This is a genomic window from Pseudomonas sp. L-22-4S-12 (genome assembly GCF_009799935.1).
Classification (GTDB): Bacteria; Pseudomonadota; Gammaproteobacteria; order Pseudomonadales; family Pseudomonadaceae; genus Aquipseudomonas.
The window spans coordinates 57,672-110,928 of record NZ_WELL01000011.1; the positions used below are offsets into that span (position 1 = coordinate 57,672).

Below are 53,257 nucleotides of genomic sequence, written 5' to 3' on the forward strand. Positions count from 1 at the left end.
TACTGTGGTGCATCTTCCTGTGAGGTGGGCGTGGTTGGAGCGCTTGCACTTACCGCCAGATCAGGCCTCAGAAGCAGGCGTGGTGCTGCCTTCATCGACATAGTGGGTTTCGCTGAACAGCGCATTCTTTTGTGAATTGTCGAGGGTATATCCGGCGATAAAGTCACGGGGTTTACTTTGCTGGTTTGCGCATCGCAGTAGAGGCAGAAGCTGTACTCAGGGGGACTGAGCAAGTGGCAGGCATTACATTCAACGGCTTTCCCGTTCCAGGCCTGCAGAGCGGTCAACATGGTTTCGGCGATAAGCTCGGCCCGGCCTTGAACAGTGTTGTCCTGCTCTGTAGCCGGTTGCTCGTCCGCCATTTGAATCTGTCTGGCTCTGTGTGCTTCGAGTGCAAGCTGCAACTCGGCTTTTTCTTTGTCGAGTGCAGCTTGCCGGGCTTTCTCAGCTGCCTCGCGCTCGGTCTGTTCGAGGTGCCACTGAGCGTTCAGCTCGGACGCAAGTAATCGAAGTCGCTGTTCTGTGATCGTCAGTAGCCTTTCGCCGCGGATGGATCGGATCCAGTGGCGGGTTGTTGGATCGTACAGAACTGCATGCTCGAAGCTGGCCGGATCATTGATCTGCTCCAATGTCAGGTGATGGAGATCAATCTCCATGCTTGAGTGCTTCAGGCCTTCTAGCTGGCGATAACGCTCATGCTCCATTCGTGCTGAGAGCTTGATCCGAATGATCAACTGCCTATCCGACTGATGCAGAACTGCATGGCCTCTCAAGTTGCCCAGATCGACGAACCGCTCAACAGTATCTGCAGTGGTGATCACTGGCTGCAGCTCGACCTTTTGCTCTAGCAGTCGGCCTTCTTGTGTGGCCACCCTGACTGTTTCGGTCAGTGCTGGGAGCATGAGTTGCTTCTGCTGAGCCAGTAGCGCGACCGCAGCACGTCTGACGCCTTCGCGGAAGCCATCGAAGCAATCATTCGATTTCGCATGGCGGAAGTGTGGAACGACCCTCTCGCCATTGTTGGCTGCGTTCAACGGTTGCTGGCATCCGGGGCAGACGCATCCGCAGCGCAGTCCGTTTTCGACCTCATGGGCGCGGAAGAGGGTGCCGTCACGTTCTCCGAAGGGGATTTTGTTTTCGTGCATGTCCTTTGCTGAGGCTTTCCTGATCGCTAATTGATTTGTGTCTGGTTACGGCGAGGCCAGTCCAATCCAACGCTGAAGTTAATCAATTGGAGTATGGCTTGTCATGAAAGTGTTGCGGTTGAATGCGGTTGTTCGGACTACGGGGCTTGCCAGATCTACGATCTACAAGCTGATCGGTTCAGGTGAGTTTCCCCGGCCTGTGCCTCTGACGGGGCGAAGTGTTGGTTGGATCGAAACCGAGGTGGTCGCCTGGATTCAGTCGAGAGTTGAGGCGCGTGACTGCTTCTGAATAGAGTCGGGCCGGAAGCCACCATTTGTTTCATGGACGGTTGGCAATGTGTCGCCGTTGAAGACACATGTGGTGCAACGTGTACCTGAAATGGACTTTTTGCGACACGTTGGCATTGCGCCCAAAAGAATGTGAAATGTTAAAGCCTCTCCAGCGCCCTTGCGGACGCTGGAGAGGCTTTCAAGGCCTGGTGCTACTCAGCCGGCAGAGCGTCCGGCACCTTTGACGGCCAGATCGCTTTAGATGACGGAGGGCCTCCGGGCGATTTGGTAGAGATGGATTCCAATCTGAGGCAGTGCATGATTGTTGTTTTTGACGTCTACCCGACGTCGTCCCCCCCCCACTTAGCCGCGGCCTTTCATAACCAAGGATCTCGCCAATGAGCATCAGCCGGCTCCTGGATGGAGCACAAGTAGTCGTCTGGCGTAAACCATGTCGTCCTAGCCTGTCGTGCATAACAGGGATACCTATGCCATGAGTGATTGTCTTCCCGTTCAGGTGAGTACGAAGTCCTTCAAGCAGTTGCTCGAGGCAAGTGACTGGCCGTTGGCGCTGGATAGCTATCAGCGCGGCTTTGTCTGGGGACCGGAGAAGCTGACACAACTGGCCAACGATCTGACGGAGTTCGGCAGCCAGCAGGACAAGAAATTGCCCTATTACATGGGCGCGGTATTGCTGCATCACGATGCCAGCCAGTCGCGACGCTTCATCATCGATGGCCAGCAGCGAGTCACCGCCTTGTCGTTGTTGTACCACCGCATCACGGGCAGGCTGCCTGCGGGGCAGGAACTCAGCTACTCGGGGCAGTCCGCGCGTCGTATACGGCATGCGATGCAGGCGCTGAAGCAGCAGGAGTCGCTGGCGCTGGAGGTAATTGAGGGCCTGCGATTGACGGTGATTGAGGTGGACAGTGCGGATCTTGCCTTTACATTTTTCGACACCCAGAACAATCGGGGTGTCCGCCTCCAAGCCACTGACTTGCTGAAGGCCTATCACCTGCGCGCCATCGACCACGCGGAAGGTGGGGGGGCGCAAAAAGTGGCGTTGGAGCAGTACTGTGCCGAACGATGGGAGGCGCTTCAGCGTCGCCCAGCTGTGCTTTCGTCCGGACAGGATTTCGCCCCCAACCTGTTCAGCCGCTTTCTCTGGCGAGCACGACGTTGGCGTGGTGCTCAGACGCCGGCAGCCAAACACGACGCTCTGTTGGCTGAGTTTCAGAGCGACACCTGGTCCCATGGCGATGACAACTGCAGTTGCATTGACACTGTGCCGCTTTACGCCACCCGGCACAATCGATTGGCCACTGCGCTGACGTTGACAGGAGATGGCGAGCGAGTGTTGCAAGGCAATCGATTGCGTATCAGCCAGAACGCCGCGAGCCTGCCGATGGCCCTGCGTCAACCAATCCATCGGGGAGTGGGTTTCTTTCTCTACGCCGACAAATACGCCGCACTGTTACAGATGCTGATGAATGATCCTTATCCGTGCGAGCAGGTAAACGCGTTCCGCGAGATCTATCGGCAGCTGTTGCGCAACAACCAGGAGTACCTGCGGGAGATCTTCCTGCTCTGCAGTCTGGTATATGTGGACCAGTTCGAATTCGAGCAGCTGACGGAGTTTGCTCTGCGCCTGGAGTTCCTGTTGGGCGCCATTCGCCTGGAGAAGAAACAGGTCAGGCAGGAGACCGCCGCCAACTTCTTCAGGCTGGCCGATCTGAGCCTGCTGGATGTGATTGCGCAGAGCTACCACCCGAAGCAGGTGTTGGATTTTCTACAACAGCATCAACGGGCCATGGTTCCGTTGTATGCACGTGAAGAGATCGATGTGGGGGGCGGTGTGCAGGGGCGATACAAGCGGGCGGTGCTGCATTTCTACAGTGCTTATGCAGGTGCTGCGTGCGACAACCTTGCGGATAAGTCCATCTGGATTGAGACGATGCTGAAGGAGCGGCAGGGAGATCTCCAAAGTGATTGATTCCAATCTCTATACCCTGGATCAGCTGGCTAGGCAGCAGGACGCTGCCTGGTGCTTCAATGTGCCTATCTACCAGCGTCTTTACGTGTGGGGCGACGACCAGATCAAGACATTGCTCACCGATATGGCCAACGCCTTCGACCGAGGCGATGAGCAGTTCTTTCTGGGCGGCACGTTACTTGTGGAGAAGACGGATAAGGAAGATCGCGAGCGGAGGGTACGTCGCTTCGACCTCATCGATGGTCAGCAGCGTTTCACCACCCTCTGGCTGCTCAGCACAGTGCCGGTGTGGCGCGAGATGCTGGGGGATTTCAGTCTCGTTCGGGTCAACAATGAGGGGATGATTCCGCGTCTGCACTTCTCCATTCGGGAGCAAGTGAATGACTATCTCGCCAGCCTGATGCCGGGAGGCAAGTCAATGACGGCCGAGGCGATTGATACCCGGAGCATGAGCGAGGCTCAGCAACTGATGGCCTCTTTTGCGAAGAACTACAAGCGTGCAAACGGCAAGCCGGTGGATGACGACTATCTGCGGGCGCTGGCCGACTTCGTGTATCGCAAGGTCTCCCTAGTGCTGACGCAGGTGCCCGAGGGCATGGACCTGAACAAGCTGTTCGAAGTTATCAACAATCGAGGCATCCAGCTGCAGCATCACGAAATCCTTAAGGCCAGGTTGCTGCGTGACATTCCGCCTGATAATCGGCCCCACTATGGGGCAATGTGGAATGCCTGTGCCGACATGAGTGGATTCGTCGAGCGGAATTTGTGCCAGGAAACCCAGTTGGAGGCCCACAGACTCGGGGATCTCTATGCCAGGGGACAACTGCTGGATGCGAGTGCAGTGCGCGAGCTGCTGTCCAGCAGGATGGATGGCCTGGACGCTGATGGCGAAGAGCGCCAAACCTTGCAGGCCATTGTCGATGGCTTGGATACCAGCTTGGATACGGATTCGAGAGCGGCTGGAGTGGATGAGGACGAGGAGCCTTGGGCGCGGAGCATCGTTGGTTTTCCGCTATTCCTCCAGCATGTGTTGCGCATCTGGTTGAAGGAGGAGGGGCGGGTCGACCTACCACGTCTCTTGGATCGCCAGCTGCTGGCCCTGTTCGAGGCCGCTTTCCTTGTCCCGGTCGATGAGGTGCAACGCACGGAAAGGGCGCAGGGGTTCATTGATCTACTCTGGCGTATGCGCGTTCTGTGGGATGAGTACGTGATCAAGTGGGTCGACCAGGGTGACGAAGAGGTTCACCAGGTCTGTCTAACGTCGGTATCCACCAGCGACAATAAGCGCTACATCAATCGCGGTCGCGACAGTGCGTCTCATCAGGGACTGTCATTGCTGCAGAGCATGCTGTACCACTCGCAGGAGATCACCACGCATTACTGGCTGACGCCTTTTCTCTACTTCATCCATCAGAATGTCCATGCCGTTCGTGGAACCGGTAGCGAGGTTGAGCATATCTACGGTTTTCTGTGCCACCTAGATAACCAGCTATTGGGCGAGGTCACTGATGATCCGTTGGTCAAGCGTACTCGCGGTTTCATGGATGATCCCTGGCGCAAGGCTCCGGCGCTCATGTTCGACCGTGTGCTGCCTGGGGAGCATGGCGTTGATTTTGCGCACTACTGGTTCTACAAGCTGGATTTTGTCCTCTGGTATGAACAGAACCGTGACCATGCTTTGTGGGGAAGTTTCCGCTTTACTGCGAAGAACTCGGTGGAGCACATCTCGCCGCAGCATCCACAAGACACCGATACCAACAAGGTTTCGCCGGATTGGCTGAATCGGTTCGGAAACCTGGCGCTGGTCTCGCGCAGCATCAACTCGGAGTATGGCAATCTGCCCTTCAATGAGAAGCGCCAGCGATTCCGGAACAAGCTGCAGCAGGAGAAACGGCCGGATTCATTGAAGATGGACCTGATCTACTCGAACGAGGCCTGGGGCGACGACTTAGCTAGGGCTCACCAGGAGGAAATGCTGGCAACTTTGCGGCGCCACTATGACAGGTGCTTCAACCTGTAATCGCATGTTCACTCACATGCTGCTGGAACGTGATTGCTCAGAGCAAAGGGCGCTGGTAGTGCCGAGGATTGCTGGCGAACTGCATCGAGGTGCGCGCTGCCTGATGCAACTTCAAGAAAGGAAGGAACCGATGTCTCTGCTCTCCCAACTTCGAAGCCCCGCAGCTGTGCAGGCCGCCATCGATGAATTTGTGCAGCTTGGGAGAACGAAATTCTTGGCGCGCTATGGCTTTGGCAAGTCGCGCGATTTTCTCGTGCGTGACCCTAAAACAGGGACTGACTGCGACTCCAAGGCCATTGCCGGAGTCGCCTTCGGCAAGCAGCTTCCCGACCAGGGCCCGCTGAGTGCAGACAGCTTCTCGGGCGGCGAGGCCACTGTTGTGCCGGCACTAACCACCCTCGGTTTTACAATCATTCGTATCGGCGAAGACTGGTCAGAAACGGAGGTGGAGGCCACTGTCAGCGATTACTTTGAAATGCTACACGCTGAAGCCGCCGGACGACCTTTTAACAAGTCCGAGCATAACCAGGAGCTACGGCGACTGCTGAGCGGCCGTAGCAAATCCTCGGTCGAGCTCAAACACCAGAACATCAGCGCCGTGCTCGACGCACTGGGCCTTCCTTACATCAAAGGTTACAAGCCAAGGGGCAACAGCCAATTGCTGCTCCGCAAGGCCGTACAAGCGTATGTACTTGAGCACCAGCAGTTTGTAGGCAACATCGTCGATGCCCTGGAGGAGGTAAGACTGCCCAGCGAGAAAACCTACCTTGCTGCCCTAGTCGAGGCCCCGACGCGTGATGAGCTTGTGCGTGGCCCCGTGCCCGTCCGACAACGGCTGCCCCGTAAGTTCGACTTTGCCGCTCGCGACGAAGCCAACCGCAAGCTGGGTCGGGCGGGGGAACAGTGGGTGATCGAATTTGAACAGCAGCGTCTGACAGACATGGGCAATCCTGAGCTATTCCAGCGTCTGGATTGGGTGGCGGACTCGCAAGGAGATGGAGCTGGCTTCGACATTCTATCGTTCGAAGACGCGGTGCGAGCTCGCTTCATCGAAGTCAAAACCACCAATGGCAGCGTCGCTTCGTCATTCCTGGTAAGCCACAACGAGCTGGAGTTCTCCAAGGAAGTCGGAGAGCAGTTCTATCTCTACCGGGTGTTCCAGTTTAGGGAAGGGCCACGCTTGTTCACGCTCAACGGCGATCTCACCCAGCACGTGCACCTAAAACCGACGGACTTCCGAGCAAGCTTCCGGAGTTTTGTGGGTTGAGGGTTGGACTGGTTGTCATGAGTCAATCGGCTGCAATCGACTGTGGATTCAACCGGCCGACTCTGGCTGCACGCGGCCAGAAGGGGACGGTTTGGCTTTTAAATAAATCCGTCCCCTTTTTCCGAGTCAGATTTCAGCGTCAGCCACGTACATTCGGCGAAGGAGATCGTCGTGGGAGTTTTTCAACAAAATCGGTCGTTCTCTGCCGGCCGTTAGCGGCAAAAAGCGACCCGAAGTGGACACCAACGCCAAGGTTAGCCGTCCGCGTTGAACCGTCATTTAGACCGGGGCACAGAGTGGCAACACAGCTTTCTGAAATGCAATGCCACTTCAGCCTCCAAAAGATGCCACAGGAAGGAGTGACTCCCCAGTTTGCGAAGCGTGCCGGCGAACTCGTCGAACGACATCGATGCACGGCATGCCGCCGGTGAGAACAAGGTAGATGTGCGATGCATCGAGTAGCAGCAAAGTGGTTTTCTTCCCAGATGCTTCCTTTACGGCCACCGATGAATAGCCAGCCATGGAAACAAACAAACCCATGGTGTTGTCTGCCTTGCTTTCGACCTTGCTCCGAAAAATATCAATGTCGGGGCTGCCGACCTGGTTGGCCGTGAACTTCAGTTCTATGAGGTAAGTTGTTCCGTCAACCGTGAGCGAGCCATCAATTTGCCTGCCGCCTGTACTGTATGGCCTGCGATGTTCAATTTCTGTGAAATTCAGGAGATCGTAGAACCAGTCTTGAAAAGCGTAGCCACCTGGAGCCGTGCCCATCTGCGGCGCAAGTTCGTTGAGCCGTTGCATCAATTCTGCAAGGCTTGCTCTTTCACGTTGAACTGCTTCGCGTTCCTCTCGAGCTTTTGCCTTCGCAGCCTCGCGTTCACGCTCGGATCGTATTTCTTCTGATTGGCGAGCGATAAGCGTTTTCAGTTCCGTGACTGCTTTGGACGCATCTTGGATTTTTTCGGCTGAGTCTTCCCAATTGCGAAGGTCAGGGAAAGTGGTTTGCTCTGCGAGAAAAAATGCCATTTTGCCGATTACAGCCTTGCCCTTGTCACTTCGTTGCAGTGCAGCGAAGGTTCGATCTAAGAAATTGCGCTTGCTTTCATCAGGGGACCATGTTGCCAAGTGAGCTTCGGCGACATGAGCTTGACGCAGAAACTTGCGAAGAGACTCTTTTCGCCAGAACGATTTAAGCGCTGCTTCATATGCGAGCTGGACAAGATGTGGCGTGACTTTTATTGTCATGTGTTAAATCTTAGCTGCACGAAATGTTGAGAGGTCTAACTTTTTAATTCACCAGCCTGCGCGGCTTTTTGCGTAGATCCGATGGAATGAGGGCTGGGCGTCTGACGTTCATAGGTCAACTTCGTCCCAGATGAGTTGAACATTCGGTCTTGCGACATCCATAACCTCGGAAATCGTGGGTGGGTTGCGTCGATAGGTGAGATTGAGGGATGCAAGTAGGCGGCTTCCATCTACAAGCTCCACCAAGAATCCCTTCTGCGCCGCCAGCGCTTGTTCCTTCGAGACTCCGCGCGTAAATCTTGATGACGTAACAAGTAGTGAGTTCGTGGTGCCGTTGATCGCCATGGTTCCAATAAGCTCTCGAAGCACTCGCACACCTACTTTGTTCTTTGTGTGCTTGACCTGTGCATAGACGTCACCGAACTCGGCATGGTCTACGATGACGTCAATGCCTCCGTCCTTAGATCTAGCAGTCACACGTGCTTGGTAGCCAAATTCCCGGAAAACTCCCTTGGTTACATCTTCGAGAGCAGCCCATGCTGCTGAGGGACCGTTGCCAAGCAAATGGGCTTGAATCTCGCCTTCCAAGATGACTAGCTGTCCATCATCGGGCCCTGGTGAAAACGTTCTCAGTGCAGCTCCAGTTGCGGTAAGGCTACGAAGCGCGCGATCAGGAACTGAGCCGCAAGAGCTATCCCACGTATCTTTAGAAACAAACCACCAGCCGCACAGTGCACAGCACATCACTTTAATGTATTCGGAATAGCGTCGGCCGTCTGATTCATCATGACGATCAGAAACGGCAAGGACCTGACCGTTTGCGCAACAAGGGCAAATTCTGTTGCGAAATATGGACGTGAGTAGAGGGGCGGATTGCGTGTGGCTGTGGTACTGCCAGATCGGTGAGGTCATGTTCGAGACGCCCAGGGGGAATGTTTGCCGTCACTTGTGTTGCATAACGTTCCTTGTCCACGCGTAACCCCTTGAGCCGGTTGAGTCGATTGCTAGAAGCGCGACATGGCAGAGGGGCAAAAGCGGCAAGACCTACCTTGAGGTTACGAAGTCGTTGGCAATGTGTCTATGGCCGGTTATGGCCGTTCTCTGCCGGTCGTCACTACGGTGTGCGCTGGTCAAATCGAATGCAAACGCTTGGTCAGCTGGAGCGCAAATGACTGGCTAGTGGTTGTGCAAATGGGGGCAAGTTAGTGCAATGACGCACCTGCCACACGTGTCGTTAGTGACGACATATGAGCGTAACGTGTACTCGAAATGTGCTTTTTGCGACACGTTGCTTCACGGTTTTTGCAGTCAGCAAATAGGCATATCGCTCGCCCATCCGGCGAGCATAGTGCGGGAGTTGCTGAGGTAGTGGTAGGTCAGGGGGAGGCGGGGGCTACTCACTTCAGGGAAACTGATGACCCCGCTACTGGGCTGTATCGCGTAGATTTGTATGCAGTCGCGGCCACCGGTCATGTGCCCAGGCATAGCCCTCGGGCGAGGTGGTAGTCACTACATACACCCGCCGCTCTATGCCCGTCTCCAGCAATAGCCCCTCTATAGTCTGACCTGGCCCCAGGTCGAACCAATGCGACACTCGCTCGGCGTCTTTTTCCATGAACCGTTCTGCCACGATGCTTACCGTGCGCGGGTGGTAGCGTGCCCACTTGCCGGCTGTGATCGAATCTTGCCGTGCCCAGCCGGTGGCGGGTAGGTGGCCAGGTTGTTCGCGGCGTCGGCCCCAGGGCACCCACTCGGTGCTGCCGTCTGCCTGCAGCACTAGCAGGGCGGCCTTGGGGTTGGGAAAGTAGATCTTCCACACCTGATCGGCCACGCGGGCTTGCACACCACCACACATTCTTGCCTCCTCGCGCTTTTGCGCCGTTTGTCATGTTCTAGACTGCCGGAGCAGAACGCGCATTCCCTACCCAAAGGAAAAGGAGTTCCATCATGGGCAATCTATGCCTTACCCGGCGTGCCGGCGAACAGATCCGGCTGACCATCGACCCTGCCGTAGATACTGACAAGCTGCTGCGTTTGCTGCTGCGCGACGGCATTACCGTGCAGATGTTGGAGGTGGATCATGGCCAGGTGCGCCTGGCCATCGAGGCCCCCAACCAGGTGAAGATCCTGCGTGCCGAGCTGGTGGACGGCAGGCCAACTGTCGGCGGGGCGATACTGGCGGATTGACCGAATCGGGCTCTTCTCGAATACTGTATGCATAAACAGTATTTTGCGGAAGTGTCCAGATGTCCCTTTCCATCCTTGCCCGTGGTGCTCGTCTGCGTGAGCGCCTCCTCTCCGACGCAGCAGACCTTCGTATCACCGGCTTCCAGTCGCCCGCCGAGGACGAGAAGGAAGAGGGGCTTTCCCTCGACCGCCTCACCGGCCTGGGCGCGCCGCATATCTGGGGTGTGCAGGTGCTGGATGACACTCTGATCGGGTTCGGCATTTTTTCGGGTGACCGCTTGATCGTTAACCGTGCCGCCGGCCACCTGGAGGGCAGGCTGGTGGTGGTGGACCTGGGCGGCGAGGGCTACCGCGTGCGTCTGGTGGCGCGGGATCTGTTCGGCGGTCTGTGGCTGAAGGCTGCTGATCCGGTGGTGCCGGATGTACAGGTAGATGGCGAAGAGCCGATCGAGGTGTGGGGCGCGGTGAGCTGGGTGGTCAGCCACGTTGCGCCATGAGCGGTACCGGGCGCGTGTTCGCGCTGATCGACTGCAACTCCTTCTACTGCAGCTGCGAGCGTATCTGCCAGCCGGAGCTGAAGCGCCGGCCGATGGTGGTGCTTTCGAACAACGACGGCTGCGTGATCGCCCGATCCGCGGAGGCCAAGGTGCTGGGCATTGGCATGGGCGCCGCCTACTACCAGGTACGCGAGCAAATGCGCCGTCAGGGTGTGGTGGCGCGCTCCAGCAACTACACCCTGTATGCCGACATCAGCAACCGCGTGATGCGGGTTATAGCCGAGGAACTGGCCGGCATTGAGGTGTATTCCATCGACGAGGCCTGGGGCGACATGACCGGCATCGCCGATATCGAGGCGCACGGCCGGCACATTCGGCAGCGCCTGGCGCGTGAGATTGGCATGCCGGTGGGGGTGGGTATCAGCACTACCAAAACCCTGGCGAAGCTGGCCAACTGGGCCGCGAAGAAGTGGAAGGGCACCGGCGGCGTGCTTGACCTGACTTCCCCGGCCCGGCAGGAGAAGCTGCTGCGCATAGCGCCGGTGAGCGAGGTGTGGGGCGTTGGCCACCGCTCGGCGGCTAAGTTGGCGGCGTTGAATATCATCACCGCCTGGGATCTTGCCCAGTTCGATATCGGCACCCTGCGCAAGACCTTCGGCGTAACCATGGAGCGCACCGCACGCGAGCTGGGTGGCATCAGTTGCATCGGCTTCAACGAGGGTCCGGCGCCGAAGGAGGCCATCTGTTCAAGCAAGATGTTCGGCGTGCGCCAGACGGAGCTGCCGCCGATCCGCGAGGCGCTGGCCGCTTACGTGAGCCGGGCGGCGGAGAAGTTGCGCAGCCAGACCTCGTTGTGCAGCACCATCCAGGTTGGCCTACAAACCCAGCTGGCGAACCTAAAGGGGCCGCGCTACGCCAATGCCGTTACCCTGGCACTGCCAGCGCCGACAGACGACACCCGCGAGATCCTGGCGCTCGCCCAGCAGGGGCTGACGCAGATCTATCGACCCGGCTACCCATACTCGAAATGCTCCATCTTGCTGATGGATCTGAGCCAGAGCGGCGAGCTGACGCCGGACCTGTTTGCGCCGGCGCCACGCCGCGGTGCTGAGCGGCTGATGGCGGTGATCGATCAGATTAACCAGAAGGAAGGGCGAGGCGCCGTGCGCATCGGCAGCGTGCCGGCGGCGCCGGCCTGGGCCATGCGCAGAGAAATGCTCAGCCAGCGCTACACGACGCGCTGGGAAGAGGTGATTGGGGTGCGTGGATAGTTGAAAGTTGGCGTCGGAGCAATATTCAGCGCTGGTATTGATTTACGGCTCATTGAGTTCCTGCTTAGTGGATCACAGGAAAACCGATCAAGTAAGCGACTAAGTAATCGATCAAGTAGCGTAGCCAGCTGCGACTGTCGGCGACGTAGTTGTTGGCGGCGGCATTGTTGTTGTCCAAGCTCCTTGCATCAGCCGAGTAGTCATAGCCGATAGGGATCCACCTTCCACCAACCTGGCAGCAGGTCTTTGACCTTGCTCTGGCCGAAGCGGTCATCCAGCAGATAGACCACACCGTGATCGGCAGTAGTGCGGATCACACGGCCTGCCGCCTGCACCACCTTCTGCATGCCGGGATAGAGATAGGCATAGTCGTAGCCATTTTCCTCGCCGAACATCTGTTGCATGCGCGCTTTGACTTCTTCGTTGATCGCATTGATCTGCGGCAGGCCGAGGGTGGCGATGAAAGCGCCGATCAGGCGTTTGCCGGGCAGGTCGATCCCCTCGCCAAAGGCTCCACCGAGCACGGCAAAACCGATGCCCTCGGAGTGGACCGTGAAGCTGTCGAGAAAGGCCTGGCGCTCACCTTCATTCATGCTGCGCGTCTGCACGCTACTCGGGATCTCCGGGTACAGCGTCATGAACAGCTCGCGTACCTGCTGCAAATAGGCATAGCTGCTGAAGAAGGCCAGGTAGTTGCCAGGGGCGCTGCGGTATTGCTCGGCCATCAGCCGACAGATCGGGGCAAGGCTGGACTCGCGGTGCTGGTAGCGGGTCGACAGATTGCGCACCACGCGCACGGCCAACTGATCCGCCGAGAAGGGTGACTCCACATCGATCCACTGAGTTTCCTCGGGCAGCCCCAGTAGATCCTGGTAGTACCTGGCTGGTCGCAGCGTCGCGGAGAACAGGGTGGTGGTGTGGGCATCGCTGAAGCGGCTGGCGAGAAAGGGCGCCGGCACGATGTTGCGCAGACACAGCGTGGTGTGATCACCAATGGCCTGGGTGTCCTGGCGGGTGACATCGAACAGCGAGTGGGGCCCATAGGCCTCGCTCAACCGGCAGAACAGCATGGCATTCAGATAAAACTGCAGTAGCAGACGATCCTGGCCGCTCGGATAGTCGGTCAGATGATCGGTGATGGCGCTGACGGCGCGCTGCAGCGCTGCCACCAGTAGGTCTGGCACGACAGGGTGGATCTGATAGTCCACCTGCTGCACCTGGTTGAGCTGCTCCCAATGCCGACTGACGCGCTGCAGCACGCTGCGCAAACCTGAGGGCGCGATGCGGCACAGCTCATGAAACACTTCTTGATTGAGTTCTGCGGTGTACATGCCTCGCGCGCGCTCGACCAGGTTGTGTGCTTCGTCGACCAGCACGGCTACGCGCCATTCGTTGACCTGGGCGAGGCCGTAGAGCAGGGCGCCCATGTCGAAGTAGTAGTTGTAATCGCAGACCACCACATCGACCCAGCGGCACAGCTCCTGGCTCAGGTAATACGGGCAGACCTGATGGGCGAGGGCAATGGCGCGCACCTGCTCCTGGGTCAGCCAGCTCTGCAGCAGCGCTGCCTCGCGGGCTTCAGGCAACCGGTTATAGAAACCCTTGGCCAGCGGACAGGACTCGCCATGGCAGCTCTTGTCGGTATGCTCACAGGCTTTGTCGCGGGCCACGTGCTCCAGCACGCGCAGCGGGGTGGCATCGTTTTCTTCGCGCAGGCTGTGCAGGGCGTCCAGCGCCAGGCGCCGACCGGGCGTCTTGGCGGTGAGAAAGAACAGCCGATCCAGCTGCTGGCCCGGCATGGCCTTGAGCTGAGGGAAGAGGGTGCCCAGCGTCTTGCCGATGCCGGTCGTGGCCTGAGCCATGAGGGTATGGCCATCGCGTGCGCTGCGGTACACCGCTTCGGCCAACTGGCGTTGCCCACGGCGGAAATCGGGGTAGGGAAAGCGCAGCGTATCCAGGTAGGCATCGCGTATTTTACGGTGGGCTTCTTCCTGTTCCGCCCAGACCAGAAAGCGCTGACACTGCCGCTCGAAAAACTGCTGCAGATCGGCGGCACTCATCACTTCGCTGAAGGCATTTTCGGTGTGGCTGAGCACGTTGAAGTAAACGACGGCCAGCTCCACCTCCGGCAGATCCCACTGCTGGCACAGCAGCCAGCCATAGACCTTCACCTGCGCCCAATGCAGGGCCCGGTGGTTGGCCGGAATGCGGCTGATGTCACCACGATGGGTTTTGATTTCTTCGAGGCGATTGCGCGCCGGGTCATAGCCGTCGGCGCGACCATTGACCAACAGTCCGGGGTAGCTGCCGCTGAGTGGCAGCTCGGCGAGGTAGTCCGAACCGCGGCGACCTACCACGGTCTGGTGGCCAGCGATGCCTTCCTGGGCTGTGGGTGAGGGGGTGAAACGCAGGTCGAGATCGCCCTCCTTGGCGGTGAACTCGCAAAGGGCGCGCACTGCCACCGCGTAGGTCATGCGGCTTCCCAGCTCACGTAACAGACCTCGACCGGAATGCCCTGCTCGGCGGCAAAGGCCAGCCAGCGTTTCTGGTTGTCCTGCAGGCGGTCGCCCGGGCCTTTGACCTCGATCATCCGGTAGCGCTGTTCGGCCGGATAGAACTGGATCAGGTCGGGCATGCCGGCGCGGTTGGCCTTGAGGTCACGCAGCATGCGCTCGAAACAGGCACGCAGATGTCGGGCGGGAATGCATTGCAGCGCCTGCTCGAGCAAGCGCTCATCGAGGATGTTCCAGAACACGAACGGCGACTGAATGCCGAACTTCTCCTGGTAACGCTGGCGTATCAGTTCACCATGCCCATCGCGGTCAAGGTGCGCCAGACAGCGGTCAAACAGCGGCTGTCGCCGTGGATGGAAGTCGCTGCTGTACAGATCGGTCGGGCCGCTGTGGAAGGGATGAAAAAAGGCGCCGGGCAGGGGTGCGAAGATGGCGTCCCAGCACAGCAGGCCGAACAGGCTGCAGAGCAGGGTGTTCTCCACATAGTGCACGGGTGCCGCGTCGGCCTGCAGATGATCGCGAACAGCAATCTCCACACTACCCTGTTCGGGTTTCGGCAGGGTCAGCTCGAACCGGCATTCGACCGGGCTCGGACGTTTCTTCGTTACGGGCACGCCGAGCTTGCGTTGCAGCCGTTGCAGGGTGCGCTCCAGGCGCTGGGCTTCTTCATCGCTGTGCGGCTGTGTGCTGAAAAGCTTTGCCTGATCCAGTGCCTCGGTTGGGCGCTCAAGCTGTTCCAGCACGCGAATCTGACGCCAGCGCGCCTCGCCGTGTTCGCTGGCTTGATAGAGTGCCAAGGCAGGCTCCAGTGCTCCCTGCTTCTCCAGATGCTGGGCGATTTGGAACAGCAACCGGGTGCGGCGGGAGAGCAGATGGGGATTGTCGGTGGCGAACGAGATGAGGTCCGGCAGAATCTCCTGGAGCGGCTCGCCAGCCTCGAAACGCTCGCGCAGCGTGCGCAGCTGCAGGTAGTCGTCGATATCCTGGCGGCAGCGGAAGCCGCGCGACTTAGGGCCAATCTCGACTTGTTCGTAGCGGTAGATGCCGAGGTCGGCGAGGACGAACTCCGACCAGTCCTGCGCCAGATTGCCGAAGAACATCAGGCGCAGGCGATCACACAGCTCGGCTATCAGCAGGCTATAGATACGGTCATCCAGCGACGGGCACCAGGCGGCGAAGGTCCGTGCGGGCAGCTCAAGCGCCAGCAACTGTTCGTTGAGCGCAGTCTTCTTCTGCGTGCTGCGGCGATCGGCCAGCGGCAGCTGGGTGAGCATCTCATCCTTGCGCAGCAGCGTGGCGATTTCACCTGCTTCCAGAAGCGCCTGCTCGCAGAGCCAGCCTTGGGCCATGAGCTGTGCGGCGCCCACATCGATATCACCGATTTCGTTGTAGATCAGCTTGCTGCGGCGAAAGTGGATGCCCTGGCGCATGATCATCCGTACCAGCAGGGCTTGCGCCGGCCAGTCGCAGGCCGCGAACGCGGTGAGAAACGCTTGCTCTTCGGCCGTTAGCAGGTCGTCATAACGCTGACCCACCCAGGCGAGCGCCGTACGGAAGTTACTGAGGTAATAGAGTTCAGGGGGCAGGGGCACGTGTTGGTAGTCGGCTACTGTATTTTCATACAGGATTGTCTCGCCGGCATGAAAATTCATCAACAGTTGAGTTGTTAGAGGCGATCCCGGAGTAGCGGTTACCCGCTCAACGCGGCCTTCGGAGATAGGAGCCTGTCAGTTTGAGATGTGCTCTTTCTGCAGGGCAGAGATGTCTGTCTGCCAGAGGCTATGTTTCGTTCTCATGTCGCTGGCAGCGACACGTGCGAACAACGTGTTCTTGAAATTGGCTTTTGGCGACATAACAGCTTGCAGGCCCTTGACCTTCTGCTGCCGGGATACAAGAAAAATCCCGTGCAGAGGGTGTGCATCAGATGTTTGCTGGAGCAGGGCAGAGCGATCAACTAAGCGACTAAGTAACCGATCAAGTAACGTAGCCACCAGCCACAGGCTGTCACGATTCCCCGCAAGGGGCTGCCTGAGATCCCGTCTTCAGATGCCACGATTGTTCACCTCACGGGGAATTTTTCTCAGCTAACTCCCTCAGAAGCGTGAATACATTTTCACTCGATCTGCCTTGAAGAGTTGTCTCTGTTGCCCTGTGTGGCTGGGACTTTTAATCCGAGGCTGATCCGGTTTTAATTATATAGATAATGACTATTAATTTACCTGTATCAATAGTCTGGTGGTTGTGAGTGTCTCATGGCCAGCTGTACTGTCTCTGGATAACAAGCCTCCAGTTTAAAAATACATATCCCGTATCTGGTATGAGAACAACCACCAGGTACATCACCATGACTACTCGCAACACCTACACCCGGCTATCCCAATCCGATATCGCCATCCAGATCGAACGACTCGTGAAGGCTATCGAGACCTCAAATAGACCTGCCTACAAGATCATCCAATCACAATCAGGGTATGAACAGGTAGAGCCAACAAGGCTGACCCGGTACTTCGCCTGCATCCAGCAGATGATCGATCTGTTCGATGATCGTGATGCCTATAGCTATAGCGAACACTTGGAAGCATTCAGGCGAGCCTGTCAGGACATCGGTCTTGAACGGAGCCCGAGTGGTTCTGTCTGTCTGAACGAACAGGATACTGCGTACCTGGACCATCCCCGCAGTATGAACGTCCTGGTCGCTCGGATTCGGCAGCTGACTCGTGAACCGTGGTATCGACGTAGGAAGGATGACCGTGGTTATCAGGCCAGGCAGCAGGAGTGCAGAGTCGTCGATTACGATGATGCTGTGCTTGATCGTTATGCGCGTGCCGTCGTGGTCAGGGTTGATCTCTACTACAGTCAGGCGGCTCAAGTCAGGCTGCGTGTTGAGCACGTGTTTGACGATATGAACCGATTGATCTCTGAGCGTGAGCGCAATCCGATCTTCGCTCATGAGATCGGCTATATCTGCCGCGTCGAGCAGGGAGAGGACAGGGGCTACCACATCCATGCTGCCTTTTTCTTCAACGGTGCTGAGGTGCGCAGTGACATCTACAAGGCCGTCCAAATTGGCGAGTTGTGGGAGCGCATTACGCGAGGGCAGGGCTGCTTCAACAGCTGTAATCATGACAAGAAAAAGTACGGCGAGAGGCTCGGTATCGGCCTCATCCGGCGGGGAGATCTGAAGAGCCGGTCCCACGTTCATAAAGCGATGCAGTACCTGGTTAAGGACGATCAACAGCTGCGGTTGAAGCCAGTGGGGGCAAAGTGTCTGCGCAAGGGCTTGGTCGGCTGATTTTCAAATTGTCGAAGCAGGCTGAGGAGTACGCCGGCACATTGATGCTGGCCGATGCGCTCAGCCTGCAAGCTTTGAGCTTGCTCCGATTGCATATAAAGACCAAAATAAAGACCTTAATTGAGGGCTTCCATATGCAGAGTATTTTGGCCGACGTAGCGGTTAGCGTTTCCGAGTTGAAGAAAAATCCATCCGGGGTTATGGCCGGCGCAGGCGGTATGCCGGTTGCTGTACTCAACCACAATCGCGTCATGGGTTACATGGTGCCAGCGGAGCTTTACGAGCAGATGATGGAGCGTCTGGATGATCTGGAGCTGGTCGAAATTGCCAAAGCCCGTTCCGCTGAGAAGGCCATCCCAGTGAGTCTGGATGACCTATGAGCTTGAGTTTCTCCCCTCTGCGCTCAAGGAGTGGGGGAAGCTTGGCCATACGGTGCGTGAGCAAATCAAGAAAAAGCTCCGGGAGCGGCTGGAGGCACCCAGGGTATAGGCCGATGCCCTGCGGGATATGCCAGGGCACTACAAGATCAAACTGCGCGCGTCGGGTTATCGCCTGGTCTACCGGGTCGAGGACGAGCGAGTTGTTGTCGTGGTGGTGGCCGTAGGCAAGCGCGAACGTGGTGCGGCGTACCAATCAGCCAGCAAGCGTTAGTCTCACCTTGAGGTGTCGCTGCCGGTAGCGCATACCCAAAACCGACCCATAGCGAGCGTCTTTACTCGTTGGACGCAACCGAGATCCGATCGGCAATGATCAAAAAATAAGGCGAGCCCCCCATGCGGCGCCGAGCATGTCAGACGCCGCATGGGTGTTCGCTAGTAGATGAGCCACAGTAGCTCTGGATCGCGCTTGATACCGCCGCCCGGGAGGCCTGCTCTCACGTACTTCTCATAGGTGTCGAAGGCGTCATTCAAGACGGCACGCAGATGCCTGGACGCGCCGTGTGGATCGCTACGGTCTTCCTGCTCGCCATTGGCGTAATCGATCTCGACGCCGATATAGCTCAGGTACACGTCCTTGTCCTTGGAAACGGTCCACTGGTAGATCTCATGGGCAGTCTCCACGTCGGTGTAGCCTTTCAATTTTGCCATGGCGGCTTCGCGTTCTGCCGCCACCTGCGCGAGGGCCTCGTCACGCTTGCTCTGCAACTCGTTCAGCCGCTCCCTGGCTTGCTTCAGGCTGTCATTGGCGTATTGCAGACCCTGTGACGCTTGCTCGGCCATCTCCTGGGCATACTGCTGCTCGCTTTCGGTTTCGCGCTGCAGCTCTTCCTGCATGCCGGTAAGCGTTTCGGCGACCGCTTCCTTGAGTCCAGCCTCGGCGTCGTTAACGTTGTCCGAGTAGTACTCGACGATCCTGTAGCCAGCAGGCAGTTGGACATTGGCCAGGTCGGCTGGATCTCCTGATTGGAGGGCGGCAATTGCAGAGCGTAATTCGACGATCCGAGCGGACGCTTGCGTGCCCTCGTCTTCCGTCTCGGTCTGCTGGTAGTCGGCGATGTCTTCCTCGCTGGAGGTCACGGCGTCCTGGGCGGATTTGAGCTCCGCCTCAACGCTAGATTCCTTGGTGTAGAACCGCGAATTGAGCTTTTCGCTCAGGCTCACAAACTGCTTTTCGAAGTATTCGCGGGCGCCCTTGATCTCGCAGCGGTACTCGACCACCGTGCGACTCTTGCTGTCCTGGACCTCGTCCCAGGTGTGTGACTGGCACAAGGGGCGATTATCCAGGGCCTGCCCAATGGTGAAGGACGGCTCCATGTCGAAGCGCGTTTCGCGGACGGTATCGATGTTGTTATCAAAGCAGCCGGCCAGCAGCGCGAAGGTGCTGAGCGGCAGCCAATGCTTGATTGCATGCATTTCGCTTTCTCTTGAGCAGGGTGGGTCGTGGGCAGCGCCAACCGTCCAGGCAAGTTCGTCTTGTCGGAGGGGGGCGCTGCAGAAGAGGGGGCTGTATATGCCGCTTGGGAGTCACGTGGACTTCACTGTCGGATTTCCCAGGCCGCAGCCAGCAACGCACCGGCAAGCAGTGCGATGAGCTGACGCAGGTGGGTCATTCCTCCCAGCGATCAGAGCCAGGTGCTACCGGCACGGAGTCATCCAACGGCAGGGTGTCGGGGTTGATATCACCTTCAGACGGGTCATACGCCGGGCCGTTGTGCTTGGGGCCGTAGCCGTTCAGGTAAGCGGTGGCTTTGCCATTGGCATCGGTTCCCAGGTACCAGCCGTAGGTGATGGTGTAAATGCCTGGGACCGAGTCACCGACGTAGTTACCTACGCCATATTGGGCAGGCATCTTCACCACACAGGTACCGTCGGTATCGCATTGGGTGTAGTAGGAGCCAGGGATGTTAGCCACTTTGACGTTGCCGTGATCGTCCCGGTATTTGACGTTGACCCGCTTCTGGGTCGAGGGCACACGGCACTCGTGCGTGTTGGCATACGCCAGGTTGATACCTTTCTCCGCACAGGGCTGGACGGTATGACCAACGACATAAATGCCTGCGTGCGCAGTGCCGGCCATGCTCAGAGCCAAGGCTGCCAGTGTTTTCAATTTCATGTTGTAGAGTCCTTCCTGAAGTGTCCTGACTATTTCTTGTACGTGACGATGATCTTGTTATTGAACGGGTACTTCTCGATCTCGTAGTCAGGGTTGTAGGTGGCGAGGTTGTGCACGGCGATGCTGGCTGCGGAAAGGATTCCGATAGCGCCTGTGATGCCGCCGAAGAAACTCCCGGCTGCTGTACCGATGCGTCCCGCGGTGTAAACGCGGCAGCTCATCCCGCTCGTTTCAATTTTGTTTTCCACCATGTTGCATGCACTCATCAGCCGGCCACCCAGGCCAATGACCTCGAAGTTGGACTTGCTGTTGATGAGCTGGGTCAGGACGGAGGTGGACAGCTCTTCGTATTGGATTTGTTTCATCTGCGATTGATCTCGACATACACGGCATGAGAGCCCTTGGGCTCACGAAACAGAGATCAGTCATCTCGTTTAGATGAAAAGCAACTCTGCGAGTTGGATAACAACCTTTGAGGCCCTTCATGTCAAGAGGATGGCGCCCAACCATTCAGGTTGACTTGGAGGGGCCATGCAGAAGACCAATACGAAGCATCTGGCAGGGTTGGTAGGAACAGCCATTGCACGGCAGCGTACTGCCTGTGAGCTGACGCAAGATGAAGTGGCCGAGCGCTTGGGCATTGGTGCGGAGGCCGTGTCACGCATTGAGCGCGGACTGGTCATGCCCAACATTGAGCGGTTGATGCAGCTAGCTGAAATCTTTGGCTGCGAGGCCGCAGATCTACTGACCGAATCCAGCCCGCGAGCAGAAGATCAAGCTGCCCGCATCAGCCGCATGCTGGCGCAACTCGGACCTGCAGACCGGCAAATGGTCCTGGAGCTCATTGAGCGCCTTTCCCAGCGTCTCAGCCAAGCTTGAACCTGTGGCTCATTCAGGGGGCGCTGAGGCATCGAACTTCGCCCCGCAACGAAGGCACAGACAGTCGTAATCCATGAACTGATAGCGTTGCACGTCTCGGATGAAGTCCTGGCTATCCGTCCAACTGTTCACGGCTCCCGCGACGCCATCGAGCATCAAGTTGAAAGCTTGCTCGACGGGGCTGTCGCACATGGGCGGTTTGGGCTGCGAGTGGCAGGGCTGCTGCGCCGCTCGCAGAAACCCATTCAGGGTGCAGATGAGTAAGGCAATCGCCTTGGCGGCATCCTTGGAGATGACTGCGGTCGAATCGCAGATCAAGCAATGGGTAGACATGGGATGTCTCCTGTGAGAAGGCGCCAGGGGCTACCTCCATAGCGAATAGATGGACAGGTGCCTGAGCACGCGGGTGAAGACCCAGCAGGCGCAGATCAGAGTGAGCAGCAGCAGGGGAAAGCGCAGCAGCAGGACAAGAACCAGCACGACGGCGCCTATGCCGGCCAGCATGCTGATGAAGGCGAGCACGCCGGCCACGAAACGCAACAGGGTCATGGTGGATGCCTCCTTACAGAAGGCCCCGTTCGGCCAGGGACAGGCAGCCTTCATGACCCACGACGATATGGTCCAGGGTGCGGGTGCCGACCAGATTGAGCGCGTCCTGGAGAGAGCGCGTCAGCTTGATATCGGCCTGGCTGGGCTCGGGATCGCCGGAAGGGTGGTTGTGCACCAGGATCACTGCAGCAGCGTTGTGCTCCAGGGCGATCTTGACGACTTCTCGGGGATAGACGCTGGCGCCATCCAGGGTGCCTCGGAACACTTCCTGGAACGCAATCACCCGATGACGGCTGTCGAGCAGGAGCAGGGCGAATACTTCATGCCCATAGTCGGCCAGCAGTGCCTGCAGATGGCTGAACACTTCCTTCGGTGAAGTCAGTGCTCGTCCCCGACGCAGACGCAGACTCGCCAACTGCCGGGCCATCAGCAGAATGTCGGTTTCAGTGACAGGCGACTCGACCAAGTAGGTGCCGGTCGAGTCACTGGCTTTCAGCTTGTGCAATCTCATGGTGGGCTCCTGGAGTCTGATTAAGGGGGGCAATCTGCCGCTGCGTTTGGGCTTCTAGCTTTTCTGCAAGGCTGGCTTTGGTGGACGACTGGAGAGTGTTGGTAGGTGCTGTACTGCCTTCCTCGACGGGATAGAACTCCTCGATCACAGCGCCACTGTCGTCCTCGCCGTCCTCGAACGCACCATTGCCGAAGCCACGTCGTGCTGCCTGATCCAGCGCGGCCTGATCGAATCCCGCCGTCTGCCGCTGCACATCGAGCTCATTGGCGGCCAGCAGTGCCTCGGCCATGTCCATGCCGCTGCGTACCGTAAGGTCGGCATAGAAGATCGGCGTGCCGTGACTCTGCCGAGTTGACTTGCCCCGCAGGCGCAGTTCCAGCGGCAGGCAGGCCAGACGGTTGCCCGAGATGGCCTGGAAGTAATGCAGGCGAGCGGCGAGGGTGCGGATGCTGTTGAAGCCGGTGGTGCGGAACACGAAACTACCCAGCGGATCGTCATCGCCGATGACCACGTTCAGCCGGCCGTAAGGCTTACAGGCACCGCCTTTGGCCAGTGGGCAGGCATCGGGCGATGGGCAGGGCAGTGATTGCATGCCGTCCTGAGTGACGCGCTTGCAGGTCTCGCCGTTGCCCACGCATAACGGACGTCCGGACTGACGATCGAACAGCGTGTAGTCGGCGCGAAAATTCAGCTCCGGTTCGTTGAACAGCAGGCGCACCGGGATGTTGCGCAGCTTGTCGTCCTGGCCTTTGCGCAGCTCATCATTGAGTGGATGCAGCAGCCAGCCGTCCTTGCCCTGCACCTGGGAAGTGATGGTGAACTGGTCATCCTTCTCCGGCAGGCGCTTGCCGTTCTTCTCGATGACCTTGCCGATGGAAATGCGCCCGAGCACCGGCGGGGTGATAGCCAGGCCTTTGAGCATGGTGGTTCTCCTGGAAATGAAAAAAGGCCAGCCACGCAGTGCGAACTGCATGGACTGGCCAAGGGGGACGGGGTTGAGGGAAGTGGGAATCAGCCGACCAGAAAGCGCCGCGCACCTGGCTTCAGCAGCGGGTATTTGGCCTGCAAGTGCGGCTTGTCCTTGAGCAGCTGGGTCACATCGAAACCGATGCTGTCCTTGGCTTTACGCCAGCTGATATAGCCGCTGGAGAACTCCGCCCGACTGGCATCGCCCATGGCCTGCTGCAGTAGTTGCTTGAGCTCGGCCTCGCGCTTTTCCTTGTCGGCAATTGACTGCCGCACGGCTTTCAGTTCGATGTAGGCCGCCGTCAACCCCGCACGGCTGCTGAAGTCCAGCGTCTGGCCGTTGTCCTCCGGGTAGAGGCAGCGCAGGGCAGCCTCAGCGGAAGCCGTGCCATCGGCCGGCGGTGGCGTGTCGCTCTCCACGTACTTCCAGAACTTGCGCTCCAGCTCGATCAGGCGAGCGATCAGTTGCTCGTCCCGCTCGATGCGGTGGATCTCCAGCATTTGGCCGCCAAGCAGTACCGCCACATCTGCCGCCTGCTTGCCGGTGACGGCGAGCTGGTGCATCACCTGCAGCTGCACATACTCGGGCACGCCTTCCTTCCAGAGGCGTGCGCCGTTTATGCCGGCAGTCTTGCATTCGAGGATCTGCACATCGTCGGCGCCGATCACCTCGCGGTCGATGTTGGCCAGCATCCAGGACAGCTCCGGATCGGGATGCTGCAACACGGCGTTGATGCGGCGGACCTTGTTCTTCGTGCGCTTGCTGTAGTGCCAGGCGACGATGGGTTCCAGGACATTGCCCCAGTACATCGGGCTTTCCTCATCCTGAGGATCGGCCTTGGGCATGGCGGTGTCGCGACCGGTCTTCTCCAGCCACAGTTCCAACTGCGACCTGTAGGGATTGAGGCCCACAGCCGCCGCGGCGTCCGAACTGCCGATGCCCTGCTTGCGGATCTGCAGCCAGTCCTCGCGTGGCAGTTCCTTGGTACTGATCAGACGCAGGGCAGGACGGGCTTTGCTGCTGCCATTCAATGACGTTGCTTTCATGCTGTTCACCTTGCGGACAGAAAAACGCCCGACCAGCACAAGGCTGACCGGGCGCGGCGATTGACGGGGTGGGTTAAGCGGCGAGACGCAGGGCCGCATCCAGGGCGCGTTGCTTGATCTGCGCGCCCTGGCCGAACCAGGCCGAGTCCATGCGGTACTCGTTGCTGCGTGCACGGCGTTCGTGGTCGACAAACTCGGTCACGGAGTTGAGCAGGCCCCAGGCGGTGCCGCGTGCCGAGTCCAGCTGGCTGCCCCGGCCCCGGCCCTCGTACAGCTCCTGAACCTTGCGCAGGGCGCGCTCGTTGGGCAGTACCTCCGGCAGAGCGCCGGTCGGATTGGTTTCGCAGAGCACGTTCATAAAGAAGCCCAGCGCCTCATGCCACTGCACCTTGCGCTCGGCCAGCGCACGCATGCGGTACATGAAGTCGTCCCATTGCGAGACGGCGATACCGAGCTGCTTCTTCACCGCTTTCGGATCGAAGCGGGTGTTGTGCGGCACCTTGATCGCCCGGCTGGTGCCATCCAGGGCGATGGTCAGGGTGTTGTTGCACACCACCCGCACGGTGGTCGGTGTTGCCGTGGTGGCCAGGGTGCCGTCGCAGGAAGTCGCAAGCAGGAGGTAACCATTGACCTGGTCGTTGCCCTTCAGCGCAGCACCTTGCCCGGTACGCGCCAGCGCCCAGAACTTGCGCCCGCCCTTGAGCACGCCAGCGGTTTCCAGCTCGTAGCCAGAGACTTCGGTGAGGTCACGATAAAACTCTAAAACTTCCCGAGGTTGCACGGTGTGATAGCGCTGGGAGACCACCGATAGCGGCGCCTTGGTGTCGGAACGGAAGAGCACCTTCTGCTCCGGGAAGGAATGGATAGCGCCCAGGTGGCCGACCGCATCCGACTTGAAGTGCACGGGGCTTTCCTGGATCTGCCAGTCCAGTCCGGCTTCGCGCTGCCAGACCTCGATGGGTTGCTTCTGGGTGAGCTGATTGCCCAGGCCATGCCACGGTGTGGCGCCAGCGTAGGCCATGGTTTCGACGAGATGTGCCATGTGAGCGATTCCTTTGGGTGCAAGCCGGCATAAGCGCTGCGCGAGGCGCAGCACCATCCGGACGAATGAAATGAGGAGAGAGTGGCGCCGGATCAGGCCGGCAGGTTGAAGCGATGACCGCAGAGCAGGCAGAGGTTGTGGGCCAGGACGTGTCGATCCAGCTTGTCGCCGAGCTGAGCGCCTAGGGTGCAGCCGCCAGCGCCACCGACCAACCCGCCGAGGATGGCGCCGGACACAGAGCCGAGGGTGATGCCGACAGGCCCGGCGAAAGTACCGAGAGCTGCACCGGCCTGACTGCCAGCCAGTGCAGCGCTGACGCCACGAGCAGCACCGCCCACGGTGCCGATGGCTGCGCCGACTTTCATGGCGTGATGGAAGGAAGCGACTTTGGGGGAATGACAGCGAGGGCACTGCAATGACATGACTCAGAGCTCCATGGTGGTGATGTCATCGTGGTTATGTGTGACTGAGATTTATTGGAATTGAGCGCTCTCTCGGCACTGCTATTTCTGCCATCCGTAGCAGAAATAGCAGGTTGAGGCGTCAATTAGCATTGGCGCGGACTGATTGGCGTAACCACAAATCCGTGCGAGTGTCAATTGGTCTGCGCGTAATTAAAAACTACCGAATGCAGGGTGGGTTCAGTCGTTGGAAATGCTCCGTAGTATCGACTTTGTCAAAAACTGAGTTGGAGGGCGCGGCAATGAAGAAGCCAGAAAGTGGAGTCTCTCAAGAGATTTTTGAGTTTGGTGAGAGGGTGCAGAGGGAAATCAGGGTACTGAGATTAAAACAGGTGATTGAAGCGCTTGGTGTGGGGCGCTCAACAATCTATGACCGCATGAATCCAAGTTCGCCCAGATATGACCCTACATTTCCACGTCCAATAAGGCTTTCTGGCGGGTCGCAAGGTCGTGGGGCTATCGGCTGGATAAATTCTGAGATCTGCATCTGGATAAATTCCAGAGTTTCTGCCAGTCGGCACTAGCGTCAATAAGACTAAGGCGATATTGCTGGAAAATATAATGACATTAGCTTAGGAGGGGGTATGGGGCGTGTTCGTGATTATCGCAATGTTCTACCGAATTATGGGGTTCGTTTTCCGAGGTTCCATAAAATGGAGGTGATAAGAAAGGCAATTGATGAGGTTGAGAATAATATTCAAGCTCCGCGAGGATTGGTTATATGCTCTGCTCTTTCGGCAGTATCTCTGGCGGCTCAAGGTGCATATGATGTTTTAAAGCCAAATGGCCATAAGACTCCATGTTCACTTTACTTTATTCTTGTTGGGGAGTCTGGGGTTGGGAAGTCTCCATCGATGAGTTTTTTTACTAAGGCTTTCGAGGAAGCGAGGGGGGAGTACTCTTCAGTTTATAATAAATTGAGAAATGAATGGGTGGCTGGATGTCGCATGATTGATGCGCAGATTAAATCTGTGCAAAGAATGGTTAATAAGAAAGTTTCCAGGGGTGAGAGTACTTTTGATGAATTTTCATTACTTGTGAAATTGGAAGGTGAGAGGCCTAGTAAGCCGAAAAATCTTAGGCTCTTATACAACGATTCAACCCCTGAGGCATTGTTTTTGGGGATGTATGAAGATGCCTGTAGTGCTGGTCTGATTTCGGCTGAAGGTAGCTCTGTCTTGCAGGGGAGGGCATTAAATGATCTGGCAAAATATAATTCAATCTGGAGTGGTGAGGCTATCTCTGTAGATCGTGTCTCTACGGAGAGGTTTGAGTTAAGAGATGCAAGGTTGACAATTTCTGTTATGACTCAGCACAGTTCGATAGAAAAATTCTTAGAGCAGAAAGGAGGTTTTGCAAGAGGTGTAGGTTTTTTTGCAAGGGTGTTAACAATGGTGCCTGAGTCAACTCAAGGCGAACGTTTTATTAAAAATGGAACTCTCTCGTGGGGGTATATTGATAGTTTTTCGAATCGAATAAAGGAGATCTTGTTAGAGAATTTGATTTTTCTTTATGAGCCCAAGGCTACGCGTAAAGTTGTTGAGTTTTCAGATGCGGCTAGTCGATATTGGATTGAAATTTATAATGCGATTGAGTATGAAATAAGAGATGGTGGTCGATTCGAGAAGATGAGAGATCATGCCTCGAAATTGGCTGACAATATTGCGAGAGTGGCGGCTCTTCTGCACGTTTTTGAGGGGTTTGATGGTGATATTTCATTGAGTACATTAGAGTGTGCTGTTGATTTCTGCTTTATTTGTTCTGAGCATTTTGAGTCTATCTTCATGCAGCGTAGTCAGGTAGAGATTGATGCGTATCAGCTGAATGAGTGGCTGGATCGCTATCGGGACAGTGGGCGGTGGCTTATTCAGAAAAACATGGTTCGTCAGTTTTGTCCGAACCGGCTTAGGAATAAAGACATCTTGCAAAATGCACTTGAGGAGCTATCTCATCAGGGGCAGCTAAGTCTTTATAAGGAAGGCAATACCTGGAATATTGATTTGAGAGGGGATTAGTTTTATTACTTCTTTCGGCTTTTGGGGAGGTGGGCGCTGGATATGTAGGTCGATTTAAGCCAGCGGCTATCCTCGATACAATTCCTTAGTGTCGCTATTAGGTCATTTTTATTGGCGCTTGTGTCAAATTTAATTTTTTGATTATTAATTGCTTGAATAACGAAATCAAGTATGGCGTCAACTGCTTCGGTGGAGCTTTTCCACTCTGATTGAGCTGAGAATTTTTCGAGTGCAGTAATCGCAATCTCTTTTATTAGTTTGTTTGGCTCCGATTTTTTCTGACCGCCAGACACCCCTTTAGAAATCAGCTTGTCTATTGAAGGGTCGAGTAGCCCTAGGCATTGGCCCATGTGGTCTTTTGCTGTCGCTGTGGCACTCCATGCTCGAATGATGTTTTGATTGTTTCTTAGAATTATTGCTAGTGCGGTGTAGATGCAAGCGAGTCTGAATTGAGTTATTGCTAAATCTTCGCGCGACTTATATTTTAAAATTAAATCGCTATATTCGTCTGACAGATAAGTCTTGTCTATTTCTTTTGATATTAGCATTCCTGTGAAATGTCTTAGAATTTCATCGGTGCCGGCTGTAAATCCTGATAATCCTTTAAACTGCTCTATTGATTGGATCAAGAAATCAATTGATGTGTCTAGGCTGCGATTTCTCAATAGTAGAGCAAGGTGTTCAATGTCATCGTCTTCAGAATTTGCATGGTTACTATCTGTCATGGAGCTTTATGACCTCTTTTTAGGGGTTGTGTGAGAAGGGTTAGCTTATCCCCAAGACGTATCCGCGGCTCTGATATTTCTTTAGCATAGCTATGCCGTTGGTAAATGCGCTTGACCTTCAAAATATCCATTGTTCCTATTTAAGCTTAATACCTTATTGTGAAGTTGCTAGACCAAAAGGGTGAGGAAAGAATGTCTATTATGGAACATAAAAATAAAGCCAGAAAGTAGTGCCTTGCTCAGAAAAGAGGCCGTCTTGTACCTCAAGCAGTGAAACCGGCTAGAGGTGGCTCTTGTAGGCTTGCCGGCGAGGTCCACGGGCATTCTCTGTCCACTTGCATTTAGGGTAGTTCGTGCAGCCAAAGAACTCCCCATATTGGCCCGATTTGAGTGTACGAAAGCCATCTCTGCATGGACTACCCCCGCTACGGTAGACATCCCCGGCCTATGCTTTGAGCATAGGAGGAAGTCTATGAGCACCCAGCGATTCACCCCGGAATTCAAGGTTGAAGCCGTCAGACAGGTCGTTGAGCGAGGATATTCCGTGGCGGAGATTGCCGCTCGCCTCGGCGTCTCTACCCACAGTCTCTACAAATGGGTGAAGGCCGTCACCCCTGATAAGTCTGAGAAGCAGGCCAGTGAGCTGCTCGAAGCCAAGGGCGAGATTCTGCGGCTACGAGCGCAGATGCGGCGCCTGGAAGAAGAGCGGGACATCCTAAAAAAAGCCGCGCGGTACTTTGCCAGGGAGCCCGAGTGAAGTACCGCTTCATCAACGAGCATCGCCACCAACATGCAATCACCACGATGTGTCGGGTATTGCGGATTGCTCGTGCCGGGTTCTATCAATGGCTGCACAAGCCGGTCTCCGACCGCGAACGGGAAGACAGCCGCCTGCTGCAACTGATCCGTGACTCCTACGTGGCCAGTCGCGGTGTTTATGGTGCGCGCCGTGTCTTTGGCGATCTGCGGGAAGCCGGCGAAACCTGCGGCAAGCATCGTGTTGCTCGCTTGATGCGCACCCACAAGATCAAGGCACTACGGGGCTACAAGGCGCCACGCCCAATCGCCGGGCGCCCCTCAATCATTGCGCCCAATCATCTCAACCGAGAGTTCACTGTCGATGCTCCCAATAAAGCCTGGGTGACCGACATCACCTACATCCGTACCTGGCAGGGTTGGCTGTACTTGGCGGTGGTGGTGGATCTGTATGCGCGCAAGGTGGTCGGTTGGTCGATGAAGCCAACCCTGGCGCGCGAATTGGCTTTGGACGCGCTGCTGATGGCCCTTTGGCGGCGCAAGCCCAAAGAACGAGTGATAGTTCACTCCGACCAAGGCAGCCAATACGGCAGCGATGACTGGAAGCGCTTCTGCGCAACCAACAACCTGGAGCCCAGCATGAGCAGGCGGGGTAACTGTTGGGATAACGCGGTGGCCGAATCATTTTTCAGTAGCCTGAAGAAAGAACGCATCCGCAAACGTATCTACAAAACCCGAGACCTGGCCCGGGCTGATGTATTCGATTACATCGAAGTGTTTTACAACCGAACCCGCCGCCACAGTCATCTGGGCGGCATCAGTCCCGAGGCCTTTGAACAGGCCTCATTGTGAGGTCGGGAAAAGTCTATTGAAGCGGGGGTAGTCCATTTTTTGCCGGGGCTGCCAACCTCGAACTTCCGCTTTTGGCCGGGAGCTGCCATTCGGGGCAGGCAGATGTCGATTCCTTTCAGGCACTCAAGGTACTAGCAAACCAGATGATGCAATCCAACTCAGCCAGATTCTCTGCCGGGTAGTTGTCTGCGCGCTTAAGGGCCGCACGAAGAAGACGAGCCCTGTTAACGTAGCGCTCTCCTTTACTGAGCCCTCGCGGAAACGCGATGTCCAGGCTGGCGAACCAGTCTCGCACCGGGCCATTGAGCACGTAGTAATGCTTTGGGAAGAACTGACAAAGCATCTCGGAGAACAGCGAGCTTCTGGTCGGAAGCCCCATCACGGTCAGGCGATTTATCTCCTGAATCACTACCCTGTCGCGACCTGCAAACGGGGCGTCGAGCACACGGACAAGGCTTTTGGATAGCTCGCGGAAGTCGCTGTTTCGCCCCTTGCGTTCCCAGCCTTTGCCCTGGAAGCGGCTGCCATCCTCACCGAAGTACCACAGCGCACTGAGCTTATAGTAGAAATCGTCAATTCGAGTCTCGTTCCAGAGCCTAGCCCTGCTGGTTGTGCGAAACAGCGCCTCCAGTTCGGTCCTGTTCCTCCGGAAAGCCTTCATCTGGTCGCGCCGTTGGGCAAGGAACGGCTTGTAGCCTTTGAGCGCGCTTATCGCCGGCAGTGGGAGGTGATACGCCTCCTTGGTTTCCTTGAGGTTATCCGTCTTCGAGTCGTTCGCACGCGCCGGTTGGCGAGCTTCCTGATACCTATCGAGCCAGGTTTCATTTAGGGTGACGCTCACCTCGAAAACCTTTTCGATCCACTTAGATGCCAGTTCAAACTGCTCATCAGTGATGCAGGCGAAACCGTTGGCCTCGAAGTTGGTGGAGAACGCCGCCTGGGTCAGGTTGGAAGAGCCAAGCAACGCATAGCACTTCCCGTCCAGCTCCCGCCAGAACATGGCCTTCGGGTGAAAGCCATTGATCGACTCTGCCACCATGAACTCCTGATGGCGGTCGGTGGGAAGCCACTCCATGACTGCTCTGCAGGCGCTCTTGCGGGTGATGCCGAAGTCCTTTCCAACGATGAAGAGGAAGGACTCGCACTGGCTGCCGAGCTCCTCCTTAATACCCCACTCTGTAAGGTAGGCGCTGACGATGTACAGCTCTTTCGACCGGCTCAATGCCCGCTGGTAAATCTTCTCGAGGCTGAGACCTTCGGATTTCTTCGGCAGCAGAATCAGTTCCATATGACGTCCATATCAGGAGGGTGAGAGAACTCTAGACGTGACCTTACCGCATCCATAGGTGTTATGCGCTTCTGGCCGTTGCAAGGGATTTAGCGAAGCAAGAATGCCCTGCTGCCGGCCTGGAACTGGCGCATGTCCGCTTACGGCCAGGAGCGGACCATCCGTTCTACAGAAACATTCGTCCCTCTTTTGAGTCCAAAATCCCCCGACGATGATGATGGTCTACGCTTGCCCTCGATGATAGGCGGGAGTTTTTGCTGAGCACACGGGCGCCGGGAGTAGCCACCGAATGATCAGATCTATTGCTCTAGTCTCTATTTTGGCGTTGATTCTCGGCTGCAAGCCTTCCGTCGAGGAGGGTGTTGTGCTGCATAAGCAAGGTAATCATGCCGCTGCCGTACCAATCTTGGCAGCTCATCCATCTGATGGCAGAGCGCTGTACTACCTGTCCAACAGCTATCGCTTTGGACTTGGGGTCGATAAAGACGGGCAACAGTCGGCTGCATTAATGAAACGATCAGCCGCCAATGGCTATATCCCCGCGATTAAGGAGGCTGCTTCAAACTACCTACGGGGCCGAAGTGGATTTGAGAAAAATCCAGAAGAAGCGGCACGTCTTTATCGCCTGGCGATAGAGAAAGGCGAGGTCGATGCCAACATTGGCCTGGGCGATTACTACGAAGAAGTTGGCAGCAAAACGCTACAAAAGGAATTTTACTTAAAGGCTGAAAATATTCCTGAGGGCCAGTATTCTCTGGCAAAGCTATATGAACAAGACTCCATTGAAACAAATAATGAAGCGCTCAAAAAAATCTACGCCATGATTGCCTTTAAGTACGCCAAGTTATCAGTGGCAAAACAAGAAACCCCGCTTTTTTCTCGGCACGCATTTCTGCTTTCCCAGTATTACTACTATGGATTTGGTGTTGATTCCGATATTTCTGGGGCACTCCAAGCCCTGCGCCCCGTGGTGGAGAGAAGCTACGGCAAGCGAGCGGACTGGCCTGAAAATGATGTGTATTCTTTATATGCTTGGATTTTATTCTGGCATGGTGACCAGGAAGACAAGGCAATCGCTGTGCGTATGTGGTCGTCGGTATTGAAGGGCAACCAGAAGCTTGTACATGATGGCCTGCTATACGCCAAATATGGCTTGGCAATCGCTTATGACTATGGCTGGGGCATTGAACAGAACAAGGAAGCGGCCAGGCTACAGTTGAAAAAACACACCGACATTTCACATAACCACCAAATTGGAGGAAAAACCAATTCTAGCTTTCTATATGTTCAACTTAACGCAGAAGGACATCTGGATGGCCAGTGTATTGACAAGACCAACACCCAGTTTAGCAATTATCATTCGCATGATGGGTTTTCAGTGCTGCTGGGTCGAGCAGCTTTTTATGCACTGGCTCACTGCAATGAAGAACGCAGAAAATATTATTCAGCCTATTTCTATGCTGACAAGGCGTTAGAACTGGGTAAAACAGAGGCCGCGATGACGAAGGCACGCTTATATGGCAAACTAAGCAACCGTGAAAAAGATGAGGCCGCCTACCAAGAATCATTGCGCGCCTCTGTTAAAACCCTTTCTTCGGCAGCGCTACAAGTGATTGATGCAAAAGACAGATTGAGAACACTGGAGTTACGCCAATAGGGCTGAATCACACACGCTAGGAGTTAGGTCTTACATTTGACATAAAATGAAACGTACATCGGGGTCAAAAGGTGTGAAATTTAAGATTTGACCCGAATAACATGCGGGTGGCAGTAGTAAATCCCAAGCAGTAGTACAGTTGATCGGGGCAAGCGTGCGAGCTGGAAAATTACACTAAAAATAAGTGGCGATCTGCCCCGTCGCGTTGCAGTCTCGAAGGAGGCTTTATGGCACGAACCATCTATGACAAGCCCACCCGGGCGTTGCTCAAGGACATGCTCGCCGACTGGAGCTTGAAGCCTGGCCAGGTATTTACGAGCTCACGCGCCATTGAGTGGTTCGCAAAAAACTACCCCAAGCTGAAGCCGGGTAGCATCCGTGCGCACTTGGTTCAGGCATCTACTAACGACCGCAGTCGACTGCATCACCCTGCGACCAACAAATCCGATGATCTACTATTCAAGGTGGACTCGGGGCAGTTCCGCCTCTATGAGCTAGGCAAAGACCCTGCACCCATTCACGAGATGGTCGAAGGCGACGTCGCGCGAGAAGAGGCGGCGGCAGCTGCCGCCGAAGAGGATGAAGGCGCAGATGCACTACCGGGCTCATCGGAGTTCCTTCTTGAGAGGGATCTGCAACGCTACCTCGCCGAGAACCTCGAGTGCATCGAGTCCGGACTCAAACTCTATGAAGACGACGACCTGCGCGGCATCGAGTTCGAAGCTGGTGGCGGACGACGTATCGATATTCTGGCGATAGACAAGGCAGGCGCTTTCGTGATCCTTGAACTCAAGGTCTCCCGCGGTTACGACCGCGTAGTCGGGCAATTGCTTCGTTACATGAATTGGGTTCGTAAGGAGTTGGCCGAGCCTGGTCAGCGTGTTCGCGGCATCATCGTCTGCCGCACGATTTCAGAGGATCTGTGCCTGGCGTGCGCAGGCATCAAGAATGTCGAACTTTGCGAGTACAAACTGTTCGTGACCGTGAGGAAGGTGCCGGCGATGGAGCTGCCAACCTAAGATTGCTTAAGTGTCCATTTCTGGCCGGTTGCGACCGATGTCGGTAGGCCGGACTCTGCCAGAAGCAGTCATTTCGGTCAGCTGTAACAGACTAAACTCGCCAGCGTGCCTCGCTGCGACTCCAGACCTTTGCCCTGAGCGCGTACCGAGCGTATCCTCCCAGATCTTCTCAACCCAAGACCTGTCGCAGGTCATGTCGCAGATAATTGAATATAGTCATAGGCATCTAGGCATCTAGGCATCTAGGCATAAAGGACAGAAATGAAAAGCAGGCGGCCTATTCCACGATCTAATAAGAAGGGCTAGTCGGAGTCGGTAAAGGCCCCATTCAATGACCATCCAGGGATATACAAAGCGTACTTGTCATTTTTCTTGGGTGGCCTTGTATGTTCGTCAAACAAAACATCATCTGCGTATATAATCCTATCCTTGTAGGTGCTTTCAACGCCAAGACCAATAGTTCGTGAATAGACAGTCTTTCTTAGGGAGTCGATCTCTGACTTAGTTGGCCTAAAGGCACTTGAGTAAATATGCCTAGCTGCTCGATATCGTTGTTCAATAACAGATTTTTTGGTTGCATTTAAATGCCTAATAAACTCCCATTTAAAATGTTCCTCCTCCTTTCTAAGGTTTTTTATAAGCCCCCGTCTTGTTTCTAGGTAATTAGAATCTAGCGACCTTGATATTCTGAGAGAGTTGTAATTCTTCTCAAGCAGTTTCCATTGCTCTATGTCTTTTTTCAGAAATGGAATGAACCATATATCCTTTTCTAATTCGGAAAATATCTTTGGCAACTTCCCATCGAATAGACATTCATAGGAAATAGAGCTGTCAATATCGTTCTTGTAGATTGCCTCATCCAGCTCGACTGTTTTTTCGATCAAGCGCTCGAGATGGTTAGAAATCTTTTCGCCGGCGCGCTGTAAGTCCTTTATATTTTTATACTCACCGGCCAGAAAACTTCTGTTTAGCTTAGACCAATGCCTGCACTTTACTGATCCGATGCTCTCTGCAAACCTAATCACGGTATCCGGAAGCTCCATCTGTCCTCCTCCCTCGGCCAGAATCACGTCCCCTGAAGCATAGCAATCCGCCACCGCCCTGCTGACCAGTCGATGCAAAAATTGGGGCAGATTTATTTTCCGCCTAAGTGTCTAAAACGCTGAAAATGGTGCAGCTCTACCCCGATTATCCCCCTTAGGCCTGCAAGCGGCGCAATACCATTCACCAGCACCAGCGTGACCCCCGACTCGCATATTCGCCCCATGTGTACGCGCCAGCCATGACTCCTCGCCGCCGCGCCAGCCGCTATATTGCCTTCGCTAAACGCAAGCATGCATGTCCTTAGCGGGGGCGGGGCGCGCGTGGCAATGACCGCTACTGGCCGGTTAGCGACGGTCTGACTTCGACCGTCGCTATACATGGTCAAACCTCGGTCTGCTCCGCCATTTCCAAGGCGTCATCGACCTCAATCCCGAGGTAACGGACAGTGCTCTCCAGCTTCGTATGGCCGAGCAGCAGTTGAACCGCCCGCAGGTTCTTCGTCTTTCGATAGATCAGTGATGCCTTCGTACGCCTCATTGTGTGAGTGCCATACATGGCTGGATCAAGGCCAATGGCTTTCACCCAGCCTTTGACGATACGAGCGTATTGACGAGTGGATAGATGGTCAGAGGTATGCAGCCGGCTCGGAAAAAGGCAGTCCTCGCTGCGGAGCTGGGCTTGATGTGTCCAGGCCGCGAGAGCAGACCGTGTTTGCTCAGTGATCTCGAACTGCACTGGCCGCTGCGTTTTCTGCTGCATCACCATGGCTCGTGATGACACGTGTTCGCCATGGGCAACGTCGCGCACACGGAGCTTGGTCAAGTCGCAAGCTCGAAGCTTGCTGTCGATGGCCAGATCGAAGAGGGCCAAATCACGGGTTCTTTCTGCAATTTGAAGCCTTACTCGGATGGCCCAGATATCTCTCAGTCAGCGGGGTTTTCTGCCCGACTAATTTTCCTTTGTTCCAGGGCTGACGGCTGCAGGTAGCAATGATGATCATGGCAAGTCCTCCACGTGTGGGAGGACAAGGATGGTTAGCCAGAACAGTGGTCGCTAACCGGCCAGAAGCTGCCATTCGTCAAGACACGTCCCACGCTCTACAAGGACTTGCAGCGGAATCCATTCATTCAAAGCAGATCGTAGGTGCTGACGAGATTTGCGGGAGAGTTCAGAAGCCTCAGGAAGGGGGATTAGAAGCTTTTCTAATCAAGGAAAACCAGAATTTGGTGGAGCCGGGGGGAGATGTGGCCTAACCCCTTTGAGCTCCGCAAACCCCAGTGTTTACAGCGCTATTCGCTGATCACTTGGATTTGGCAGATATCGTGCGGTTGGCCAAAAATCTAAGCATCGCTAGGGTTTTGTAAAGCGATTTCCGGCGTATCCAATTCGCCCAGCTCGTGAGGCCTGTAGGTATGCCTGATCACCGCCTAGGATCTAGGTTCAAATCCCAGAACGGGAGTTGAACAGATGTAGAGCCTGTAGGAAGCATCCATTTTCTTCATCGGAGATTGGATGGGGCTCTGGGAGAGCAAGAGCTCTTCTGCATTAAACTATAAATCAGGGCTTGAAGGGGCCTAGTTTATTGCTGTACGGCTCGAAGTTTTAGAGTGTCTAAGGTTATGTTGTCTGTGTTGTCTGTGTTGTCTGGTGCTGTTTTGTCTGTAATTGGCGTGATGCTGATGTTGAGCTTCTTGCTTGGAGTTGTTTTATTTAGCTCGATAATAACATTGATCATTCCGTCATGATCTTTGTAGTATTCTCCTTCGGATGAAATTTTCCCCTCTGCCTCGAGTGACTGTTGTGGGGTAATGCTGACCTTGAGGCCAGTGATATTGTCTGGAAGTTTTTCTGTTCCGATATTGAGTAGTAAGTTGCAATTATTCTCTTTGTTGCACTGATCCTCTTGAGGGGAGAGAAGGATGCTTGAATTGAAGCCGGACTCAGGGATTGTAATTGGTAGAGGTGTGAGCGGCTCTTTGGCGTCAGAGCAACTTGCACTGGCGCTGATGAGCAAAAGCAAGAGCCACTCACTTCTGTATGACATATCAAAGGCCTATGAATGTGATTCTTTCAGGTTTGACATCGTTGAGCAGTAAAGGTTCATCTGGGTTGTTGGTGTTTATAGGTACTAGGGATACTTTTATTTTGTCTTGGGAGTCATATAGGCCTGCTTGCTTTAGGTTGGCAAATGTTTCGGTACAGTCATAAATGAAATTGCTCTTCAGTGTGTGGTCGCCGTGCTTGTCTGCAAAGAAGTTTATCGTTCCGACATATGATGGGCTCCCAATTGGGGTTTGTGTTGATGGGTTTTCACAGTTGATGAAAATTCTTAAACTTACGTCGTCTGCAGTTCTATCTATCCCTTCAATTTTCATAAGTATTGCATTTTCTTGTGGTTGAGGGGCGCTTACTGAAAAAGGCTGAATGGCCTCATCGATAGAGCCTTGAAAAGCGCTGCCTACATTAAGGAAAAAAGATCCTGCATTTGCTTTCTCTGACGTTTTTCCGAGTATGGCGCTAACTCGCCTGAAGGATTTGTCGTTTAAGAACTTTGATGTGGGGCGAATAAGCTCTCTTTGCGTTGGGGGGCTTTGCGGGGCAAGGGCTTCTAGTCTTTCATATTCCGCATTGAATTTTTTATAGTCATTAGTTGATTCGGTGATCGGATTGATCTCTTTTCCTGTTTTCGAGTCAAAAAAGCTTTTCAATTCATGCTTTTTCCACAGGTTTTCAGAGAACGCCCGATGCTCGTGTAGCTTGCTCCAGCTTCTCCATAGGCGGTCTACGTTTGCATGATGCAACCAGAAAACCGGATCTTCAGGTGACAGGAATGTACTCATGGTTCCACCTATAAATTGGTGAATGCCATTGTGGGGTGTCGACTCTAAAAGTCCTGCAAATGCTCGTTCTCGTTGATTGTCTGTGTTCGTATTTCCGCTATAGAGCGTGAAGTCTAATGGTGAGTTTATTATTCTTGTAATCACCTTGGGGCCAGTGGTCTCTTGGCTAATCTGTGAGTTCGGAGTGGCTCTCCTATTCTGGTGGTAAAGAGGGCTGTTTTTATCCCAAAATGGAGCCGGGACTGAAGTGTCTTTTGTCCAATCCCAGTATGGTAGGCGGAAGCTTTGGTCGCTAAGAAGGTCTTGGCATATAGACTCGAAGTAGAATAAATACGCTCGGTGCCAAGGAAGGAACCACCAGTTGTTATGTGGGCAGAACATGTCGTGGATTTTGGCTTGATAAGCCCAGCTGCGTTTATCATCAGCTGGGAGTGATTTCATTATCCCTACCGCTCTCTGATAAGCCCTGATTTCAGTGGCGTCTGCCGGTAGTAAAGCGATGTCGCGCCTTAAATTTTGTTCGTTCATTTCTGCAGCAATAGCTTTGTTGATTGCTGAGGTTTCGAACGTCTGTGAAATTCCTATTGCGGTTACAGCGGATGCTTTGATGAATGTGCGGCGTGAGATCTCCATGGCTTCTCCTTGCTTTAGATATTGGGGCAGATAGATAGCACCTTGCTTTCCTCGTGTTGAAGATTAGTCGTCAGGCAGTAATTTGCAAATCGGTAGTTTCCTTGCTAGACCTAATTTGCATCCAGTGATGCGAGTGCTGGTCATCTAACGATAGGAGGTCGTAACCATGATTAGGCTTTATATGTTATCTGTCGTGCTTCTTGGTGTTGGAGGTTGCTGTAATACGGCTAAGTTAAGTGGTGATGCACCGTTAAGTGAGGTTGTTTCTGTTGTTAATGCGGCAACAACTAAGATATTGGCTTTAAAGCAGTGGGATGATTTTTCGGCGGAGCAAGAGCATTTCGAAAGTAGCTGCGCTGCGGCAAAGCAAGGTAGGGTTTCCGCTTGTTGGGAAACACAAGAGCTTTCTTATGCTCTTTGCCAGTCAGCGAAAGGTGGAGGGGGGGAGGTTGGCTCAAGTCTTTGTGGGAGGATATTTTCTTCTGATCAAACACTTTGTGCTTCTGATCGTAAGGGTGGATGGATGCTTAATATTTTGGATCCGAAAATTTTCTCTGAGTGGTGCACGTCACTAAGGAAGGATGGTGAGTGTGCAGTTGCTAAAAAAGGTGAGTTAGTATCTTGCGCTGCCGCTGAACAGGTGAGTGGTATAACTTTAACAAAGGCCACCTTGCAGGCTAAAACAATGCAGACTATTAATGCTAATGGTCAGGTTGGGTTGGTGGTGGTTAATTTTGGTGGAAGCAGGAGTGCGGAGTCTGGCCAAGAAGTTAATTTAGAGTTGGGGCTGCGACCAACTCGCACAGCGTATACAAATCCTGAAACGTTAAGCACGTGGAGTCCCCGTATAGAGGCTAAAGAGTTGCAAGATGCTATTGATAAAGCCGGTGAAAGTAATCGACTGTCGAAGGATGAGCAGGAAATTCAATTATCTGCGGATGATATAGTCGAGTACGTAACTGGTGTATTGAATGCCACTCTTGCTAAATACTCTACTGATCCATCTGCTCAAGAGGGGCAAAAGCAAATTATACCTCTTAGGCCTAGGGGGTTTACCGTAGATATAAATTATAATGTTACTAAGAAGGCTGAGGGAGGGCTAAAATGGGACTTTACACATACAACGGGAACAGCGGAAGCTGGGGTGGGGGTTAGTAAGGCTTCGGGTAACGTGATTACTCTTACTTTCGGCCCGGAGCCATAACTATTAGCTATTTTTAGAACTCTGCTGCGGCGCACCCTGCATTTAGTACGTGTGATTTTCTGTTTATCGAGGCATTTGAGAGCTGAAAGGATTTTGAATGTTTAGGTGCGTTGCAGCATGTAGCTAATTATGTGGTAGGGGGATATCTGGATTTAGGTTTGTTTGTCCAAAATGCTACGGAGTCCGCGTTGCTCAGACCCGAAGTAGATGTCTGCTTTTGGCCGATTCCGGCCTTTGGGCTCAGAGGCCTCCTGCCAAATGCGGTCATTGGTTGCCTACGAACCAAGGGCCGGCTCAGATAATGCCTCGGTGAGATCATCTTCCTCTACTGCCAGACCAACATTCCAATGGCCACCACTTTCTTGAACGAGATGAAGCAGGTCGTAGGTCTTAACCATATCGAGCAGTCCAGAGTGACCGTATGAGTTGGGTGAGAAGGCGGGGTCAGTTCGCTTGAGATATTGCCCAAGTGCGCTGAGGCTCACTTTGCCTTCACTGGTTCCACCTGCGAGCAGAGATACGGCATCCACGACAAACTTCGGCCTGCGCTTGATAACAGGCTTTGCTGGATCACTCTTGGCAGGTACCGGCTTCGTATTTGACTCTGTTTTAGTGGCGGCTTTTTCAGCATGATCTGCAATTGGCTCGAGAGTATGCTCATCCCGGCACCACTCGAAGAACTGATCGCTTGCATTGCGTAGTGCGTCCGGCGTTTTGGGCTCACCGACAATGCACACCGTAGCACCACGCTCACGAAGCTTGCGACACAGGTACGCAAAGTCGGAGTCGCTGGTAACAAGGCAAAACGTATCCGCTCGATGATCGAACAGTGCCTCCATTGCATCAAGTGCCAGAGCGATATCCGACGTATTCTTTCCGGCAGCGTACTGATACTGCAGGCAGGGCGTGAAAGCCAAATGAACCAGCGCCTCCTGCCATTTGTTAGCCAGGGTTGCATGGTTGCCATATCCTCGACGAAGTACCACTCGCCCGAACTGGGCCACGACACGCAGAGCGTGCTCAAGAATATCCGGAGAAACGTTGTCGCAATCAACCAGAACCGCGACTCGTGTTTCGCCTGCTGGAGTGAATACCCCCATCCCTGCTCCTATAAATAGCCCGGTTCAGATTTTCAGGCGTCGCTACAGCATATGGAGCGGAGCCAATTCCCATTTGAAGAGCCCAACAACGCACCTGGTCGATCAACTTAGCCTGACAGATGCTCAATGTGCCGACATGAAGCTACGCAGTGTGAACTGTTTTTTCCAGATATTGGCCAAGAGTTTGCCACGCTTCCGCCATTTCCTTGGTGTAACTATGGCGCTGGTAGGTGCGCTTAACCTTGTTTTCTTCGGTGTGGTTAAGGCAGCGTTCCGCCACTTCTGGCAAGACGCCGAGCGCCGTCATGGTCGTGGCTCCTGTTCGCCTAAGGTCATGAGGAGTCCACTTTCCTCCAGGAAGGAGTAGTGCCTGAGCATTGGCGCTTCTGTTGCTCAGGATCCCTTGACCTGGCAGGCGTTGCCGATCCCCAAGCTGCTTGGTTACAGTCTTTGAGCAGACAGGGCCGCTATTTTGGACGTTGGGGTAGCACCACTCACTGGCAGCGCTGAATGCGCGGACAGCCTTGAACTGCTGGATGGCGAACGATGAGAGGGTTACGTTGTGTGCCTTACCGTTTTTGCTTTGCTCTGCGGGAATGTGCCAGTTGCCTTTAATGAGATCGACGTTCTCCCATCTGGCATTCAGTAGCTCGCCGATGCGGCAGCAGGTCGACAACGCAATCCAAATTGCAGCCTCCGAGGAGGGAAGTAGGCCGGCCTGTGGAGTGAGCTTTGCTAAGGCGCGGATTTCTTCCTCGCTCAAAACTCTGTCTCGCTCGACGTCCTTGCCGCCAATCTTTGCTTTTCGAATGCTCGCCGTCGGGTCGTGATCAATCAGGTCCCGGTCTACTGCGAATCGGAACATCTGACGCATCAGGCTGAAGATCATCTTCGCCATCCGGTTGACTCCGCGAGCGAGGAGGGCGTCCGTTACCTCGGTGATGTGACCTTTTTTCACATCTTCGACAGCCATTTTCCCGAGGAAAGGTAGAACATCTTTCTCGAACATGCGGCGCACCTCTGCACCGCCGTCCTTGCGGTTGATCAAGTCGACCTTGGCCCAGTGGTCGAACAAATGCTGGACGTTTTTCCTGGTGGCTTGTCGGGCCTGAGCCGCCTCCAAGGCAGCTTTCTCCGCAGCGATTCGTGCACGTTCGGCGTCACGTGCAGCGACACGTGCGGCTTCCTCTGCTTCAAGGTGTTCCTTTACGTCTCTGACACCTGACTTATGAAGCCCTGCGAGCTCTTTAGCTCGCTGGCCAGCTTCGGCGAGCGTCATGGTGCCTTCACTGCCATCGCGGCTATATGTGCCGATGGGGAAGGTGATGCGTTCACTGCTGCTATTGGTGTAGCGGAAATAAAAGAGGCGCTCGCCGCTTGGGGTTATACGGGCCACCAGGCTGCCATGTCCCCAGATGGCGACTTCGCTCAGCCACTTGTCGCTCGCACCAGGTTTGGCTGTCATCTGGCGGTCTGTTATGTTGGCCATATGGTCAGCTTCCCCGTTGCCAATTGGTTGCCAATTGAGATTCTCTGGTTGCCAATTCGTTGCCAATTGAGATCGGCTTCCTTCGAAGCTCTTCGGGCTATTTTGGACGATAAAATGCCTGCAAGCCAGTAAAATCAGGGGCTGTGTGGGAGTGCTTCGGATTTGGTCGGTCACCCTCGGAAAGGTTATTACCTGTATGGGGTGCAAGGGGTAGAGTGTTCGAATCACTCCGTCCCGACCAAATAACTCCACGATCTAGGCCAGTTCAGAAATGAACTGGCCTTTTTCGTTTTGGCCGTGAGATACAGGCTCGGTGTGGCTCTTCTGTCTCTTGCGACAGATGCATTCTAAGTGCACAGCATTTCGTGATCCGGCTTGCGGCGCTTCTGCGGCAAGCGGATAAGAATGCTCCTACACTGAATTCGCCCGTTGATCTGCGGTTGTCCAGTACCGGCGCAGGGCGTTTTCTGGGGGCATCATGAGCCAGCTGATCTGCGCTGACTTCGATGAGTTCGAAGAGGCTTTGTATGGGGTAGAGGGGCATTACGTACTGCGCTCGCGGCAGCAGCAGGACTGGCGCCTGAGGGTTGTCGAGCTGGACGGCGTAGCCTTGATGTTTGGCCGCGAGGGTGCCGGCACGGTTTATAGTGGCGTCGGCCTGCCCGGGTTCTTCAATATCTTCCTGCCATTGAGCCAGCATGAGTGTACCGTGCTGGGAGGACAGCGTCTGGGCCGGCGCGTGGTCGGCTGGATGGTGCCGGAGGCGATGTTTCATATCGACGCCAGTCAGCCGTCAAGCTGGATGACGGTGGCCATGTCCTGCGAGCTGGTGCTGCGCTGGGCGCAGCAACATGAGGATGAATTCGACCAGTCGATTCTGACGCGCAATATGGTCTGCCTGGCTCAGCAAGACCTGGCTCCGCTGATCTGGCTGGCGTTGCGCCTGTTGCGCCTCGATCACAGCGCACCCCTGGAGCTGCACGCCCCGGCGGCCGAATGCGCCGCCCGTAGCGAGCTGATGGATCAGGTGTTTCGCAGTCTGCTGCCGGCGACACCGACGCAGGCTGGACTCGCTACCCGTCAGGGCCACCAGCAGATTATGCGGCGGGCCTTGGAGCTGCTGGACGCCATGCCGGATGCCCCGCTGTTCATGGCCGATCTGTGCCGGGCTTGCAGCACCTCCGAGCGTACCTTACGCAATCTGTTCACTCGCTACCTGGGCATGAGCCCGCACCGCTATCTGATGCAGCACCGCCTGCACGCGATCCGTCGTGCCATTCTGCGCGCGGCACCGGGCGAGACCATCACTGATATCTGCACACGTTTCGGGGTGTGGGATTTCGGTCGCTTTGCCGGCTTTTACCGCCGTTATTTCGGCGAACTGCCCTCGCAATCGTTGCGTAGTCGACGACCTATACCGCGGGCGTTGTCGCTCAGTCGCCACTGACGCCGCGCTGCAGGGTAGCGCTGGGGTATTCACCGAACAGTGCGTGGTAGTCCGCGGCCATGGGTCCGCAATCGGTGTAGCCGAAACGCTGGGCGATCGCTGAGACACTGGTCTGGCCAGGCTCGGTCAGCGCCAGGGCGGCGCGCAGCAGATGCAGGCGACGCAGGCGCAGATAGCGTGCGGGCGCCATGCCCAGGGTGGCGATAAAGGCCGTGCGCAGCGTACGTTCGCTGACCTCAGCGGTGCGGCACAGCTCAGCCAGGCGTGGTGTGCGTTCCGTTATGGGCGGCAATAGCTTCAGCACTCGGCTCAGCAGGTTCTCGTAGCTGGCTTGGCGAGCACGTTGACGAGGCGTAGTGCGTAGCGGCATGGCAACGTCCTGGCCGTGGGTGGCGGTTCCAGGCTGCGCTGAGTCGCACTGCGTCGATACGTAAAACAGGCAAATTGCCCAGGCTGGGCCCCTTTGCCGATTTTACGTAGCCGGTTGCTGGCGGATACCGTCAGTATCAGATCATCGCTCGCCATCCGCTGCCCCGCATTCGGCGTCCTGACGAGCCCCCCCCCCAGAAGCGTTCGAGCATCGTCAACGCGTGTGGAGGCTATATGAGTCTGTCGAAGCACAGTATGGGCATCCTGTACCTGTTCCTGGCTGGTGCATCTGCCGGTGTGCGGGCTGATGTGCCGGGGCCGCAGCAGCTCGAGGTCGAGCCGTTTGCCGAGCTGCCTGTCGGCGTGCGTTATCCCGAAGGGCTGACCACCAATCCACGTAGCGGCGAAATCTACGTAGGCACTTTCGATGCCCGTCAGCCCGCCAGCGCACGCAATAACCAGTTGCTGCGCTATGCGGCTGACGGTCGGCTGCTGGCGCAACGCTCGTTTGCCGCTACGCCGCTGACCGGTCTGGGCTATGCCGATGGCCATATCTACATTCTCAATTTTGGTGCCGGCAAGCTGCAACGCATCCCGGCCGCGTTTGAGGCGGACACCCGAATCGAGGACCTGCTCGACTTTCCGCAACTGAACCCCGCAGCACCCGCTGCGCGCACGGTGGCCAACCCGGACGGCAGTCAGGATCGGATCCACTTCGGTTCCGCTGGCGCACCTGCGCCTAACGGCCTGGTGTTCGCCAGCAATGGCGACCTTTACGTTTCCGACTCCTTCCAGGGCGCGCTTTACCGTATTGCCAATGCCACGCGTTGCGCGCCTTGCTCGGTGGAGGTTCTGTCGCGCGATCCGCTACTGGCGACGGCGGGCTCTCTGCCTTTCGGTGCCAACGGCCTGGCCTTCAACACCGATGAGAGTCAGCTGTATATCAACAACGCCGGCGATGGGCGCCTGCTGCGCATGAGCTTGCCGAACGGCGAGTTGCAGGTGCTGGCCGAGAGCCTGCTCGGGGCCGACGGATTGCTGTTTCACGACGGCCTGCTGTGGCTGCTGGCCAATCAGATCGACCAACTGCTGGGGATCGACGAGCGCGGGCTGATTCGCGTACGCGCAGGCGGCTTTCAGGGCATCGCCAGCAATGGTGCGCCGCATTCCCCGCCAGCAGCGTGGCACAGGGCGACTAGATGATCGTCAGCAACCTGGCCCTGCCACTGACGCCTGCCGAGGGCGACGAGTGGGAGGAGCGGGTAAGCACCTGGAACCTGATGCGCGTGCGCCTGCCGCACTCGCCAACCAAGGGAGAGACAGCCAATGCCGCAAAACCCTGAACAACCCCTGAATAAAGGTCGTCGCCAGCTGCTGCTCGGCTCCGCCGCGTTGGCCACGACGATGTTGTTACCCCTGGGCGGTTGCATGCGGGGCAGCGGCTCCACGGCAACCCGTCTGCAACCTGAGAATGGAGAGCGCAAGACCATGGGCACTATTACCACTCGCGGTGGCACCGAGATCTATTACAAGGACTGGGGCAGCGGCCCGGTGGTCGTCCTCAGCCACGGCTGGCCACTCAACGCCGATAGCTGGGAGGCGCAGATGTTCTTTCTGGCCAGCAACGGCTATCGGGTGATCGCTCACGACCGCCGTGGCCATGGCCGCTCCAGTCAACCCTGGAGCGGCAATGAGATGGACACCTATGCAGATGATCTGGCTCAGCTGCTGGATCATCTGGACGTACGCGGAGCCTCGCTGTTCGGCTTCTCCACCGGTGGCGGCGAGGTGGCGCGCTACATCGGCCGTCACGGGACGGCGCGGGTGGCCAAGGCCGGGCTGATCGCAGCGGTTCCGCCGCTGATGGTGAAAACCGCGGCCAATCCCGGCGGTCTGCCTCTTTCGGTGTTCGATGGCATCCGCGCCGCCTCGCTCGCCGACCGTTCGCAGTTATACAAGGACGTCGCCAGTGGCCCTTTCTTTGGTTACAACCGTCCCGGTGCCAAACCCTCCCAGGGGGTGATCGATGCTTTCTGGATGCAGGGCATGATGGCCGGGCACAAGAATGCCTACGACTGCATCAAGGCCTTCTCCGAAACCGACTTCACCGAGGACCTGAAGAAGTTCTCCATACCCACGCTGATCCTGCACGGCGACGACGACCAGATCGTCCCCGTGGATGCCGCCGCACGTGCTTCGGCCAAGCTGGTGCCGCACGCCAAGCTGGTGATCTACCCCGGTGCACCTCACGGCATTACCGACACTCACAAGGAAAAACTGGGTGCTGACATGCTGGCCTTCCTGCGTAGCTAAGCGGCCGTCAGCGGGATTGTTCACTGCCTATTTCGAGGACAGGCCCATGAACAGCAAGGCAGCCCTGTAGCGGCTGGCATTCGGATGGCTGGTGATCTGTCGCAGCGAGCAGAGCGGGGCGGCCCCGCACACAGGTGCATGCCATTACAGCGCAAAGCGGTAGATTTGATCCTTCTGTGTGGATTCATCGATAGGTGGCTCTTACTTTTAAATTACGACTAACATATATTGAGGCTGTGATTGAGATACACCTCCGCGGACTGCAATTCGGGCCGCGTATCCATCAAATTGCCCACGGGAGAACGGTTATGATCAAGCAGCACGCAAAGGGTGTGGCACTGGTTACCGGTGCTTCGTCGGGGATTGGCGCCACCTATGCCGAGCGCTTGGCGCGGCGTGGCTATGATCTGCTCTTGGTGGCGCGTGATCTGCAGCGCCTTGAGGCCATGGCCGGGCGTCTGGCCCAGGAATATGGCGTGGCAGTGGAAGTGCTCAAAGCTGATCTCACGCGCAAGGACGACATGCGTTTGGTAGAGCAGCGCCTGCGCAGTGACGCCAGTATTAGCCTGCTGGTCAACAATGCCGGGGTGGCACTCAACGGTAGTCTTGCCGAAGCCGATCTGGACCGCGCCGATGACCTGATCCAGCTCAACGTGGTTGCGCTGACCCGCCTGGCTGCGGCCGCGGCGGCTAGTTTCAGTGCGGCCGGGCGCGGCGGCATCATCAATATTGCGTCGGTGGTGGCGCTGGCTCCGGAAATGTTCAACGCTGTTTACAGTGCCTCCAAAGCCTATGTGCTGAGCTTGACGCAGACCCTGCACAGCGAAGTCGGCAAGCTGGGTGTGCAGGTTCAGGCCGTGTTGCCGGGCGTGACGCGCACGGAGATCTGGGAGCGTTCGGGGCTCGATGAAGCGGCTCTGCCGGCAGAGATGATCATGGAGGTCGGCGAGATGGTCGATGCGGCACTGGCCGGTTTCGATCAGGGTGAGCTGGTGACCATTCCTTCATTGCCGGATGCCGCCGACTGGCAGGCATTTGTCGGCGCGCGCGCCAAGCTCGGGCCCAACCTGTCGCGTAACAAGGCGGCGGCCCGCTACAAATAAGCGTGGGGAAATTGAAAAGCCCTTTCCGTTAGCGGGAAGGGCTTTTTCATGTGGGGTTGATTCAGGCTTCCGATTGGGCTTCGGTTTGCTCGATGAGCAGTTTGCGCGTGGTTTTCAACAGGCGATCAGACAGCTGTGGGTCACTGACGCTGCGTGACAGCAGCAAGGCCCCTACCATGGCAGAAAACATCAGCACGCTTTGCTCGGCGGCATCCTCGCCGTCGAGCTTGGACTCGAGCATGGCCAGGCGATCCTGGATGAGTTGGTCGGTAGTTGTGCTGGGTTGGCCGCGTTGCCCCAGTTCGGCGCAGACGGTTGGCAGCGGACAGCCGGCGCCAGGATCGGCGCGGTGTGCGCTGGAGAGGTAGCGCGCGATGAACGTGCTCAGCGGCTGATCGCTGGCCATGTCTTCCTGGGTATTGCTGCGCAGTTGTTCCACGGCATGCTGCAGGGCGGTCTCGACCAGTTCATCTTTGGATTTGAAATGGGCATAGAAGCCGCCGTGGGTCAGCCCCAGAGTTTTCATCAAGGGCTGTAGACCGGTCGCGCCGACGCCATCGCGCCGGAATAGCCGTGCGGCCTCTTCGATGATGCGCTGATGGGTCTGGGCTTTGTGTTCCTGTGAGTAGCGCATGCTGGGCCTTGTCTCTTCCGCTGCTTAGGATGCTGTCTGTCATTTTACCTTTTTTGTCGATGCCTGGCTGATGCCTGCAGCCAGGGACTGCGGGCGGGGAAGGGCGGTGACGGGCTCTTCCCCGGAGACACCTCAGTTGTCGACGGCTTCAAGCAGGGTGGCTACACCCTGGCCACCGGCGATGCATTGGGTGGCAATGGCATAACGCCCACCGGTGCGCTTGAGCAGGGCTGCTGCCTTGCCGGTGATTCGTGCACCGGTGGCGCCCAGCGGATGGCCGAGGGCGAGGGCGCCGCCATCCAGATTGACCTTGGCCATATCCAGGCCGAGTTCGCGTATGCAGGCAATCGACTGGCTGGCGAAGGCTTCGTTGATTTCCACCAGGTCGATGTCGGCGATGCTCAGTCCGGCACGCTGCAATACCTTGCGCGTTGCCACTACCGGGCCCATGCCCATGATCTCAGGCGCACAGCCGCCTACGGCAACGGCCTTGATGCGCGCCAGGATGTTCAGCTTGTGCTGGCGCGCAAATGCTTCGCTGCAGACCAGGACGGCGGCGCTGCCATCGGTCAGGGGCGATGAGGTGGCGGCGGTGACACTGCCGCCAAAGGCCGGTTTGAGGCCGGCGAGGGACTCGAGGTTGGTCCCTGGGCGAATACAGCCATCTTCGCTGACCTGGCCGTCGGGCGTGTCGATGGTGACGATCTCGTCGGCCAGCAGGCCCAAAGCACGGGCATTGGCGGCCTTGGCATGGGACTCGACGGCCATGGCTTCCTGCTCGCTGCGGCTGACGGCAAAGCGCTTGGCCACTTCTTCGGCGGTGTGCCCCATGGCCATGTAGACCTGCGGGAAGCTGCCCATCAGCGTCGGGTTGGGTGAGATGTTGAAGCCGCCCATGGGCACGCGAGTCATGGATTCGACCCCGGCGCAGATAAATGCCTCGCCGGCGCCCAGCATGATTTGGCCGGCGGCGAAGTGCACGGCAGTCATCGACGAGCCGCAGAAACGGTTGACCGTGGCGCCGCCGAGAGTTTCCGGAAAACCAGCGCGGAAGCTGGCGATGCGGGCGATGTTCATTCCCTGTTCGGCTTCGGGGTAAGCACAGCCCATGATTACGTCTTCAATGTGTGCGGGATCCAGGTCGAGTTTGCCGATCAGACCCCGAAGAACCTGAGCTGCCAGATCATCGGGGCGCACATTGATCAGTCCGCCTTTCTTGGCGAAGTGGAAGGGCGAGCGGGCAAAACCGGCGATAACGATGGACGACATGACAATGCTCCTTGGCTCTGGAGAGGCTGCTCCGTGGTTCTGGATGAACCCTGGATGATTGAAATGATATGTGCAATCTAAACTGCTTGATAGATGACGGTTGAAATTTAAATGGCGCTTTTCGATCCGCGTCCGATTGAGTTCGCGGGTCCTGGCGTACCAACCAGTCCGCTTGCTTGAACTGGTCAGGCGAGGCGCTGGCTATTTGCGCATGTCGAGGATCAGACAGGTCGTGGAGCCGACTGCGTACAGGCGGTCATCTACATCGTAGATGCGTCCTTCAGCCAGGGCGGTCGAGCGCCCCAGATGCACGATGCGCCCCTCCGCGCGGACGGGGCCGATGTCGCCCCGCAGCGCGCGAACAAAACTGACGCGCAAATCCGTCGTGGTGTAACCCTGGCCTGGCTGGAGCAGGGTGTGGATGGCGCAACCCATGCAGGAGTCGAGCAGGGTTGCCGCATAGCCGCCATGTACGCTGCCCAGCGGATTGTAGTGGCGTGTATCCGGAGTGCCCTGGAAGACGAAGTAGCCGCTTGACCACTCCAGTGGCACGAAGTCCACCAGGTGGCCGAACGGCGGGCAGGGCAGTTCACCGCTGCCGATCTGCGCAAAGAACTCCTCTGGCTGCAGGGCGCTGACTTCGGCAAGGCTCAGGGTGCCGGGAGATGCCAGGCGGGCCCGGGCGGCCTCTCCTGCAGCTATCCATTGGTTCAGTTTTTCAGTGCGAGATGAGTCGGGCATGGCGGGTCTCGTCGGGTGCTGGTCAGATGAATGATGGATGTAATTCTATTTTTATATTATGGTTGAAATTCAAAATGGCAACCGGATTTCAGCAGAAGGCGGTTGCGGATCATTTCTTGGGAGTGCCGCCATGCCGACTCATCCGCTTCCTTCGCGAGCTTTGCTGATCCTGTTAGTCGTCTTGACGGCTCTGGGCGAGATATCGACGCAGTTGCTTATTCCCAGCCTGGGGACCTTGGAAAGGGATCTGCTGGCCAGTCCGGGGTCGGGTGTCCTGGCGCTCGCAGTTTTTGTGGGCGCCTTCGGTGTCGGCCAGTTGTTTCTGGGACCGCTATCCGACCGGATCGGACGGCGGCCGGTTCTGCTGGGCGGTTTATCGCTCTATCTGTTGGCCACCACAGGAATGCTGTTGGCCAGCAATATGGAAACCTTTATCGCGGCGCGCTTGCTGCAAGGTTTGGGGGCTTGCGCGGCGCTGGTATTGGCGCGTGCGATCGTGCGCGATGTCTGGCAGGCGCAGGCTGCCCCGGCATTGGCGCTGACGGTGATCGGCATGCTCTGCGCCATTGTGGTTTCACCTATGCTGGGTGGCTTCCTGGCAAGCCAGGGCGGCTGGCAGCTGCCGGTGTTTGCGGCGCTGCTGGTGGGGCTGGGTGCTTTGCTGGCGGTTTTGACTATCTATAAGGAGAGCAATCAGACGCTCGACCCTCAGGCCGGTCAGTTGCGTGGTTTGCTGGGCAACTATCTCGATCTGCTCAAGGGGCGCTCCTGTCGGGTGTTGGCGCTGGCTCTGCTATTTACCTACGGCGCGATGTTCGCCGTGATCGCAGGCTCTTCGAGTGTCTATATCGGTTTGCTCGGGTTGTCGTCCGCCGAATATGGCCTGACCTTTGGTTTTATCGTTTCCGGGCTGATTGGTGGGGCATTGCTGACGCGTCGGATGATTCTGCAGGTCGGGCCCGAGCGATTGGTAGCCATCGGGGTCGGTTTTGTCGCTGCCGGCGCAGTTGCAACGCTAGCTATATATAAGTTGCTGGGGCTGTCCGTCCTTGGCTTGTCTCTGCCGCAAGTGCTGGTGACGTTTGGCGGGGGGATGGTTCTGCCTGCCGCAGTAGCTGGCGCGGTGATGCCCAATGCCCATCGCGCAGGTCTGGCTGCCGGACTGATGGGGTTTGCCCAGATGCTGGGCGCGACCTGCAGCGGTCTGTTGCTGAGCGCGATGCAGGATGGAACGGCCTGGCCTATGGTTCTTCTGCATGTACTGTTTGCGCTATCTGCTTTCTTTGTCTTCCATGCGCTGCGTCGTCCACGTCAGGTTGGTGTGCAGGTCGCGCATGAACAACCTTGAATAGGTCGGAGCGTCCATGAGTCTGTATGACGTGGTGGTGATCGGTGGTGGGCCAGGCGGCTACAACGCCGCGATCAGGGCTGGTCAGTTGGGATTGAAGGTCGCCTGTGTCGAGGGGCGAGAGACCCTGGGCGGTACCTGCCTGAATGTAGGCTGCATGCCGTCGAAGGCATTGCTGCACGCTTCCGAGCTCTACGAGGCGGCAATGGGCGGCGAGCTCGCCAACCTTGGTATCGAGGTCAAGCCACAGCTCAATCTGGCGCAGATGATGAAGCAGAAAGACGAGAGCGTGGCGGCCCTGACCAAGGGCGTCGAGTTCCTCTTTCGCAAGAACAAGGTCGACTGGATCAAGGGCTGGGGGCGGCTCGATGGGGTTGGGCGCGTGCTGGTCACGGCGGCTGACGGCAGCCAGACCGAGTTGCAGGCCAAGGACATTGTCATCGCCACCGGCTCCGAGCCGACGCCGCTGCCTGGGGTGGCCATCGATAACCAGCGCATCCTGGACTCGACGGGCGCGTTGTCGTTGCCCGAGGTGCCTAAGCACCTGGTGGTGATCGGCGCCGGGGTTATCGGCCTGGAGCTGGGTTCGGTGTGGCGTCGTCTGGGCAGCCAGGTCACCGTCGTCGAATTTCTTGATCGGATTTGCCCGGGGCTGGATGAAGAAACGGGCAGGACCCTGCAGCGCTCACTGGCCAAGCAGGGGCTGAGTTTCAAGCTCGGCTCGAAGGTGACGGCTGCGGTCGTCACGGATGCGGGTGTTGAGTTGGGTATCGAGCCTGCCAGCGGAGGCGCGGCGCAGCTGCTGCAGGCTGATTATGTGCTGGTCGCTATTGGTCGTCGTCCTTACACTCAAGGGCTGGGTTTGGAGAGCGTGGGCATCCAGACCGACAAGCGCGGCATGCTCGAGAATCAGCGTCATCGCAGCAGCGCGCCTGGCGTCTGGGTGATAGGTGATGTGACCTCCGGGCTCATGCTCGCGCATAAAGCCGAGGATGAGGCGATTGCCTGCATCGAACAGATCGCGGGCAAGGCGGCCGAGGTCAACTACGACGTTATTCCCAATGTCATCTATACCCGTCCCGAAGTGGCCTGTGTCGGCAAGACTGAAGAGCAGCTCAAGGCCGAAGGGCGCACCTATAAGGTCGGCAAGTTTCCGTTCACCGCCAATAGCCGGGCAAAGATCAATCATGAGTCCGAGGGCTTCGTTAAGGTTCTGGCCGATGAGCACAGCGATGAGATTCTCGGTGTGCACATGGTTGGGCCCAGTGTTAGCGAGATGATCGGCGAATACTGCGTCGCCATGGAGTTTGCCGCCTCATCCGAAGACATTGCGTTGATCTGTCATCCACATCCCACTCGATCCGAAGCGTTGCGCCAGGCGGCAATGGGGGTTGAAGGCTGGATAATGCAGGCCTGATCTGGCCATTCGGCTGAATTTGAAAATGATTAGCAGAAAGGCGTTGACGGCGAAATCTGCGGGCCTATAATGTGCGCCTCTTCCGGCGCGGCCTGATCTGAAAACTCCTTGATAAACAAGAGGTTAGACGAAAATAAAGGTTGCGACGGTGGCGGATTCGAGTAGAATGCGTCGGGCTGGCAGGGTGGTGGTTTGACCCTGTTGGTGCTTTGGTTCGAAAGGGCTGAAGAAGCTTGAAAGAGGTGGTTGACAGCGAGTTTGAACGCTGTAGAATTCGCCTCCCGCT

49 protein-coding genes and 4 pseudogenes (1 of these 53 running past the window's edge) are annotated in these 53,257 nt (G+C 56.4%); 24 read left to right on the forward strand and 29 right to left on the reverse strand.

From position 1 onward, the window contains the following. A protein-coding gene (locus tag F3I16_RS19615) for a hypothetical protein (protein WP_160495207.1) crosses the window boundary here: on the reverse strand, positions 1-1,145 show its 5' portion. Its footprint begins 1 nt before the window's first position; only the first 1,145 of its 1,146 coding nucleotides appear in the window; the start codon lies at positions 1,143-1,145; only part of the stop codon is in view: it crosses the left edge, with 2 bases visible at positions 1-2. A gap of 103 nt (positions 1,146-1,248) precedes the next feature. On the opposite strand from F3I16_RS19615, the gene F3I16_RS19620 reads away from it, so the two are divergent. From F3I16_RS19620 to F3I16_RS19635, 4 genes are all read left to right on the forward strand, one after another. Further along, positions 1,249-1,434, forward strand: coding sequence for an AlpA family transcriptional regulator (locus tag F3I16_RS19620; protein WP_160495208.1), 186 nt, complete (start codon positions 1,249-1,251; stop codon positions 1,432-1,434). Positions 1,435-1,908: 474 nt separating this feature from the next. Next, complete coding sequence (locus F3I16_RS19625) at positions 1,909-3,408, forward strand: DUF262 domain-containing protein (protein WP_160495209.1); 1,500 nt, start codon at positions 1,909-1,911, stop codon at positions 3,406-3,408. After that, positions 3,401-5,428, forward strand: a complete 2,028-nt coding sequence (locus tag F3I16_RS19630) for a DUF262 domain-containing protein (RefSeq protein ID WP_160495210.1) — start codon at positions 3,401-3,403, stop codon at positions 5,426-5,428. Before F3I16_RS19625 ends, F3I16_RS19630 begins: the two co-directional genes overlap by 8 nt. 130 nt (positions 5,429-5,558) lie before the next feature. Then, positions 5,559-6,695 carry a DUF3883 domain-containing protein gene (locus tag F3I16_RS19635; RefSeq protein WP_160495259.1) on the forward strand — a complete coding sequence of 379 codons (1,137 nt, stop codon included), beginning with the start codon at positions 5,559-5,561 and terminating at the stop codon, positions 6,693-6,695. Positions 6,696-7,025: 330 nt separating this feature from the next. On the opposite strand, the gene F3I16_RS19640 is transcribed toward F3I16_RS19635, so the two are convergent. Both F3I16_RS19640 and F3I16_RS19645 read right to left on the reverse strand, forming a co-directional pair. Beyond that, positions 7,026-7,940, reverse strand: coding sequence for a restriction endonuclease (locus tag F3I16_RS19640; RefSeq protein WP_160495211.1), 915 nt, complete (start codon positions 7,938-7,940; stop codon positions 7,026-7,028). A gap of 108 nt (positions 7,941-8,048) precedes the next feature. Then, complete coding sequence (locus F3I16_RS19645; protein WP_160495212.1) at positions 8,049-8,852, reverse strand: restriction endonuclease; 804 nt, start codon at positions 8,850-8,852, stop codon at positions 8,049-8,051. A gap of 1,035 nt (positions 8,853-9,887) precedes the next feature. Between F3I16_RS19645 and F3I16_RS19650 the strand changes: the two genes are divergently transcribed. Genes F3I16_RS19650 through umuC form a run of 3 tightly spaced genes read left to right on the forward strand, consistent with a single transcriptional unit; the run spans position 9,888 to position 11,895 of the window. Then, on the forward strand, positions 9,888-10,127 hold the full coding sequence (locus F3I16_RS19650) for a carbon storage regulator (RefSeq protein ID WP_160495213.1): 240 nt from the start codon (positions 9,888-9,890) through the stop codon (positions 10,125-10,127). A gap of 59 nt (positions 10,128-10,186) precedes the next feature. Next, positions 10,187-10,624, forward strand: a complete 438-nt coding sequence (locus F3I16_RS19655) for a LexA family transcriptional regulator (protein ID WP_160495214.1) — start codon at positions 10,187-10,189, stop codon at positions 10,622-10,624. Next, positions 10,621-11,895: a translesion error-prone DNA polymerase V subunit UmuC gene (umuC, locus tag F3I16_RS19660; RefSeq protein WP_160495215.1), complete on the forward strand. Its 1,275-nt coding sequence runs from the start codon at positions 10,621-10,623 to the stop codon at positions 11,893-11,895. The genes F3I16_RS19655 and umuC overlap by 4 nt, the downstream gene beginning before the upstream one ends. A 200-nt stretch (positions 11,896-12,095) precedes the next feature. Here the strand turns inward: umuC and F3I16_RS19665 are convergent, their stop codons facing one another. Next, positions 12,096-14,369, reverse strand: a complete 2,274-nt coding sequence (locus tag F3I16_RS19665) for an ATP-dependent DNA helicase (RefSeq protein ID WP_160495216.1) — start codon at positions 14,367-14,369, stop codon at positions 12,096-12,098. After that, positions 14,366-16,060, reverse strand: coding sequence for a VRR-NUC domain-containing protein (locus tag F3I16_RS19670; RefSeq protein WP_160495217.1), 1,695 nt, complete (start codon positions 16,058-16,060; stop codon positions 14,366-14,368). The genes F3I16_RS19665 and F3I16_RS19670 overlap by 4 nt, the downstream gene beginning before the upstream one ends. A 692-nt stretch (positions 16,061-16,752) precedes the next feature. Between F3I16_RS19670 and F3I16_RS19675 the strand changes: the two genes are divergently transcribed. The 3 genes and pseudogenes from F3I16_RS19675 (at position 16,753) to F3I16_RS19685 (ending at position 18,351) form a co-directional block, all read left to right on the forward strand. Then, complete coding sequence (locus F3I16_RS19675; RefSeq protein WP_160495218.1) at positions 16,753-17,700, forward strand: inovirus-type Gp2 protein; 948 nt, start codon at positions 16,753-16,755, stop codon at positions 17,698-17,700. A 134-nt stretch (positions 17,701-17,834) separates the two neighbouring features. After that, positions 17,835-18,080 (forward strand): type II toxin-antitoxin system prevent-host-death family antitoxin, encoded by a 246-nt coding sequence (locus tag F3I16_RS19680; RefSeq protein ID WP_160495260.1) that lies wholly within the window; start codon positions 17,835-17,837, stop codon positions 18,078-18,080. Further along, positions 18,070-18,351, forward strand: a pseudogene (locus F3I16_RS19685) (type II toxin-antitoxin system RelE/ParE family toxin). The gene F3I16_RS19680 and the pseudogene F3I16_RS19685 overlap by 11 nt, the downstream one beginning before the upstream one ends. 161 nt (positions 18,352-18,512) lie before the next feature. Here the strand turns inward: F3I16_RS19685 and F3I16_RS19690 are convergent. The 3 genes from F3I16_RS19690 to F3I16_RS19700 all read right to left on the reverse strand — a co-directional run bounded on the left by F3I16_RS19690 (position 18,513) and on the right by F3I16_RS19700 (position 20,618). Further along, positions 18,513-19,553 (reverse strand): hypothetical protein, encoded by a 1,041-nt coding sequence (locus tag F3I16_RS19690; RefSeq protein WP_160495219.1) that lies wholly within the window; start codon positions 19,551-19,553, stop codon positions 18,513-18,515. Positions 19,554-19,746: 193 nt separating this feature from the next. Then, positions 19,747-20,253, reverse strand: a complete 507-nt coding sequence (locus F3I16_RS19695) for a hypothetical protein (RefSeq protein WP_160495220.1) — start codon at positions 20,251-20,253, stop codon at positions 19,747-19,749. A gap of 29 nt (positions 20,254-20,282) precedes the next feature. Further along, a complete protein-coding gene (locus F3I16_RS19700; protein WP_160495221.1) occupies positions 20,283-20,618 on the reverse strand; it encodes a hypothetical protein in 336 nt (111 codons plus the stop codon). Positions 20,619-20,784: 166 nt separating this feature from the next. On the opposite strand from F3I16_RS19700, the gene F3I16_RS19705 reads away from it, so the two are divergent. After that, positions 20,785-21,132: a helix-turn-helix domain-containing protein gene (locus F3I16_RS19705; RefSeq protein ID WP_160495222.1), complete on the forward strand. Its 348-nt coding sequence runs from the start codon at positions 20,785-20,787 to the stop codon at positions 21,130-21,132. Positions 21,133-21,141: 9 nt separating this feature from the next. Here the strand turns inward: F3I16_RS19705 and F3I16_RS19710 are convergent, their stop codons facing one another. The 7 genes from F3I16_RS19710 to F3I16_RS19740 form a co-directional block, all read right to left on the reverse strand. Further along, complete coding sequence (locus F3I16_RS19710; RefSeq protein WP_160495223.1) at positions 21,142-21,465, reverse strand: hypothetical protein; 324 nt, start codon at positions 21,463-21,465, stop codon at positions 21,142-21,144. A gap of 30 nt (positions 21,466-21,495) precedes the next feature. Further along, positions 21,496-21,681, reverse strand: coding sequence for a hypothetical protein (locus F3I16_RS19715; RefSeq protein WP_160495224.1), 186 nt, complete (start codon positions 21,679-21,681; stop codon positions 21,496-21,498). 13 nt (positions 21,682-21,694) lie between these two features. Continuing rightward, entirely contained in the window at positions 21,695-22,192 is a 498-nt protein-coding gene (radC, locus tag F3I16_RS19720; protein WP_160495225.1) for a DNA repair protein RadC, read from the reverse strand. Further along, positions 22,164-23,114, reverse strand: coding sequence for a hydrolase or metal-binding protein (locus tag F3I16_RS19725; RefSeq protein WP_160495226.1), 951 nt, complete (start codon positions 23,112-23,114; stop codon positions 22,164-22,166). The genes radC and F3I16_RS19725 overlap by 29 nt, the downstream gene beginning before the upstream one ends. 89 nt (positions 23,115-23,203) lie before the next feature. Next, positions 23,204-24,205, reverse strand: a complete 1,002-nt coding sequence (locus F3I16_RS19730) for a YqaJ viral recombinase family protein (RefSeq protein WP_160495227.1) — start codon at positions 24,203-24,205, stop codon at positions 23,204-23,206. Positions 24,206-24,278: 73 nt separating this feature from the next. After that, a complete protein-coding gene (locus tag F3I16_RS19735) occupies positions 24,279-25,247 on the reverse strand; it encodes a DUF932 domain-containing protein (RefSeq protein ID WP_160495228.1) in 969 nt (322 codons plus the stop codon). 92 nt (positions 25,248-25,339) lie between these two features. Beyond that, positions 25,340-25,612: a hypothetical protein gene (locus F3I16_RS19740; RefSeq protein ID WP_256670243.1), complete on the reverse strand. Its 273-nt coding sequence runs from the start codon at positions 25,610-25,612 to the stop codon at positions 25,340-25,342. Positions 25,613-25,950: 338 nt separating this feature from the next. On the opposite strand from F3I16_RS19740, the gene F3I16_RS19745 reads away from it, so the two are divergent. Then, positions 25,951-26,232: an AlpA family transcriptional regulator gene (locus tag F3I16_RS19745; protein WP_160495230.1), complete on the forward strand. Its 282-nt coding sequence runs from the start codon at positions 25,951-25,953 to the stop codon at positions 26,230-26,232. 60 nt (positions 26,233-26,292) lie between these two features. Beyond that, positions 26,293-27,723, forward strand: a complete 1,431-nt coding sequence (locus F3I16_RS19750) for a YfjI family protein (protein WP_160495231.1) — start codon at positions 26,293-26,295, stop codon at positions 27,721-27,723. A 5-nt stretch (positions 27,724-27,728) separates the two neighbouring features. Here the strand turns inward: F3I16_RS19750 and F3I16_RS19755 are convergent, their stop codons facing one another. Beyond that, a complete protein-coding gene (locus F3I16_RS19755; protein WP_160495232.1) occupies positions 27,729-28,448 on the reverse strand; it encodes a hypothetical protein in 720 nt (239 codons plus the stop codon). Between the two features lie 280 nt (positions 28,449-28,728). Continuing rightward, positions 28,729-28,833: pseudogene (locus F3I16_RS21470) on the reverse strand (topoisomerase DNA-binding C4 zinc finger domain-containing protein); the annotation flags it as partial. Between the two features lie 87 nt (positions 28,834-28,920). Between F3I16_RS21470 and F3I16_RS19770 the strand changes: the two are divergent. After that, a protein-coding gene (locus F3I16_RS19770; RefSeq protein WP_218573338.1) for an IS3 family transposase occupies positions 28,921-30,056 on the forward strand; the annotation gives its coding sequence in 2 pieces (ribosomal slippage) (positions 28,921-29,173 and positions 29,173-30,056; 1,137 coding nt in all). 115 nt (positions 30,057-30,171) lie between these two features. On the opposite strand, the gene F3I16_RS19775 is transcribed toward F3I16_RS19770, so the two are convergent. Next, the gene (locus F3I16_RS19775) at positions 30,172-31,344 is read right to left on the reverse strand and encodes a phospholipase D family protein (RefSeq protein WP_160495235.1); all 1,173 of its coding nucleotides are present in this window, start codon (positions 31,342-31,344) and stop codon (positions 30,172-30,174) included. A 289-nt stretch (positions 31,345-31,633) separates the two neighbouring features. Between F3I16_RS19775 and F3I16_RS19780 the strand changes: the two genes are divergently transcribed. Both F3I16_RS19780 and F3I16_RS19785 read left to right on the forward strand, forming a co-directional pair. Continuing rightward, positions 31,634-33,001, forward strand: a complete 1,368-nt coding sequence (locus F3I16_RS19780; protein ID WP_160495236.1) for a tetratricopeptide repeat protein — start codon at positions 31,634-31,636, stop codon at positions 32,999-33,001. A gap of 227 nt (positions 33,002-33,228) precedes the next feature. Continuing rightward, positions 33,229-34,020: an endonuclease NucS domain-containing protein gene (locus tag F3I16_RS19785; RefSeq protein ID WP_160495237.1), complete on the forward strand. Its 792-nt coding sequence runs from the start codon at positions 33,229-33,231 to the stop codon at positions 34,018-34,020. A 302-nt stretch (positions 34,021-34,322) separates the two neighbouring features. Here the strand turns inward: F3I16_RS19785 and F3I16_RS19790 are convergent, their stop codons facing one another. From F3I16_RS19790 to F3I16_RS19805, 4 genes and pseudogenes are all read right to left on the reverse strand, one after another. Beyond that, on the reverse strand, positions 34,323-35,063 hold the full coding sequence (locus F3I16_RS19790; protein WP_160495238.1) for a hypothetical protein: 741 nt from the start codon (positions 35,061-35,063) through the stop codon (positions 34,323-34,325). Between the two features lie 382 nt (positions 35,064-35,445). Continuing rightward, positions 35,446-36,064 (reverse strand): annotated as a pseudogene (locus F3I16_RS19795) (tyrosine-type recombinase/integrase). 579 nt (positions 36,065-36,643) lie between these two features. After that, the gene (locus tag F3I16_RS19800) at positions 36,644-37,084 is read right to left on the reverse strand and encodes a hypothetical protein (RefSeq protein ID WP_160495239.1); all 441 of its coding nucleotides are present in this window, start codon (positions 37,082-37,084) and stop codon (positions 36,644-36,646) included. A gap of 25 nt (positions 37,085-37,109) precedes the next feature. Continuing rightward, positions 37,110-38,537 (reverse strand): tyrosinase family protein, encoded by a 1,428-nt coding sequence (locus F3I16_RS19805; RefSeq protein WP_160495240.1) that lies wholly within the window; start codon positions 38,535-38,537, stop codon positions 37,110-37,112. A gap of 166 nt (positions 38,538-38,703) precedes the next feature. Here F3I16_RS19805 and F3I16_RS19810 point away from each other — a divergent pair, with 166 nt between their 5' ends. After that, positions 38,704-39,741 carry a hypothetical protein gene (locus tag F3I16_RS19810; protein ID WP_160495241.1) on the forward strand — a complete coding sequence of 346 codons (1,038 nt, stop codon included), beginning with the start codon at positions 38,704-38,706 and terminating at the stop codon, positions 39,739-39,741. Between the two features lie 275 nt (positions 39,742-40,016). Here the strand turns inward: F3I16_RS19810 and F3I16_RS19815 are convergent, their stop codons facing one another. Further along, positions 40,017-40,841 carry an NYN domain-containing protein gene (locus F3I16_RS19815; RefSeq protein ID WP_160495242.1) on the reverse strand — a complete coding sequence of 275 codons (825 nt, stop codon included), beginning with the start codon at positions 40,839-40,841 and terminating at the stop codon, positions 40,017-40,019. A gap of 142 nt (positions 40,842-40,983) precedes the next feature. Beyond that, positions 40,984-42,330: a site-specific integrase gene (locus F3I16_RS19820; protein ID WP_160495243.1), complete on the reverse strand. Its 1,347-nt coding sequence runs from the start codon at positions 42,328-42,330 to the stop codon at positions 40,984-40,986. A 478-nt stretch (positions 42,331-42,808) separates the two neighbouring features. Here F3I16_RS19820 and F3I16_RS19825 point away from each other — a divergent pair, with 478 nt between their 5' ends. Then, positions 42,809-43,777 carry a helix-turn-helix domain-containing protein gene (locus F3I16_RS19825; RefSeq protein ID WP_178116696.1) on the forward strand — a complete coding sequence of 323 codons (969 nt, stop codon included), beginning with the start codon at positions 42,809-42,811 and terminating at the stop codon, positions 43,775-43,777. On the opposite strand, the gene F3I16_RS19830 is transcribed toward F3I16_RS19825, so the two are convergent. Next, entirely contained in the window at positions 43,764-44,147 is a 384-nt protein-coding gene (locus F3I16_RS19830; RefSeq protein ID WP_160495244.1) for a helix-turn-helix domain-containing protein, read from the reverse strand. The two genes, F3I16_RS19825 and F3I16_RS19830, sit on opposite strands and share 14 nt — an antisense overlap. Before the next feature lie 233 nt (positions 44,148-44,380). Between F3I16_RS19830 and F3I16_RS19835 the strand changes: the two genes are divergently transcribed. From F3I16_RS19835 to F3I16_RS19850, 4 genes are all read left to right on the forward strand, one after another. After that, entirely contained in the window at positions 44,381-45,349 is a 969-nt protein-coding gene (locus F3I16_RS19835) for a hypothetical protein (protein WP_160495245.1), read from the forward strand. Next, positions 45,346-45,489: a hypothetical protein gene (locus tag F3I16_RS19840; protein ID WP_160495246.1), complete on the forward strand. Its 144-nt coding sequence runs from the start codon at positions 45,346-45,348 to the stop codon at positions 45,487-45,489. The genes F3I16_RS19835 and F3I16_RS19840 overlap by 4 nt, the downstream gene beginning before the upstream one ends. 145 nt (positions 45,490-45,634) lie before the next feature. Further along, complete coding sequence (locus F3I16_RS19845; RefSeq protein ID WP_160495262.1) at positions 45,635-46,459, forward strand: alpha/beta fold hydrolase; 825 nt, start codon at positions 45,635-45,637, stop codon at positions 46,457-46,459. 308 nt (positions 46,460-46,767) lie between these two features. Beyond that, on the forward strand, positions 46,768-47,562 hold the full coding sequence (locus F3I16_RS19850) for an SDR family oxidoreductase (RefSeq protein ID WP_160495247.1): 795 nt from the start codon (positions 46,768-46,770) through the stop codon (positions 47,560-47,562). 61 nt (positions 47,563-47,623) lie between these two features. On the opposite strand, the gene F3I16_RS19855 is transcribed toward F3I16_RS19850, so the two are convergent. The 3 genes from F3I16_RS19855 to F3I16_RS19865 all read right to left on the reverse strand — a co-directional run bounded on the left by F3I16_RS19855 (position 47,624) and on the right by F3I16_RS19865 (position 50,206). Then, complete coding sequence (locus F3I16_RS19855; RefSeq protein WP_160495248.1) at positions 47,624-48,196, reverse strand: TetR/AcrR family transcriptional regulator; 573 nt, start codon at positions 48,194-48,196, stop codon at positions 47,624-47,626. A gap of 132 nt (positions 48,197-48,328) precedes the next feature. Then, positions 48,329-49,465, reverse strand: a complete 1,137-nt coding sequence (locus F3I16_RS19860; protein WP_160495249.1) for a thiolase family protein — start codon at positions 49,463-49,465, stop codon at positions 48,329-48,331. A gap of 201 nt (positions 49,466-49,666) precedes the next feature. Further along, positions 49,667-50,206 (reverse strand): PaaI family thioesterase, encoded by a 540-nt coding sequence (locus F3I16_RS19865; RefSeq protein ID WP_160495250.1) that lies wholly within the window; start codon positions 50,204-50,206, stop codon positions 49,667-49,669. Positions 50,207-50,336: 130 nt separating this feature from the next. On the opposite strand from F3I16_RS19865, the gene F3I16_RS19870 reads away from it, so the two are divergent. After that, positions 50,337-51,554 carry a Bcr/CflA family efflux MFS transporter gene (locus F3I16_RS19870; RefSeq protein ID WP_160495251.1) on the forward strand — a complete coding sequence of 406 codons (1,218 nt, stop codon included), beginning with the start codon at positions 50,337-50,339 and terminating at the stop codon, positions 51,552-51,554. Positions 51,555-51,570: 16 nt separating this feature from the next. Next, a complete protein-coding gene (gene lpdA, locus F3I16_RS19875) occupies positions 51,571-52,971 on the forward strand; it encodes a dihydrolipoyl dehydrogenase (protein WP_160495252.1) in 1,401 nt (466 codons plus the stop codon). Positions 52,972-53,000: 29 nt separating this feature from the next. On the opposite strand, the pseudogene F3I16_RS21115 reads toward lpdA, so the two are convergent. Then, positions 53,001-53,257, reverse strand: a pseudogene (locus F3I16_RS21115) (hypothetical protein); the annotation flags it as partial.

Excerpts from the sequence above, each read along its gene's own strand:
- F3I16_RS19620 (WP_160495208.1), top strand. The coding sequence starts at position 1,249 with ATGAAAGTGTTGCGGTTGAATGCGGTTGTTCGGACTACGGGGCTTGCC.
- F3I16_RS19625 (WP_160495209.1), top strand. The coding sequence starts at position 1,909 with ATGAGTGATTGTCTTCCCGTTCAGGTGAGTACGAAGTCCTTCAAGCAG.
- F3I16_RS19635 (WP_160495259.1), top strand. The coding sequence starts at position 5,559 with ATGTCTCTGCTCTCCCAACTTCGAAGCCCCGCAGCTGTGCAGGCCGCC.
- F3I16_RS19640 (WP_160495211.1), bottom strand. The coding sequence starts at position 7,940 with ATGACAATAAAAGTCACGCCACATCTTGTCCAGCTCGCATATGAAGCA.
- F3I16_RS19645 (WP_160495212.1), bottom strand. The coding sequence starts at position 8,852 with ATGACCTCACCGATCTGGCAGTACCACAGCCACACGCAATCCGCCCCT.
- F3I16_RS19650 (WP_160495213.1), top strand. The coding sequence starts at position 9,888 with ATGGGCAATCTATGCCTTACCCGGCGTGCCGGCGAACAGATCCGGCTG.
- F3I16_RS19655 (WP_160495214.1), top strand. The coding sequence starts at position 10,187 with ATGTCCCTTTCCATCCTTGCCCGTGGTGCTCGTCTGCGTGAGCGCCTC.
- umuC (WP_160495215.1), top strand. The coding sequence starts at position 10,621 with ATGAGCGGTACCGGGCGCGTGTTCGCGCTGATCGACTGCAACTCCTTC.
- F3I16_RS19665 (WP_160495216.1), bottom strand. The coding sequence starts at position 14,369 with ATGACCTACGCGGTGGCAGTGCGCGCCCTTTGCGAGTTCACCGCCAAG.
- F3I16_RS19670 (WP_160495217.1), bottom strand. The coding sequence starts at position 16,060 with ATGAATTTTCATGCCGGCGAGACAATCCTGTATGAAAATACAGTAGCC.
- F3I16_RS19675 (WP_160495218.1), top strand. The coding sequence starts at position 16,753 with ATGACTACTCGCAACACCTACACCCGGCTATCCCAATCCGATATCGCC.
- F3I16_RS19680 (WP_160495260.1), top strand. The coding sequence starts at position 17,835 with ATGCAGAGTATTTTGGCCGACGTAGCGGTTAGCGTTTCCGAGTTGAAG.
- F3I16_RS19690 (WP_160495219.1), bottom strand. The coding sequence starts at position 19,553 with ATGCATGCAATCAAGCATTGGCTGCCGCTCAGCACCTTCGCGCTGCTG.
- F3I16_RS19695 (WP_160495220.1), bottom strand. The coding sequence starts at position 20,253 with ATGAAATTGAAAACACTGGCAGCCTTGGCTCTGAGCATGGCCGGCACT.
- F3I16_RS19700 (WP_160495221.1), bottom strand. The coding sequence starts at position 20,618 with ATGAAACAAATCCAATACGAAGAGCTGTCCACCTCCGTCCTGACCCAG.
- F3I16_RS19705 (WP_160495222.1), top strand. The coding sequence starts at position 20,785 with ATGCAGAAGACCAATACGAAGCATCTGGCAGGGTTGGTAGGAACAGCC.
- F3I16_RS19710 (WP_160495223.1), bottom strand. The coding sequence starts at position 21,465 with ATGTCTACCCATTGCTTGATCTGCGATTCGACCGCAGTCATCTCCAAG.
- F3I16_RS19715 (WP_160495224.1), bottom strand. The coding sequence starts at position 21,681 with ATGACCCTGTTGCGTTTCGTGGCCGGCGTGCTCGCCTTCATCAGCATG.
- radC (WP_160495225.1), bottom strand. The coding sequence starts at position 22,192 with ATGAGATTGCACAAGCTGAAAGCCAGTGACTCGACCGGCACCTACTTG.
- F3I16_RS19725 (WP_160495226.1), bottom strand. The coding sequence starts at position 23,114 with ATGCTCAAAGGCCTGGCTATCACCCCGCCGGTGCTCGGGCGCATTTCC.
- F3I16_RS19730 (WP_160495227.1), bottom strand. The coding sequence starts at position 24,205 with ATGAAAGCAACGTCATTGAATGGCAGCAGCAAAGCCCGTCCTGCCCTG.
- F3I16_RS19735 (WP_160495228.1), bottom strand. The coding sequence starts at position 25,247 with ATGGCACATCTCGTCGAAACCATGGCCTACGCTGGCGCCACACCGTGG.
- F3I16_RS19740 (WP_256670243.1), bottom strand. The coding sequence starts at position 25,612 with ATGAAAGTCGGCGCAGCCATCGGCACCGTGGGCGGTGCTGCTCGTGGC.
- F3I16_RS19745 (WP_160495230.1), top strand. The coding sequence starts at position 25,951 with ATGAAGAAGCCAGAAAGTGGAGTCTCTCAAGAGATTTTTGAGTTTGGT.
- F3I16_RS19750 (WP_160495231.1), top strand. The coding sequence starts at position 26,293 with ATGGGGCGTGTTCGTGATTATCGCAATGTTCTACCGAATTATGGGGTT.
- F3I16_RS19755 (WP_160495232.1), bottom strand. The coding sequence starts at position 28,448 with ATGACAGATAGTAACCATGCAAATTCTGAAGACGATGACATTGAACAC.
- F3I16_RS19775 (WP_160495235.1), bottom strand. The coding sequence starts at position 31,344 with ATGGAACTGATTCTGCTGCCGAAGAAATCCGAAGGTCTCAGCCTCGAG.
- F3I16_RS19780 (WP_160495236.1), top strand. The coding sequence starts at position 31,634 with ATGATCAGATCTATTGCTCTAGTCTCTATTTTGGCGTTGATTCTCGGC.
- F3I16_RS19785 (WP_160495237.1), top strand. The coding sequence starts at position 33,229 with ATGGCACGAACCATCTATGACAAGCCCACCCGGGCGTTGCTCAAGGAC.
- F3I16_RS19790 (WP_160495238.1), bottom strand. The coding sequence starts at position 35,063 with ATGGAGCTTCCGGATACCGTGATTAGGTTTGCAGAGAGCATCGGATCA.
- F3I16_RS19805 (WP_160495240.1), bottom strand. The coding sequence starts at position 38,537 with ATGGAGATCTCACGCCGCACATTCATCAAAGCATCCGCTGTAACCGCA.
- F3I16_RS19810 (WP_160495241.1), top strand. The coding sequence starts at position 38,704 with ATGATTAGGCTTTATATGTTATCTGTCGTGCTTCTTGGTGTTGGAGGT.
- F3I16_RS19815 (WP_160495242.1), bottom strand. The coding sequence starts at position 40,841 with ATGGGGGTATTCACTCCAGCAGGCGAAACACGAGTCGCGGTTCTGGTT.
- F3I16_RS19820 (WP_160495243.1), bottom strand. The coding sequence starts at position 42,330 with ATGGCCAACATAACAGACCGCCAGATGACAGCCAAACCTGGTGCGAGC.
- F3I16_RS19825 (WP_178116696.1), top strand. The coding sequence starts at position 42,809 with ATGAGCCAGCTGATCTGCGCTGACTTCGATGAGTTCGAAGAGGCTTTG.
- F3I16_RS19830 (WP_160495244.1), bottom strand. The coding sequence starts at position 44,147 with ATGCCGCTACGCACTACGCCTCGTCAACGTGCTCGCCAAGCCAGCTAC.
- F3I16_RS19835 (WP_160495245.1), top strand. The coding sequence starts at position 44,381 with ATGAGTCTGTCGAAGCACAGTATGGGCATCCTGTACCTGTTCCTGGCT.
- F3I16_RS19840 (WP_160495246.1), top strand. The coding sequence starts at position 45,346 with ATGATCGTCAGCAACCTGGCCCTGCCACTGACGCCTGCCGAGGGCGAC.
- F3I16_RS19845 (WP_160495262.1), top strand. The coding sequence starts at position 45,635 with ATGGGCACTATTACCACTCGCGGTGGCACCGAGATCTATTACAAGGAC.
- F3I16_RS19850 (WP_160495247.1), top strand. The coding sequence starts at position 46,768 with ATGATCAAGCAGCACGCAAAGGGTGTGGCACTGGTTACCGGTGCTTCG.
- F3I16_RS19855 (WP_160495248.1), bottom strand. The coding sequence starts at position 48,196 with ATGCGCTACTCACAGGAACACAAAGCCCAGACCCATCAGCGCATCATC.
- F3I16_RS19860 (WP_160495249.1), bottom strand. The coding sequence starts at position 49,465 with ATGTCGTCCATCGTTATCGCCGGTTTTGCCCGCTCGCCCTTCCACTTC.
- F3I16_RS19865 (WP_160495250.1), bottom strand. The coding sequence starts at position 50,206 with ATGCCCGACTCATCTCGCACTGAAAAACTGAACCAATGGATAGCTGCA.
- F3I16_RS19870 (WP_160495251.1), top strand. The coding sequence starts at position 50,337 with ATGCCGACTCATCCGCTTCCTTCGCGAGCTTTGCTGATCCTGTTAGTC.
- lpdA (WP_160495252.1), top strand. The coding sequence starts at position 51,571 with ATGAGTCTGTATGACGTGGTGGTGATCGGTGGTGGGCCAGGCGGCTAC.